This window comes from Streptomyces sp. NPDC093085 (assembly GCF_040683935.1).
Classification (GTDB): Bacteria; Actinomycetota; Actinomycetes; order Streptomycetales; family Streptomycetaceae; genus Streptomyces.
This window is the reverse complement of the sequence record NZ_JBFBFB010000025.1, coordinates 1-51,535: the sequence shown is the minus strand read 5'-3', so window position 1 is coordinate 51,535 and position 51,535 is coordinate 1. Positions and strand designations below refer to the sequence as shown.

The window sequence follows — 51,535 nt, the reverse complement described above, 5'->3', positions numbered from 1 at the left end:
CCGCCGGCATCTCGCCTTCGGCCACGGCATGCACCAGTGCCTCGGCCAGTGGCTCGCCCGGGTCGAGCTGGAAGTCGCGCTCCGTGCCTGTCCCTTCTCCTTCACCTGCCAGAACACCAGCTCTCCCTCGAAGTCGAGGTTGCACCACCATGACCGCCACCACCAGCGACGCGATCCGCGACGATCGGGCCTCCGTCGACAAAGCCATCAGCCTGCTGGCTGCGCTCGGGGACGGCACGAGCAGGGAGGTGGGTGTCAGCGAGCTCGCCCGGCGTGCGCATCTGAGCAAGTCGACCGCCCACCGGGTGCTCGGACTGCTGGAGCGCAACGGAGTCGTCGAGCGAGTCGGAACGGATTATCGGCTCGGCGAGCGGCTTCACCGCCTCGGGCGGTCCGTGTACGCCCCGGGTACCGAGCACGTCCGGGATCTGCTCCTGCCGTTCCTGGCGGACCTCTACGAGGGGACGCGTCAGACAGTTCATCTGTCGGTGCTGCACGGCTCCGACACGGTCTGCCTGGCCAAGCTCTACGGCCACCACGCTGCCTCCGTGCCGTCTCGCATCGGGGGCCGGCTGCCGGCGCACGCCACAGCCGAGGGCAAGGTGTTGCTCGCCCACAGCCCCGATGCCGCCGCTCAAGCATTGTCGGCGTCGCTGGAGCGCCTCACCGCGTACACGATCACCGACTCCGGGTCGCTGAACCTGGAACTCGGGCGCGTCCGTCGCGAAGGTGTCGGGTACGACGACCAGGAGAGTCGGACCGGTCTGAGCTGTGTCGCCGCTCCGGTCCTGACGCGCGACGGGCGGGCCGTCGCCGCGTTGTCCGTCACCGGCCCGTGCGGCCGGATCGACATACGTCGGTTCGACAGCGAGGTACGGCGGGTCGCCGCGGCCGCGTCGCAGACGTGGAACTCTCGGGCGGAGCATGCCTCCCGTCGGACGACCGGCTGGTAGCGGTAGGCGCCGGACCGGAGAGCGGATTCCGGGACACTTGGATTCCGGCACACCTGCTATGCGCGGACCCGGTTGCCTCCCTTCCTCGGTTCGAACCCGCTGAGAGAGGCGCGCAGTCCACAGATGTACCTGTCACGCGGCTGTGCGGATCCCGGGCGAGTGTCGCCCCTCGACGCGGTGATCGCCGCGCTGCCTATCACGCTTCTTATCTGGAGGTGGCCGTGACGGAGGTCGCCAGACCGTCTACCCGGCGCCGGGGAGCGGTTGGAGGGCACGGTCCTTGACGCGGCCTGGGAGCAGCCGGCCGAGTGCGGCTACCCCGCCTTCTCGATCGAGGGGGTGGCGGCCCGGGCCCGGACCAGTACACCCGTCCTGTACCGCCGGTGGTCCTGGAACTCCTGCGTGCCGCCGTTCGTCGGCACAGGGACAAGTTCCCCCTGAGGGTGCCGGACACGGGCAGTCTGCGCGGTGACGTCGTGGCTCTGTCGAGGGAGATGAACGAGCGCCGGGCCGGACTCGTCGCACTCGTCAGTGCTCGTCTCGGCACTTACTACGCGCTGACCGGCACCAGTCCTGATGACGTGCGGCGGGAGCTGATCGGAACGCGCCTGTCCCTGATGAGGGCCGTCCTTGAGCGGGCCGTCGCCCGAGGTGAGGCGGATCCGCTCAGGCTGACGGCGCGAGTGACAGGTCTGCCCTTCGACCTGTTCGCGCACGAGCTCACGATGACGCTGCGCCGCTCGGCGACGATGCCATCGCGGGGATCGTCGACGATGTGTTCCTGTCGATCGTCTCGTTCGGCCCGACGTCTCCGGCCCCTTCCGCCTCGCGCGCCACCGGGCGCCGCGGAGGAGGGGGCTCTGTGCGTGTCCCAGTCGTGCCTGCTGGAGGGTTCCCGACCCAGCGCGATACAAATGGCCCCCTTCGTCCGGTTCTCGGCGTCAGTGGCGTGGCCGACGGTGTCACTGTGCCGACCGCGGCGGGCCCGGCGATGGCACCGGCGATCGACCACCAGGTCGAATCGGACCGGCGCCGCCCGGCACATGACTCCTGGCAGATGATCGGCAGCCCGGCGCCGAGACCTTCGCCGGGCATCCTTCGGGATCGAATTGGCTTGGCCACTTGATCAATGTTGCCTCAAGTTGACATAGTTCTGATGCGCACTCTGGGATTTCAGGAGGACATGGCGTGCTGACAGCGCTCGATCGCGGCGATATACCCGAAGGCCTTCAGTTCTCGTTGGGATACACATCTCCATGGAGAACCAGCGCAAGCTGCTGGAGTCCGCAGGGGCCACGTTCGAGAACGTATTCCGATCGAACTGGTATCTCACCGATATCCGCGACTGGGATGCGATCGCCCCTGTCCTCGCCGAGTATTTCGGTGGCGAGCTCCCTTCTCCACAGGTGATCGAGGTGGCACGGCTGACAGCGAAACCGGGTATCCGCCTGGAGCCCGACCTGTGGGCTTCCCGTCCGCGCGGCTGAGGCCCCGTCCGTGTGCCGTGTCAAGATCTTGGTGCACGACGGGCGGCCAAAAGGTAAGGCCGCTTGACCAGTTACTCGACCGTCGGGACAATTGATCGATACGGATCTGTTCTGAAGGGGGCACCAGTGGTGCGACGCGGCAGCAACGGCGACGAGAGCCTCGACGTCACAGGCATCGCCCCGATCTCGATACCCAGGTTGTCGGACACCATCGCCGACCAGATCCGTGACCTCATCGTGAGCCAGGATCTGAAGGAAGGCACACGCCTGCCCTCGGAGCGGTTGCTCGCGGAACGCTTCGGGACCAGCCGCCCCACTGTCAGCCAGGCCATTCGCACCCTGTCGCTGATGGGGCTGGTCGAGAGCCGGCGCGGATCGGGTGCTTATGTGCTCCGCCGGCCCGACCAGAGCGAGTCCGCCGCGGGGACACTGCTGACCGCGAACGCCGACAATCTGGAGCACCTCCTGGAACTGCGGCTGTGGCTGGAGGGGCTCGGGGTGCAGCAAGCCATCGAGCGGGGCCCCGAGGGCGGCATCGCGAAGGCGCGCCAAGCCCTGCAGCGACTGACGCAGAGCGTGGGCGAGACCTCCACCTGGATCGCCGCGGACACCCTCTTCCACGCGACGCTCGTGGACCTGGTGGGTAACCCGGTTCTCACACGGATCTATGAGCAGGCCCACACCTCGTTGCTCGAATACGAGTACAAGGAATGGGTGGAGAACGACGAGGTGCCGGCCTGGCTCGCGCCTGCCGCTGCCGACGAGCAGATGGCACTGCACGAACCCATCGTCGACGCCCTGGAACGCGGGGACGTGGACGCGGCTCTCGCGGCGGTGCGACGGCACAACGACGTGATGCGGGAGCATCTTCTGAGTCGCTCCGCGGATTGATCGTGCGCTGAGCGCGCTTTTCGGGGCTTGGACTCGCCATGATCGACATCATGGCCAGAGGAGGCAGGCGCGGCGTGGCCGGTCCGGGCTGCCGGACCTCCCGAGGGGGCGCCCGCCCTGTCTCCGAAGTTGTCGGACGCCAGGAACCGATGTGGCCGGCGTGCGCGGGTCGTCGGTGCCGGTGGGTCGTAGGGTGACGGGGCGCGGCCGGGATGCGACAGCATAAGAAGCGCATGCATATCTTATTGAGGCTGGCCGGGCCCAAGAGGCGGGACGGTCTCTCTTGGGGGTGAGCGCGGGCCACCGCAACATGGAGAGGACCGTTCGATGACGGAGAACACTGACGACCGCGTCTGGGTGATCAACACGATTACCGTGCAGCCAGGCAAGGCACAGATCGTCGCGGATCTACAGGTGGAGCTGGTCGACGAGGTCAAGAAGGACTGGCCGGGCTTCATCAGCCAGCACACCTTGATTGCCCTGGACGGCAGTCACGTGGCGACGGTAGAGGCGTGGGCGGACTTCGCCACCCTCAAGGCGATCGTCGAGGACGAGAGGCTGCTCGAGTACCGGGCGCGGATCGCGGAGCATGCCACCTTGGCGCCTGTGCCGTACAAGGTCGTCGGAGACACGACGGCCGCTGAATGACCATGGCCGCGGGGCCGCGCGTCCGGGCGAAGCCCCTGAGGCTCCCCGGGCTTTGGGGCGCCGACCACGTACTCCAGTGTGACATGGAGTTCTAGGCAGTTTCGTTTGGATCATCGGGCGGACCATAGGAAGATTCCGCCGATGTTGGACGGCCAGGTAGATCATTGCGGTCTTGTCGTAGCGGGTCGCGATGCCGCGCCACTGCTTGAGGCGGTTGATGCACCGCTCGACGGTGTTCCGCTGCTTGCAGGCCTCGCGGTCGAAGCCGGGCGGCCTGCCTCCGTGGCTCCCGCGCCGGAGCAGGTTGGCCCGTTGGTCCGCGGGGACGGGGATCACGGTGCGGATGCCGCGCCTGCGCAGGTGTTCACGGATGGCGCGGGAGGAGTACGCCCGCCCTGTCGGCCAGGACCACGTCCGGCCTGGTTCGCGGCCGTCCGCGCGGACGGGGGACACGCAGGCGGGCCGTCACCGCGGTGAAGGCGGGCGCGTCGCCGGCCTGGCCCGCGGTGAGCACGAATGCCAGGGGCGGCACCGGCCGTCTGCGGCGAGGTGGACCTTCGTGGTCGGTGGGCCGAGGGAGCGTCCGACGGCGTGGCCGTTCGGCTCGCCCGCCGGGGCCCCTTTTTGCGGGCCCCGGCGGCGTGCTGGTGTGCGCGGACGATCGTGGAGTCCACCGAAACCGCCCAGTCCAGGTCCTCGGTACTCGACCGTCATCCCTCTGATCGGCAGGAGGTGAGCAGGACCGACGGATAGTTCGATCGCTCGAAGAGACCCGCGGCCGATCGGGTGAGTTCGTCGAAGATCTTCGCCTCGTCGACGCCCACCAGCCGGCCGTTCTCCTTGACGAAGCGGCCATCGACGAGGACGGAGTCGACATTGCTGGTATCCATGAACTGAACCACTGTTCCCGCCGCATGGTGGACGGGCCAAGCGTTGAGTCGCCGGGCATCGAGCACGACCACATCGGCGCGTTTGCCGGGAGTCAGCGAACCGACCTTGTGCTCCAGGTGTGCCGCCCGTGCCCCTTCGACAGTGGCCATCCGCAACATGTCGTAGGCGTCGAGTGCGGGTGGCACCGGAGATCCTCCGACGAACTCGCGTTCGTGTCGACGGCTCCGCTGCAGAAGGAGCGCTGATCGCGTCTGGGTGAAGAAGTCGACAGGCCCAAGGGACACGGCATCGGTACTGAAGGCGGGTCGGATGCCATGGTCCAGCGCGGACTGCATTGCCGTCCACCCCATGCCGAGTGTCTGCTCGACGATGCACGAGATGCTGACGTGGGCTCCGGCCCGGGCGATGGTTTCCCAGGTGCTGTCGGCAAGGCCGAGACAGTGGATGTAGGTGTGCCGGGGACCGGTCAGGCCTTCCTCGGCCAGAGTCTCCAGGAGATGTCCGGTCTCGGCGTTGTTGATGTGCGCGTAGTAGGGCAGGCCCAGATCGCGGGCCAGCCGGACCACCTCGCGGTCCAGCAGAAATCCCAGTGCCGGAGTCACCAGTGCGTCGTCCGAGGTGAGGCGTTGCCCCACGATCCGGTGGATGTCGTGGGGATAGGCGTACGCGGGATCGGGAACGTTGTCGCCCGATGTCGAACTGAGCGCGAAGACGCCCCGGATGCCCGAGTCGATCAGTCCGTCGATGGCGGCGTCGCTGTGCATCGGTGTGTAGGACGACTGCGAGGTGTCCACCACTGTGGTGATGCCCGCACCGAGGCATTCGAGACCGGCCGCCAGCATGCTCCAGTAGACGTCTTCCGGAGTGTAGTGATGAAGGATCGCACCGGCGCCTTCCCGGGACTGCCGGAAGTAGTCGGCCGCGAGAGCATCGGACCAGTAGGACCGCAGGGCCGTCTGGAACATGTGGATGTGTGAGTTCACGAAGCCGGGGATGACGATCTTTCCCCGGCAGTCGACCGTCCGTGCGTCGGCGGCGAGACCGGGGCCGACGGAGACGATCCGCCCGTCCTCGATCAAGATGTCACCGGTGCTGAAATCACCGATCGCGTCGTCCATCGACAGAACGATTCCGTCCTTGAGCAGTACCCGGGAGGTGGTCATATGGGCTCCTTCGATTGTGCTTCGAGCACAAATGGATCTGCTGGCTTTACCGAGTGCCGCGCAGTCCCCGGCTCTTGACGTCAAGTCGGGGGCTGCCGGCGTCTTGCGGGTCGAGCGCCGCAGGGCTACGACATCCGCACGACGAATTTCCCCCCGGCACCGGCTGCCACCCGCGGCCACGCCGTGGGCACGTCGTCGATAGAGACCTCTTGGACGGGAAGCGCCAGTGGAGCGTCCTCGGCCATGTCGAGGAGCCGCCGGAACGTGGTGATGCGCTGCGCACGAGTGGTCCAGGCACCGGAGTGCCCGGCCGGCCGGACTCGCTTGTTGCGGAGCGGCTGGGCGCTCATGGGTGTCTCGAAAGCGGCCACGCCTCCGAAGTTGATGAGGACACCGTCGGTACGGAGCGCGTGGACGGCCGCACGCGCGGGCATCCCCCACAAGGGTTCGAGCACCACGTCGAGTCGGCCGTCGGAGGCTTCCACCAGACTGCGGCGGAGGGCTTCCTCGTCGTCGCCGAGCCGTACGAGCGCATCCGCGCCCAGTTCCGCCAGCGGTTCGAGCCGGGATCTGTCCCGGCCCGCGGCTATGACCCGTACCGCGCCCAGCCGCTTGGCGATCTGCACGGCGAGAGTCCCGACCGCTCCGGTCGCCGCCATGACCAAGACCGTCGCGCCTTCGACGGTGCTGCCGACCTGTCGGACGCGGTCGAGGAGCGACAGTGCCGTGCTGCCGGGGCCTCCGATGGCGGCGATGGCGATATCGCCCAGTGCGCCCTTGATCACGGACAGCTGTGCCTGTGAGGCGGCGTCCGGCTTTTCGGGGATGAACACGTACTCGGCCAGCGCCCCGTCGCGTCCGTAACCGGGGTGGATGATTGCGACGCGGACCCGGGTTCCCGGTGCGAGTGAAGTACTCCGCTCCACGACTCCAACGCCTTCGAGCCCGGGTACATAGGGCACCTGCGGGGGGCCGTCGAAGAACCGTCCGGCCGCGATGTGCAGATCGACCGGATTCAGGCTCGCGGCGTTGATCTTCACCAGTGTCCCGTCGGTTCCGGCACGGGGAAGGGGAACGTCTCGCAGGACCGGAGGCCGCCCCGCGGATTCGATGACAGCGGCTCGCATCAGTGGAAGTCCTTCCGGAACACGTCTTGGGCGGACCTCGCGAGCGACCGATCCCTTTCGGCCGAGCGAGACCGCGTGCGAACAGTGCGGGCTTGGTACGCGGGGGAGAGGCATGGGTGAGCCGACGGGGCCCGCGGGCGCCTCAGACGATCGCCATGACGTCGGCGGGGTCCTCGCCCAGGTCCTGCAGGAGGACCTGCGCCGCATCACGACCGGGGATCCCCGTCACGGCGCCACTCACACTCGTGGTGCCGCCCGTGCGGTACAGGCTGGGCGTGGGTATCCGATGGCCGGCCCATCCGGGTACGGGACGCTGGTTGCCACTGAACGCGTAGCTGCGGTCGCCGCCGTGGAGACCACCGCCAGATCATGTGCTGACTCCCGATGCGCCACCGGATCAGGGTCCACGTAGATCTGTCCGTGGTCCGCGACAAGACCCCGTTCGTCGAACATCAGCACCGGATTCGGCCGGATCAGGGTGTGTCCCGTGGCGCACGAATCGATCATGTAGTCGGGCCCCAGAGGCCGTTCGGGCGCCACAGCGCCACCGGGTATGTCCCGGGCGTCGAGCACGAGGCACCGGTAGCCGGCCTCCGCGAGACAGGCGGCGGTGATGAGGCTGTTGTGCCCCGCGCCGGCGACCACGACGTCAGCTCTGTAGTCCATGTCCGGATATCCTCTCCGAGTTCCGGCTTTGTGAGATATCGACGATCCCGGAAAGCCGCTCGTGTCCAGTGGTGGACGGAGGGGCGCCGGGTGGCCTTACGATTCCCTGTTGGCTATGTGGCTAGGCCAATATTGATGTCCCGGTGGTCATTCCTGTCAACCCTTCCGGCGCGAACCAAGGCCGACGGCCGGGATCTCTCCGTTCGTTACAGTTCATCCATGTCAACGACCACGCCGCGCTGGCTCAACGCCGAGGAGCGTCGCGCCTGGATCTCCTACGTCGACAGCACCACCTTGCCGGGCGACCACCTGGACCGGCAGCTGCGTCGTGAGGTCGGGATCACCCACGCCGACTACGCCCTGCTGGGGCATCTGGAGTCGGCGCCCAGTGGGGCGCTCGGAATGTCCGAGCTGGCTGAACGCCTCAATATCACTCGCAGTCGTCTGACACGTGCCGTCGCCCGGATCGAACACGCGGGTTACCTGGAGCGCCTGGACCATCCCACGGACCGCCACGGCCAGCTCGCCGTCCTCACTGTGGCGGGTGCCGCCCTGCGTGAGGCTGCGGCCCCATCTCACGTGGAAGCCGTCCGGCAGGCGGTATTCGACGACCTCGCACCGGAGCAGATATGTCAGTTCATCGATACCCACGAAGCCATCACCGCCGCGCCCCAGGACTCTTCGGCGGACTCCCTCCCGTGCATCGGCGCTGAGTCGCAGGGGCGGGTAAGGGGGCCCGCGTCGGCGGCGGGCGCGGTCCTGACGGTGCGCTCCTGGCCGGCTGCCGCCACGGTCGTGGCCCGCCGCGTGGACGTGTCCGACCGGCTGCGCCCGCATCCTCGACACGTGGGAGGCGTTCCTGCGGCGCAGCGATCGGCTCGTCCGGCCCAGGCCCACCGGCACGGCGCTTCGTCGAGGTGTTCGTCGTCGCCGTCCGCTCCGGAACCCAGCCGCGGCCTTCCGGCTCGGCAGCTGGCCTCCCGAGCCCTCCTCACCGGCGAGGCCCCGGTCTCCGTCGTCGACCAGGGCTCCCTCGTCCGCCGTGTGAAGGTGGACGGTGGGTAGCAGTCACCGGGGCCGCCTCGCCGGGTGTGAACGGTTGGCGCTTCGCGAGCCGGCCCGGTCCGCGCCGTCGGCCGCACGGATATCCCGGCATCGGCGGTCGTCCACGTCCCGCCACCGCCGCTCGGCCGGGGGACCGACACGGTTCACGCCGCTTCCGGCCCTCGGTCGCTCTTGCGGCCCGTCTTGCCCCACGGGCTGCACAAGCATTGATATCGGAAGCGGAATGCAAGGCGCGGTCGCCGATGCGGCCCGGGATTTCCCTGGCCGGAAATGACAACGAGACCGACCGCCACGGCAATGTTCCCTCCGGCTCCCCCTTCCTAAGGGCTCACAGAGAATCAACCTGTTGCTTCCCCCGATCCGGCTCGTTGGTGTGGTATACGAATCTCGGAGTCGACTCGTCACCAACTCGCGGTGAAGTTTGAGGTGTTGTTCCCGCATCTCGACGAGCGGCAGCGACGGCTGATGATGGGAGCTGAGGCCCGGATCCTGGGGCATGGCGGTATCCGGGCGGTCGCGCGGGCGGCCCAGGTCAGCGAGACGACGGTCCGCAGGGGCGTGGACGAGCTGGAAGCCGGCGAGGAGCCTCTGGGCCGGGTCCGCAGGCCCGGTGGTGGCCGGAAGAAGGCCGTGGACCTTGATCCGGGTCTGCGGCTTGCCCTGCTGGCCCTGGTGGAACCTGATGAGCGGGGTGATCCGATGTCGCCGCTGCGGTGGACGGTGAAGTCGACCAGGAGCCTCGCGGCCGAGCTGACCCGTCAGGGGCACCGGGTGAGCGCGGACACGGTCGGGGACCTGCTGCGTGCGGAGGGCTTCAGTCTGCAGGCCGGCGCCAAGACCATCGAGGGCAAGCAGCACCCCGACCGTGACGCCCAGTTCCGCTACATCAACGAGCGGGCCAGACAGCACATGGACGCCGGGCAGCCGGTGATCAGTGTGGACACGAAGAAGAAGGAACTCGTCGGTGGTTACAAGAACGCGGGCCGCCAGTGGCGGCCGGCCTGTGAGCCGGTCCTGGTCAGGACGCACGATTTCCTGGACAGGCAGGGACCGGGCAAGGCGATCCCGTACGGCACCTGTGACATTGCCGCGAACACCGGCTGGATCAGCGTCGGCACCGATCACGACACCGCCGCGTTCGCCGTCGCCTCGATCCGCCGCTGGTGGCAGGCCCGCGGCTGGCATGACTACCCGGCCGCCGCCCGCCTGCTGATCACTGCGGACGCAGGCGGGTCCAACGGCCACCGCACCCGGGCCTGGAAGACCGAACTCGCAGCCCTGGCCGTCGAGACGGGCCTGGACATCACGGTCTGCCACATGCCGCCAGGCACCTCGAAGTGGAACAAGATCGAGCACCGGCTGTTCTCCTACATCTCCATGAACTGGCGCGGCCGGCCGCTCACCAGCCACGACGTCATCGTGAACAGCATCGTGGCGACCACCACCCGCACCGGGCTGAAAGTCCACGCCGAGCTCGACCCGGGCACCTACGACACCGGCATCAAGGTCACCGACAGCGACATCGACGCCCTGCCCATGCACAGGTACCGCTTCCACGGCGACTGGAACTACAGCCTTCACCCGCAACCTCGCGACACCACCAGCTCAGCCACGAACCCGCGGCCGGCCGACCGCACCTCCCCGCAGCCCTGCATCGGGTGTCTGCGCAATCCGGAGCTGACCGGCATGCCCGAACCAGCGCTGGACGAACTCATCAACCAACTGACCCAGGATCTGGACGAGTTACGCGAGCGAGGACAGCTCCGGCAGCGAGGAGGTGAGCGCATCCGTGCTCGTGGTGCCGGGGCCAAGGACAAGCTGACCACAACCGACAGAGTCCTGGCCACCGTGCTCTACCAGCGCAAACTCGGCACCCGAGACCTGCTTGCCCAGCTCTTCGGAGTCAACGGCAGCACCCTCACCAGGGCCGTTCGCCAAGTCCAGCCCCTCCTGGCCGAGTGCGGCTGCACCATTCCACCCTCCACAGCCAGATTCCGCACGCCCGCCGACATCGCCGCGTTCCTTGCGAGCAGCAGCCCCACCGAGATCAAATCAGCATGTTGATTCTCTGCAAGCCCTTAGAACTCCTATCGCAATGACTTCGAGCGTCTCCAGCAGATGAGAGCGCATCCGAGGGTGAGGAAGGCTTCGTGGATGTCGTCGCGGATTTCCCAGCGGATGCGCAGGCGGCGGAACCAGTGCAGGTGGGCGAACGCGCGCTCCACGACCCATCGTTGGGTGCCCAGGCCGGAGCCGTGCCCGATGCCCCGGCGGGCGATCAGAGGCTTCACACCGAGATCCCTGACCAGGCGGCGGTACTTGTCGTGGTCGTAGCCGCGGTCGCCCAGCACCACGTCCGGGCGGCGCCGGGACGGCCGCGTTTGCCCGGTACCGGCGGCACGGCCTGGAGGAGCGGGATGAGCTGGGTGACGTCGTTGCGGTTGCCGCCGGTGAGGGTGGTGGCGAGCGGGATGCCGGTGGCGTCGGTGATCAGGTGGTGCTTGCTGCCCGTCCTGCCCCGGTCGACGGGGCTTTGTCCGGTCTTGGCTCCCCCCTTTAACGCCCGGATGTGGGAGCCGTCGACCGCCGCACGGGAGAAGTCCAGGGCATTCGCGCCGCGCAGCTCGGCAAGGAGGACCTCGTACAGCCGGGACCAGACCCCTGCCCCGGTCCACTCGGCGAGGCGGCGCCAGCAGGTCATGCCCGACCCGAAGCCGAGTTCCTGCGGCATGCTCCCAGGCGATCCCGGTGTGCAGGACGAACAGGACGCCCTGAAACACCAGCCGGTCCGGATGCCGCTTACGACCCGGATGCCGAGTACGCCGCTCGACCTTGGGCAGCAGTGGCTCAATCACCGCCCACAGCTCGTCGACTTCCCACGGCTTCGGCCGCGCCACCTCGCACCCCCGGATCATCGGTCCCGGAGTGATCCAACCACCTCGGAGATCCTTTCGTTAGGAGTTCTTAGCGGGACCTTGGCCCGGAAATGCCCCGGAACTGCTGGTCAGAGCTGGGATATGATGGGAGATACCGGGAGTAAGGGCGCGTTTCGACTCGCTGCTTAGATGTGCGCCGAGAAGGGCGCCTGCCGGGCATCTGCCCTGGTCAGGCGCCCTTTTTCTGCGTCTAGAAGAAGCCCAGCTTCTTCGGCGAGTACGACACCAGAAGATTCTTCGTCTGCTGGTAGTGGTCCAGCATCATCCGGTGGTTCTCGCGGCCGATGCCCGACTGCTTGTAGCCACCGAAGGCCGCGTGGGCCGGGTAGGCGTGGTAGCAGTTGGTCCAGACGCGGCCCGCCTGGATGGCGCGGCCCGCGCGGTAGGCCGTGTTCGTGTCGCGGGTCCAGACGCCCGCGCCGAGGCCGTACAGGGTGTCGTTCGCCGTCTTGATCGCGTCGTCGAAGTTGCTGAAGGACGTCACCGCCAGGACCGGGCCGAAGATCTCCTCCTGGAAGATCCGCATCCGGTTGTGGCCCTCGAAGATCGTCGGCTGGACGTAGTAGCCGCCCGCCAGTTCGCCGTCGTACTCGACGCGTTCGCCGCCCGTCAGGATCTTCGCGCCCTCCTGGCGGCCGATGTCCAGGTACGAGAGGATCTTCTCCAGCTGGTCGTTGGAGGCCTGCGCGCCGATCATCGTGTTCGTGTCCAGGGGGTTGCCCGGGACGATCGCCTCCGTACGGGCCACACCCGCCGCCAGGAACTCGCCGTAGTGGCCGTCCTGGATCAGGGCCCGGGACGGGCAGGTGCACACCTCGCCCTGGTTGAGGGCGAACATCGTGAAGCCCTCCAGCGCCTTGTCGAGGAAGTCGTCGTCGGCCGACGAGACATCGTCGAAGAAGAGGTTCGGGCTCTTGCCGCCGAGTTCCAGCGTGACCGGCTTGATGTTCTCCGAGGCGTACTGCATGATCAGCCGGCCCGTGGTGGTCTCCCCGGTGAACGCCACCTTCGCCACCCGCGGGCTGGACGCCAGCGGCTTGCCCGCCTCGACGCCGAAGCCGTTGACGATGTTCACCACACCCGGCGGCAGCAGATCCGCGACCAGGCTCATCCAGAGATGGATCGAGGCCGGCGTCTGCTCGGCCGGCTTGAGGACCACCGCGTTCCCGGCGGCCAGCGCCGGGGCCAGCTTCCACGCCGCCATCAGGATCGGGAAGTTCCACGGAATGATCTGCGCGACCACCCCCAGCGGCTCGTGGAAGTGGTACGCCACCGTGTCGTCGTCGATCTCGCTGAGCGTGCCCTCCTGGCCGCGCAGCACCCCCGCGAAGTAGCGGAAGTGGTCGACGGCGAGCGGGATATCGGCCGCCAGGGTCTCCCGGACCGGCTTGCCGTTCTCCCAGCTCTCGGCGACCGCCAGCTCCTCCAGATGCTCCTCCATCCGGTCGGCGATCCGGTTCAGCACGCCCGCCCGCTCCGTCACCGGGGTTCTGGCCCACGCCGGTGCCGCGCCGTGCGCCGCGTCCAGGGCGCGCTCGACGTCCTCGGCGGTGCCCCGGGCGATCTCGGTGAACGGCCGCCCGTTGACCGGACTCGGGTTCTCGAAGTACTGGCCCCGGGCCGGCGGTACGTACTCGCCGCCGATCCAGTGGTCGTAGCGGGACTCGTACGAGACGATGGCGCCCTCGCTGCCGGGCGCCGCGTAACGGGTCATCTCTCTGTCCTCCCGGATCTCTCGGCGCCGCCCGCCGTCGGACGCGCCCGCGGCACCCGCCAGGGGACGCCGCCTCTGCCGCACGCTAGGCATGCGTACGTTGCAAGCAGGTTGCCTCAGCCACGGTCATCCGGCGCCCGCTTGGCCGCTCTTGATCAGGTCTGCGCACTTCTCGCCGATCATCATCGTGGTGATGCAGGGATTGACCGTCGTCAGCAGCGGCATCACGGACGCGTCCGCCACCCGCACCCCGCGCACCCCCTTCACCCGCAGCGCCGGATCGAGCGGCGACGACGGATCGCCGGGCGCCCCCATCCGTACCGTCCCCGCCGGGTGGTACACCGTGTTGTGGGTGTCACGGATGTACGCGAACAACTCGTCGTCCGAGCGCGCCCCCGGCCCCGGTGCCAGCTCCGCCCCCGCCCACTCGGCCATCGGCGCCCCCGCGACGATCTCCCGGGCGAGCCGCAGCCCGTACGTCATCACCCGGATGTCGTGCTCCTGCGTGAAGTACCGCGGATCGACCTCGGGCTTGTCCCGGAAGTCACGCGTCCGCAGCCGGACCGTCCCCCGGGAGCGCGCCCGTGTCACGTTCGGCGTCAGACAGAAGGCGTTCTCCGAGGTCGGATACCCCCGCCGGAAGGTGTTCAGGTCGAAGGGGACGGACCCGTAGTGGAACATCAGGTCCGGCCGGTCGAGCCCCGGCTCCGTGTCGGCGAAGATCCCGATCTCCCACCACTGGGTGGACGAGGTGACCATCGGCCGCTTCGCCTCCCACATGATCACGCCCTCCGGATGGTCCTGGAGGTGGGCGCCGACCCCGGGGGAGTCCACCCGTACATCCACCCCCATGTCGCGCAGATGCCCGGCCGGGCCGATACCGGAGAGCATCAGCAGCTTCGGCGAGTCGATCGCCCCGCAGCACACGATCACCTCCCGGCGCGCCCCGACCGCACCGGTGTGGACCGTGTCGGGCTCCAGATACTCGACTCCCGTGCACCGTCCGTCGGCGTCGAAGGTCAGCCGCTCGGCGGTGCGCCCGGTACGGAGCTCCAGGTTCGGCCGGCTGCCGAGCAGCGGGTGCAGATACGACACCGAGGCGGACGAACGCGTCCCGTCCTCCCGCGCGTTGATCTGGAACCAGTGCGCCCCGCGCACCACCGTCGCCCCCGTGTTGAACGGTGTGACGGGGATGCCCGCCGCCGCGCACGCCGCCAGCAGCGCGCCGCCGCACGGGTCGTCCGGCGGTACGGTACGGATGGTGACCGGGCCCGTGCGGCCATGGTGGTCACCGGGTGCGTCGTTGGTCTCCAGCCGCCGGTAGAGCGGGAAGCACTCCGCCGCGCTCCACCCCGTACACCCCAGCGCCGCCCACTCGTCGAGGTCCTCGGCGGGCGCCCAGAAGGCGATGCACGAGTTGTGCGAGGAGCAGCCGCCGAGCACCTTGGCGCGGGCGTGGCGCAGAAAGCTGTTGCCGTTCTCCTGCGGCTCCACGGGATAGTCCCAGTCGTACCCCGACGCCAGCAGCGCCATCCACCGGTCGAGCCGCAGCACGCTCTCGTCACCGACGTCCGAGGGGCCCGCCTCCACCACGCAGACCGTGACCTCCGGGTCCTCGGCCAGCCGGGCGGCGACGACGGCTCCCGCCGTACCGCCCCCGACGACCACATAGTCGAAGGAGTCGAAGGAGTCGAAGGAGTCGAAGGCGTCCTGCGCGGGGTTCTCCGGGACCATCGCTGCTCCAGGGCTGGAAGGGGAGGAGGGGCGTGCGAGCAGAGCAGGGGGCGTGCGAGCAGGGGAGGGGCGCGGTCACGGGGAGCGGTGTGCCTCCAGTACGCCGGTGCGCCCCCGCTGGACGAGCCAGTAGTAGGCGAAGCCGCCGCCCGCGACAATGCCGACGAAGAGGAACGCGCCCCACCGCAGATACCAGTGGTGCGGGCCGGTCGCGTTGTAGACCTCGGGGCGCGGCCAGGCCAGGTTGAGCGACATGGCCGCCCCCCACACCACCGCGAGGACGTTCACCGGGAGCCCGAACCGGCCGAGCGAGAAGTGCCCCTCGGCCGGCTGCCACCGGCCGCGCAGCCGCCGGACCAGCATCGGTACGGTGACCATCAGATAGGCCAGGTAGATCATGATGATCGCGATACTGGTGATCACCGAGAAGATCTGCGGCTGATCGATGTTGATCACCAGGATGACGACCGCGACGGCCCCGATGAAGACGGCGGGCACCACCGGCGTCCCGAACCGGGGGCTGACCCGGGCGATCCACGGGGACGCGGGCAGACAGTTGTCCCGCGCCATCGCGAACGCCAGCCGGATCCCGGCCGCGTGCACGGCCAGCGCGCACACCGTGATGGCGACCACCACGCACCAGAGCACGATCTGCCCGACCGTCGTGCCGAGGGTGGTGAGCACGACGTACTGCAACCCGTCGGCGGCGAGACCGGGCGCGTGCAGGTCCGGTACGGCGAGCAACGCGAAGAGCAGGATCAACCCGCCGATCAGGAACGAGGCGCAGAGCGCCCGCAGGATCGCGCGCGGCGCGTTGCGGCTCGGATGGAGCGACTCCTCGCCGAGCGACGACGCCGTGTCGAAGCCGTACATCACATACGCGGAGGCCAGCGACGCGGTCAGAAAGGCACCGAGGTAGCCGAGCGACTGCCCCGCCCCGTACTGCCCGGTCTGTACGATCACGCCCGGACCCCGGGTGATGTGCGCCGCCAGCAGCCCGATCAGGACGACCGCGGCGATCAGTTCGATCATCACCCCGGCGGAGTTGATCTGCGCCATCAGCTTGACGCCGAAGGCGTTCACGAGGGTGGTGAAGACGATCAGCACCGTGCCGAGGAGCACGGCGTTGGCCGCCGCGTCGGTCGGCCCGGTGCCGTCCCCGACGACCTGGAACACGGTGGAGATCTGCGGCAGCGTGATCTGGTACGCGAGGGCCACCGCGGCCAGCGAGACCATCGTGGCCGTCGCCATCATCCACCCGCCCAGCCACCCCAGATGCGGCCCGCCGAGCTTCTTCGACCAGTTGTAGACCGAACCGGCCACCGGATAGCGGGCGGCCAGCTCGCAGAAGCAGAGCGCCACCATGAGCTGGCCGAGGAAGACCATCGGCCACGACCACCAGTAGCCCGGGCCCGCGAAGGCGACCCCGAAGTAGAAGAGCTGGAACGTGCCGGTCAGAATCGAGATGTAGCTGATCCCGGCGGCGAAGGTGTGAAAGGTGCCCAGGGTGCGCTTCAACTCCGGCTTGTAGCCGAACGCCTGGAGCGAGGCGTCGTCCTCCTGGCTCTGGAGCTCGCCGGGCGCGGCGGTCCCGGCCGCCCCGCCCTTCTGATCCGGTGACCCTTCCCCCGGCCCGCCGGTGCTCACGCGAACCACCGCAGCGGCTTCGGCGCCAGATTGCGCCATACGTGCTTGGCCTCCTGGTACTCGGCCAGCCCCGCCGGGCCCAGCTCCCGCCCGACGCCGGACTGCTTCATCCCGCCCCACTCCGCCTGCGGTACGTACGGCTGGAAGTCGTTGATCCATACGGTGCCGGTCCGCAGCCGTGCCGCGACCCGGTGCGCCCGGCCCTCGTCCCGCGACCAGACCGCGCCGGCCAGCCCGTAGACGGTGTCGTTGGCGAGCGCGACCGCCTCCGCCTCGTCGCGGAACCGCTCGACGGTGAGTACAGGGCCGAACGATTCGTCCCGCACCACCGACATCTCCGGTGTGCACTCGTCCAGCACGGTCGGCAGATAGTAGAAGCCGTCGCGCAGCGCCGGGTCCTCCGGGCGGGCGCCGCCGCAGCGCAGCACCGCGCCCTCGGCGAGCCCGGCGGCCACATACGCCTCGACCTTGGCGCGGTGCGCGGCGGAGATCAGCGGGCCGGTGCGGGCGTGCTCGTCGAACGGCCCGCCCAGCGGGATCGCCCGCGCCCGCGCCACCACGTCCGCCACGAACGCGTCGTGCAGTTCCTCCTGGACGAGCAGGCGCGCGCCCGCCGAGCAGACCTGGCCCGAGTGGAGGAAGACCGCGGTCAGCGCGTAGTCGACCGCCGCGTCGTAGTCGGCGTCGGCGAAGACGATGTTCGGGTTCTTCCCGCCGAGTTCCAGGGCGATCTTCTTCACGGTCGGCGCGGCGGCGGCCATGATGTGCCGCCCCGTCACCAGACCGCCGGTGAACGACACCATGTCGACGCGCGGGTCCGTGCTGAGCGGCCCGCCGGCGGTCGGCCCGGCGCCCAGCACCAGGTTGGCGGCCCCGTCCGGCAGCCCCGCCTCGGCCAGCAGCCGCATCAGCAGGATCGCGGTGTGCGGGGTCAGCTCACTCGGCTTGAGAACGAAGGTGTTCCCGGCGCCGAGCGCGGGGGCGACCTTCCACGCGGTCTGGAGGAGGGGATAGTTCCACGGGGTGATCAGCGCGCACACCCCGACCGGCTCGTGCACCACCCGGCTGTCCACCGCCGGATCCCCGGTGTCCACCACCCGGTCCGTGCCGCCCGCGCCCGTCAGATGGCCGAAGTAGCGGAAGCAGCGCGCGATGTCGTCCATGTCGTACGCGCTCTCCACCAGCCGCTTCCCGGTGTCCAGCGACTCGGCCCTGGCCAGCGCCGCCTTGTCGCGCTCCAGCAGCCCGGCGACCCGCAGCAGCAGCGCGGCCCGCTCGGCGGCCGGGGTGGCGGGCCAGGGGCCGCGGTCGAAGGCGTCCCTGGCCGCCGCGATGGCGGCGACGGTGTCGGGCGGCCCGGCCTCGTCGACCGTACCGACGAGGGTGCCGTCCGCCGGGCAGCGGATCTCGCGCACCTGCCCGCCGGACGCGGCGGTCCAAGCGCCGCCGATGAACAGCTCCGGCATACGGGCTCCTCCGGTTCCGGTACGGCACGCCCGGGAGTTCCGGTGGATCAGCGGGGCGTTCCCCGGGGGCGCTCTCCCCACCGACAGTAAGGAGATATGTCCGGTTCTGCCTGCGGGGGAGGCCGGGCGATGGTCCGTTCCCTACGGTCCGTGGAGCCTGTACGGACGGGGCGGCCCGTACGGACGGGGCGGCCCGTACGCACGGGCGGCCTGTACGGACGGGCGGCCTGTACGGACAGGAGCCCTGTGCGGACAGGAGCCCTGTGCGGACAGGAGCCCTGTACGGACAGCCCTCGCGACCGTACGGACGGCGTCAGGCCCGTTGCCACCCGTCGAGTTCCTCGACCCGCGCCAGCGCGGCAGGACGCTGCGGTACGGGCAGGACGCGGGCCAGCTCCCGCCAGACCGCCAGGTCGTCCTCGCCCCAGGGGCTGTACGCCCAGTCCGCCAGCAGCCCCGGGTCCCCGCGCGCGATCAGCGCCGCCCGCACCTGACCGGCCAGCCGCCGCCGGAGCCGGACGACCACGGGGGCCCGGGAGGCGGGCAGCAGCGGGCCCGCGTACGCGCACATCGCCGAGGTCACCGAGCCCGAGGCCAGCCGCCGGGCCACCGTGTCGAAGTCCGCGTCGACCCGGGCCGCCAGCCGGTACGGGCGCGAGCGCAGCAGCTCCGGGCCGAGCAGCCCGCGCAGCCGGGAGAGTTCGGCGCGGAGTGTGACCGGGGTGACCGTCTCGTCCTCGTACAACCCGACCAGCATCTCGTCCCCGGTGACGCCCTCCGGGCGGTGCGCGAGCAGCGTCACGATCTCGCTGTGCCGCCGGCTCAGCCGGATCTTCCGCCCGCCCGCCACGAGCAGAGCCTCGTCCCGGCCGAGCGAGGAGAGCCGTACCGACCCCGGTTCCGGCTCGGTCGCCACCAGCGCCAGCTGCGACTCGGCGGCGCGTGCGACGGCGGCGACGAAGGCCAGGCTGTGCGGATGGGCCAGCCGGTCCCCGCCGGTGATGTCGACCGCGCCCAGCAGCCGCCCGCTGGCCGGGTCGTGGACCGGTGCCGCCGCGCAGGTCCACGGGTGCACGGGCCGCTGGAAGTGCTCGGCGGCGAACACCTGCACGGGACGGTCGACGGCGAGCGCGGTCCCCGGCGCGTTCGTCCCGGCCACCGCCTCCGACCAGCGGGCCCCGGGAACGAAGTTCATCCGGCCCGCGAGCCGCCGCGTCGTGGTGTGCCCCTCGACCCAGAGCAGCCGGCCGTGCGCGTCGCAGACCGCGACCAGATGCTCGCCGTCCATGGCGTACGCGCCCGTCAACTCCCCGATGAGCGGCCGCACCCGGGCGAGCGGATGCCCGTCGCGGTACGCGGCCAACTCGTCGTCCGAGAGCTCCACCGCCGCAGTGCCCTCCGGGTCGACACGGGCCCGCGCCGACCGCTGCCAGGAGTCCGCCACCACGGGCCGTACGGGCCGCTCCACCCGCCCGGCGCTCGCGAACGCCTCGTACGCCCTCCGCAGCGCGCCCCGGCGCTCCACCGGGTCGGCGCCCGTACGCAGGGCCACCCAGGCATCGGACACACGGCCTCCCCGGTCGGATTCCCCCCCCCGGACCCGACCATCGTCACCCCGGCACACCGGCACGACAAGCGTTCTGCGGGGAGCGGTGGTCCGACGTGTCCGCCTACCCCTCCGCCCCCGCCTCCGTTCCCGCCCCCGCGACGGCCTCCGCCCCCGCGACCGCCTCCGCCAGCGCCGTGGCCGGGTCCGGGGCCGACGGGCCCGCCGGGGTCCAGCGAGGACCCTCCTTCCGGTACGGCCACCACCGTCCGTCCTCCCCGTACCGGAGCTGCGCCCCGCTGCCCGGTACCGTCCAGCGGCCCCGGCCCGCCGCGCGCAGCGCCGGGCGGTCGTCGTCCTCCCACGCCGCGTCCAGCGCCGCCGCCGCACGGGCCAGCGCCTCGGGGCCCGGGGGCCGCTCCCCCTCCAACACGGCCAGGGCCGCGACGCCCCCGTACCCCCACGCCCGTACGGCCAGCTCCAGCTCCGCCCGCCGCCGCCCGGTCCCCGGCGCCAGCCGGTGCGCGTACCGATCGCCCCCGGACGCGGCGGCCAGCCGTACGCCGTCCTGGCGGAGCGTCAGGGGCGTCAACTCCGGCTCCGGAGGGGCCTGGTGGTGGTCCGGCGCCGGCGCCTCGTTCAGCAGACGGAGCGCGCGTGCCGCCGCGTCGGCCGCCAGGAACTCCAGCGCGCCCGCGTCGACCCCCGCCGGCGGCGCGTCCTCCGTGTCGAGCGCGGGCGGCCGGCCGGGTCCGTCCGGCGCCGCCGGGGGCGCGGGCAACGGCGGCAGCGTACGGTCCGCGGCGAAGGCCACCGAGGCCGGCACCCCCACGGGCCCGCCGGAGAGCGCGGCGCCGGGCTCCTCCGCCGGGCGGGTCCGCGCGGCCCGCGCCACGCCGCGCACCTGAAGCTCGTCGAGGAGCGCGCGCTCGCCCCGCCCGCGCATCAGGAGCAGCAGGAACGGATCCTGGTCGAGCAGCCGCGCCACCTGGTAGCAGAGCGCCGAGGAGTGCGGACAGTGGTCCCACGCCTCGCAGCCGCACTCGGGCTCCAGATCGCCGATGCCGGGCAGCAGCTCGATCCCGGCGTCCGCCGCGTCCTCCAGCAGGTGCGGCGGCATCTCCCGGTCCAGCAGCGCCGCGACATGGCCCGCCCGGTCCACCGCCAGGTCCAGGAAGCGGTCCCACTCCGCCGCGCTCAGCCGCCGCAACAGGACATCGCTGCGCCGGGCCGTGCCGTCCGGGTCCTGGACGACCGCGGTGATCCGGCCCGGCCGTACGGAGACCGCGCCGACCGCGCCCTCGCGGGCCGCCTTCCGCCCCTTCTTCAACTGTCCTGCGTCGAGCGCCGTGTCCTCCAGCGCCCTCAGCCAGACCTGGCCCCACCAGGTCCGCGCGAAGCCACGGCCCCGGGCCGGGGGGAGCGCCGCGAGGGTCCGTACCGTCTCGTCCTCCGCACCCTCGGTCCCGGTGTCCTTGCGCGTGTCGTACGTCATCGGGTGCCCCCTCGCAGCTCCACCAGGTCCGCCAGCTCGGCGTCGGTCAGTTCGGTCAGCGCGGACTCGCCGGAGCCCAGCACCGCGTCGGCCAGCTTCCGCTTGCGGGCGAGCAGATCCGCGATGCGGTCCTCGACGGTCCCCTCCGTGATCATCCGGTGGACCTGCACAGGACGGTGCTGCCCGATCCGGTACGCCCGGTCCGTGGCCTGCGCCTCGACCGCCGGATTCCACCAGCGGTCGAAGTGCACCACATGCTCCGCGCGGGTCAGATTCAGCCCGGTGCCCGCCGCCTTGAGCGAGAGCAGGAAGACCGGCACCTCGCCGCGCTGGAGCCGTCCACCATCGCCTCCCGCTCCGGGACCGGCGTGCCGCCGTGCAGAAACCGCGTCGGTACGCCGCGCGCCGCCAGATGCGTCTCCAGCAGCCGCGCCATCCGTACGTACTGCGTGAAGACCAGCACGCTCGCGCCCTCCGCCAGAATCGTGTCCAGCAACTCGTCCAGCAGCTCCAGCTTCCCCGAACGGCCCGTCAGCCGCAGGCGCTCCCCGTGCTCCCCCTTCTCCGCCTCCTCCTTCAGATACTGCGCCGGATGGTTGCAGATCTGCTTGAGCGAGGTCAGCAGTGTGACGATCAGACCGCGTCGCTCCATGCCGTCCGCCACCGCGATCGCCTCCAGCGTCTCCCGCACCACCGCCTCGTACAGCCCGGTCTGCTCCGGCGTCAGCGAGACGGCCCGGTCGGTCTCGGTCTTGGGCGGCAGTTCGGGCGCGATCCCCGGGTCGGACTTCCGGCGGCGCAGCAGGAACGGCCGGACCAGCGCCGCCAGCCGCTCGGCCGCCGCCGGGTCACTCCCGCTCTCGGCGGGGTGCGCGTAACGGGTGCGGAAGGTGCCGAGCCGTCCGAGGAGCCCGGGGGTGGTCCAGTCGAGGATCGCCCACAGCTCGGAGAGGTTGTTCTCGACCGGGGTGCCGGAGAGCGCGACCCTGGCCCGGCCGCCGAGGAGCCGGAGCCGCCGGGCGGTCGCCGCGTACGGGTTCTTGACGTGCTGCGCCTCGTCGGCGACGACCAGACCCCAGTCGACGGTGGCGAGCCGCTCCGCGTCCAGCCGCATCGTGCCGTACGTGGTGAGCACGAACTCCCCGTCCACCAGGGACTCCAGGGTCCTGGCGGTGCCGTGGAAGCGGCGTACGGGCGTGCCGGGAGCGAACCGTTCGATCTCGCGCTGCCAGTTCCCCAGCAGCGAGGCGGGACAGACGACCAGGGTGGGCCCGGCGGCCGACGGCTCGCCCTGCCGGTGCAGATGGAGCGCGATCAGGGTGATCGTCTTGCCGAGGCCCATGTCGTCGGCGAGGCAGCAGCCGAGGCCGAGCGAGGTCATCCGGTGCAGCCAGTCGAGCCCGCGCAGTTGGTAGTCGCGCAGGGTCGCGTCGAGCGCCGCGGGCGGTCCGATCACAGGTTCGGTGCCGGCGGGGTCGGCGATCCGGTCGCGGAGCGCGGCGAGCCATCCGGTGGCCCGGACCTCGACCCGGCGGCCGGCGGCCTCCGTCGAACCGGTCAGCACCGCTTCGAGCGCGTCGACCGGCGTGACCTGGGTGTTCCGGCTCTCGCGGGCACGCCGTACCTCCGCCGGGTCGATCAGCACCCACTGGTCGCGCAGGCGTACGAGGGGGCGGCTCGCCTCGGCGAGCCGGTCCAGCTCGGCCCGGCCGATCGGCGTGTCGCCCAGCGCGAAGTGCCAGTCGAAGGCGAGCAGCGCGTCGGCGGAGAGGACGCCGGGGGAGCGGGAGTCGGGGGAGGCGGAGCCGAGGGAGCGGAAGGGATCCGGGTTCCGCCCGTCGCCGTCCCGCTCGCCGGGGTCCGCGAGGGTGTCGTACGGGGTATGGGAGGCGTGGGGGCTGTACGGGTCGTACGGGTCGTACGGACCGATGACGGCCCGGGCGGTCAGGGTACGGGCCAGCTCCCTGGGCCAGTGCACCTGGACGCCGGCCGCCGCGAGCGCCCCGGACGCCTCGCCCAGCAGCTCGGTGACCTCCTCGTCCGCGAGGTCGAGCGCGTCGGGCGCGGCGGCGGAGAGCAGCGGGGCGAGCGCCGGCCAGGCCCGGGCGGCCCGGCGCAGGGCGAGCAGGGCGTCCAGCCGGGCGCGCGGGGCGAAGCCCGTGACGGCGGCGCCGGACCACACATCGGCGGCGTCGGCGACGATCGTGGGGTCGCTGACGCTGTGTATCTGGAGCACGGCGCGGAAGACGGCGCCGGCCGGGTCCGCCGGAGCGGCGCCCTCGCCCGGATCAGCCGCCTCGCCCGGACCGGCCGCCTCGCCCGGACCGGCCACCTCGGGCAGGCCGGTGACCTCGACGCGGAGCGAGAGCCGTACGCCCGCGTCGTGCCCGGCGGCCACATCGGCCGTCCAGCCCCGGAGTTCGGGGAAGCGGCGCCGGGGGGTCGCCGCGGGCGCGGCGAAGGCGTCGCCCCCGGCGAGAACCGGTGCGGCGGGGGTACGCGGCAGGGTGTCGGCGACCGCGTCGAGAAAGTCCCGCAGCAGTCGCTCGGGCTCGGGCAGCATCAGCGTCCCTTCCCCGGGCTCGCCCGGTCCGGTGGCTTCGGAACCGCCGGTTTCGCGTACGGCGGCGGTCGTGGGCCGGGGAGCGGACGGTCCGCCCAGCGGTACGGCGTGGGCGGTCGGCGGCATCGCGGCGGCGAGCGCCCGTACCCGGTCCAGGTCCCGCGCGGTGAGCGGACCGGCCCGCCAACTGTCCTGGTCGGTACCGGTGAGCCCGGGCAGCAGCAGTCCCCGGGCCGCGAGTTCGAGCGCGAGCAGGGCGGCCGAACCCCAGAACGCGGCCGACGGCGAGGCGCCGGGGGCGGCACGGGCCCGGGTCAGATACGGGAGCGCGTCGGCGACCGGCGTCAGCAGTGCCGTGACGGTGACGAGACGGCACTCGGGGGTGACGACGGCCAGCTCCGCCAGGGTGCCCGGGACGCCGTCGGGGCCCAGGCGGCCGCCGGGGGCTTCGGGAGGGTCATGGGGATCCCAGGAGGCGATCCGGCCGGCGCGGGCCGGGTCACCGGGGAGGAAGACGACGGAACGGCGGGCGGGTCCGGTGGTCCAGGGGGTCCGGGAGGGCGGTGCCGCAGGGAGGCTGTGCACGGCGAAAACACATTCCTCAAATTTGACTAGTGGAGCTCTGGGGCGCCGAGGGTACCCCATCAGCGCCCCGCCCGGAGAACGCCGCCGCCGGGCCGTGACGCACCCCGGGCCCGCCGACCGCGTCCCGCCGGCCGGCCGGGGTGGCGGGCGGCACCCTCGGCCCTCCCGAAAACCCCCCGTAGTTCCGGGGGTTGGCGCCATGGTCCCCGCCATCCGCGCCACCGTACGTTTCTGGAGGTCAAGCGGGGCACGCGCGACTTCTTCCCCGCTCGCCCCGTCCCAGAGCCGCCTTCCACCACCACGCCATCCCGCCACCACACCGTTTCGCCAGCACGCCATCCCGCTACCACGCCGTTTCGCCAGCACGCCATCCCGCTACCACGCCGTTTCGCCATCACGCCCACAGACCGGAGACCGACATGCCCCGAGCCGCCACAGCTCCCACCGACTCCGCGACCCCGGTCGCGGGGCCGCCCCCCGCCCCCGGCGCCGCAGCGCCGCGCGCGGGCAGCGACTTCGCGCCCCTCCTGCGGACGGTCAGGGAGCAGGGGCTCCTGGAACGCCGCACCGCCTGGTACGCCCGGGGCATAGCCGTCAACTTCCTCCTCCTGGGCGCGATCGTCGCCGGGCTGGTCCTGATCGGACCTTCCTGGTGGGCGCTGCTCCTGGCGCCCCCGCTCGCGGTCGTCTCCGCGCGGATGGCGTTCATCGGCCATGACGCGGGACACTCCCAGATCACCGCCGACCGGAGGAAGAGCCGGCTGATCCAGCTCGTCCACGCCAATCTGCTGCTCGGCATGAGCCAGGAGTGGTGGAACGACAAGCACAACCGGCACCACGCCAACCCCAACCACCTCGACAAGGACCCGGATGTAGCCGCCGACATCCTCGTCTTCGCCCAGCACCAGACCGAGGGGCGCACGGGGCTGCGCGGTTGGCTCACCCGCCACCAGGCCTGGCTGTTCTTCCCGCTCACCACGTTGGAGGGCATCGCCCTCAAGGTCTACGGCTTCCAGGCGGTCTTCGCGCGTGGTGAGGGCGGCCGAGCCGACCAGGACGACCCGGCAGGTCAGCCCGTTCGGGCCGGTCAGGGCGGCGGCGAGCCGCGCCGGATGCCGCCGCGCCGGAGGGCGACGGAGGGACTGCTGCTCCTGGCGCATGTCGTCGGCTACGTCACCCTGCTGCTGACCACGCTCACCGTCTGGCAGGCCCTCGTCTTCGCTGTGATCAACCAGATGATCCTGGGACTCCACCTCGGCATGGCCTTCGCGCCCAACCACAAGGGCATGGAGATGCCCGACCCGGAGAACAGCAAGGACTGGGGCCATCTGCGCCGCCAGGTCCTCACCTCGCGCAACGTACGCGGGGGGCTCTTCACCGACTGGTTCCTCGGCGGGCTGAACTACCAGATCGAGCACCACCTCTTCCCCAGCATGCCCCGCCCCCACCTGCGGCTCGCACAGCCGCTGGTCCGGGCGCACTGCCGGGCGCTCGGGGTGCCGTACACCGAGACAGGGCTGGTCGACTCGTACCGCCAGGCCCTCGGCCACCTGCACGAGGTCGGCGAGCCGCTGCGCGCGAGCGCATAGGCGAGCCGCTGCGCGCGAGCGCATAGTGGAGTGGAACTGGCGGACGACCGCGCACGTTCACCGACTGGGAACGGAGCGGCCGCCACGCCGCGAAGGAGGCGTCGAGATGTCGACAAGCGCGAAGATCGCCATCGGGGGAGTAGCCGTTGGCCTTCTCCTGACGCCATTGATCGGATTCTGGTTCGCACTGCTGGTGGTCGTCGGGGTGCCCACCGCCGCGTATCTGATGCTGGACCCGTCGCAGCGCCGGAGGCTGCGCAGGATCAGCCGCAAGGAGCTGGGCCGCTGAGGGGCGACGGCTGCTGAGGGACGACGGCCGCTGAGGAGCGCCCAGCGGAGTTCCGGTCCCGGGGAACCGATGGTCCGGTCCCCGGGTCCGGAATTCCGTTTCGGGATCGCTCGGGCGAACGCATATGGTCGGGGGCTGTGCAGCACTACACCGTCGCCACCGTTGCCCTCGACCACCCCGACGCCGTCCGGCTCAGCGACGAGGTGCAGGCGGAGTACCGCAAGCGCTTCGGCCACGACGACACCACACCGCTGAGCCCCTCGTACTTCGCCGCGCCGAACGGACTCTTCCTCGTCGCGTACCGAGACGGCGCCCCCGTCGCCTCCGGCGGCTGGCGCGCCCAGGACACCACGGACGACGGATATCTCGGCGGAGACGCCGAGGTGAAGCGGATGTACGTGGTCCCCGAGGCGCGCGGACGCGGGCTGGCCCGCCGCATCCTGGGCGCGCTGGAGGAGAGCGCGCGGTCGGCGGGGCGGCGGCGGATGGTGCTGGAGACCGGCGACGTGCTCCCCGAAGCGGTACGGCTCTACCAGTCCAGCGGCTATCTGCCGACCACGGGCTTCGGCTTCTACCGCGACCACCCGGACAGCCGCTTCTTCCAGAAACCACTCTGACCCCGACCGGCCCGACCGGCCCGACCGGCAGGACACCGCGCCTGGGGCCCGGCGGACCGGACACCGGGCCGCCCTTCCGGGCGCCGGTAACCGGGAGGGCGCCGGACCTGGGCCACTGGACTCCGGGACTCGTCTCGGGCCGATCTCACTCCTCGCCCTGGGTGCCGGAACCGGGCGCCGGGACCTGGGCCCCTCTCGGGCCGGAACCGGGTGCCGGACTCGGCGGAGCCGGGGGCCGGGCCTCGGGGCTGTCCGGGGGCTCGGGGTCCGGGATCCGGGCCGGTCTCCGATCGGGCTCCCGGGGGTCTGCTCGGGCCCGCCCCCGGAGGCCGGCCTCTCTCGGGGCGCGGTCATCTCACGTGGGCGGTCCGTGCGACCCGCGTGGGGCGTCTCACGTGGGTCGTACGGCGATCTCGTCGAGCGCCGTGAGCAGCCCCGGCAGCTCCGGGCCGCGCCCCACCGGCAGTACCTCGCCGGGCTCCCCGTCCAGCAGGACGAAGGCCATGTCGTCGGTCCTGGCCACGAAGGACCAGCCGGGGCCGTCGGCGCGGAGCGACCGTGCCTCGCCGGGGGCGAAGCCGGAGCGGACCCGGCCGAGCGGCGGTGCCGTGGCAGTGGCGTCGACGTAGGCCCGTAGCTCCGCCAGGACCCGTACGACCCCGGGGTGCGAGGGCGCCGGCGGGTGGCCGGTGCCGCCGGCTGCCGGGCGCCCGCCGGAGGCGTCAGGGGTCTCGGCGCGCACGGCGTCCATGGCGGCCCCGGCCTGCGCGGAGGCCACCGCGTCTGGCGCGTCCCCGACGTCCCCGACGTCCCCGGCGTCCTCGGCGTCCTCCGCCTCGTCGAACCGCTCGCGCCACGACGCCCATTGGGCCGCGACCTCGTCCGCCCCGAGCCGCCGCTGGGCCGGCCCCCACGCCGAGGTGTCGGGCGGGGTCAAGGGCAGCCGTACGACACCCTCGGGCCCGGCTCCGGACCCGGGCCCGGCGGCGCCCCCGTCCGGCTCCGGTCCTGATCCCGTACCTTGCCCCGGTTCCGGAGCCGGTTCCGGAACCGGATCGTGCGGGGCGGGAACCCCCGGTGCCGCGACCGCCAGCGCCATGGGCCAGCCGGGCAGCGCGCACACCACGGTGCGTTCACCGGGGGAGAGGTCGTACTCCATACCGCAGTCCCAGGACGCGATCGCGACGGCGACCAGGGAGACGTCGTCCACCACGACCGTCCACCGGGCCCCCGTACCGTCCTGGCCCAGGACCAGCCCGTAGCCACCCGGGTACGGCACGAGCCCGAGGGCGCCGCACGCCTCCGGATAGTCGTCGCCGAGCACGGCGGGGAAACGGGCCGGCGTCAGCAGCGCCGCGGTCAGTACGTACAGCGCGTCGTCGTCCACCGACTCCTCCGTCGCGGCCACGGCACCTCCCCGATCCCGTTCGTCCGACGGCGCGCTCCGGCCACCGTCCGTCCAGCCTGTCGGCGCACCCTAGCCAGTCGCCGCCTCGGGCGTCGAGGGGAAGGGACGGGGAGGGGACCGGGAGGGGGCGGGGAGGGGGCCTGAACAGGGGCGCGGGGGGTGTCAGTCGGCGCGTACCGCCAGCGCGAGGAAGCGCGTGTCCTCGTCCGTGTACGCCTCCATGCGCCAGCCGGATCCGGCCAACAACGGGCCGAGCCGGTGCTCGGCGCGGAGGTCGTCCTCGGTGATCCGCCGCCCCTGCCGGGCGGCGAGCGCGGCCCGGCCGACGGGGTGGAACAGCGCCAGCCGGCCACCCGGCCGCACCACCCGGGCCAGCTCCCGCAGATTCTCCCGGGGGTGGGGCAGGTGGGCGATCAGTCCGGCCGCGAACACCGCGTCCAGCGCCCCCGAACGCACCGGAAGCCGGGCCACATCGGCGAGGAGCAGGCGCCCCGCGCGGTGTCGTCCGGCCCGTACCGCCTCCGTCAGCATCTCCGGGGTCAGATCCGCGCCCAGAACGGTGCCCTCCCGGCCCACGGCGTCCCGGAGCGGCGGCAGCGCCCGCCCCGTACCGCATCCGGCGTCGAGCACCGCGTCGCCGGGGCGCGGCCCGAGTTCGGCGACGGCGGCGGCGTAGGCGGGGCCGTCGTCCGGGAACCGGGCGTCCCAGCGCGCCGCCCGCTCGCCGAAGAACTCCCGTACGTGTGTGTGGTCATGGGGCATGCCGCCATGATCCCCCAGGACCGGGCCCCTCAGTCCGTCATGTCCCCGTACGCCGTGACCTTCTCGACCCGTACGCGGACCACCAGCTCGCCCGGGACCCCGTTGCGCCGGCCGAACTCCTCGGCGCGCTCCTCGCCCACATAGCGCGCGGCGACGCGCGTCGCCCAGTGGAGCAGCCGCGCGGGGTCCTCGTCGATCTCGGCGCGGCCCCGGATCGTCACGAAGCCGAACGGCGGCCGCTCGTCGTCCACGCAGAACGCCAGCCGCCCGTCACGCAGCAGATTGCGGCCCTTCACGGTCTCCCGGCCCGTGTTGAAGACGAGATCGTCCCCGTCCAGGACGAACCAGACCGGTGCGATATGCGGAGATCCGTCGGCCCGTACGGTGGCCAGCTTGCCGGTGCGCGTGCCCTCCGAGACGAAGGCGTGCCACTCGTCCTTGCTCATCTCTGTCGCCATGGCCGCATCCTCTCGCGGGAGATGGCGCGGCGCGATGTGACGCACCCCTTTCGGATGGTGACGGCCGCCGCTTGCCCGGAGGCGGCCGGTGCGGAAGGCTACGGGCGTTCGTGGACATGGGGAACAGTTGAACGGGGAGGGACGGGCATGCCACTCGAAAAGGGACTTGACTGGTTGCTGGACGACCTGACGGAACGGGTCGAACACATCAAACACGCGCTGGTGCTCTCGAACGACGGGCTGGTGACGGGGGCCAGCACGGGGCTGGAGCGCGAGGACGCCGAGCACCTCGCGGCGGTCTCCTCCGGGCTGCACAGCCTCGCGCGGGGATCGGGACGCCATTTCCAGGCGGGCAAGGCCCGGCAGACGATGGTCGAGTTCGACGAGGCGTTGCTCTTCGTCACCGCTGCGGGTGACGGCAGTTGCCTCTGTGTGCTGACGACGGCGGACGCGGATGTCGGCCAGGTCGCCTACGAGATGACGTTGCTGGTCAACCGGGTCGGCGAGCATCTGGGCGTCGCGGCGAGACAGCCTGACCCGACCCAGTTGAGCGGCCTCTGAGGGGTTTTTCCTTACCGAATTACCGAGTTGTCCACAGGCGGGTTGTCCACAGGCCGGGCGGGCGGGGCCGCTGACACGCTACGGTCGTCACCGAGAGTAGTCATCACTCACGGGAGGACGGCCATGTCCATCAGCGAGACACGGATCCACGGCAGGACGGCGAACGGCGGCGAGGGAGCGCGCGGCGACACGCGGGCGAGGTACGGCCCGGGGGCGCGCGCCGCGAGGCCCGGGGCGCGGGCCGCCACCGGGGGCGGGACCGCGGCCAGGGCGGCCGCCCCGGCCGGGGGCGGGACCGAGGCCAGGTCGGTGGCCGGGGGCCGGTTAGGGACGGGCGCGGGGTTCGGCGCCGGGTTCGGGACCGAGCCGCCTACGGAGGCGGAGGAGGCCGGGCCCGGGGCGGTCGGACTCGTCCGGGCCGCGCGGGAGCTGGAGTTGAAGCGGGGCGAGTTCGAGCTGGCGGTTCAGCTCGGGCATGTCCGCGCCGAGCCGGGGCCGGCCGTCGGCCGACGCCAGGTCAGCCGGCGGGAGATCGCCCGGCTCCGGGCGGACGAGGGGTTCCCGGACGCGCTGCGCGAGCGGGTACGGACGGTGGGCACGGCCGAGGGAGCGGCGCTGCTCTCCGTCAGCCCGGCCCGGTTCACCCGGCTGGCGAAGGCGGGCCTCGTCGCGCCGGTGGACTTCTACCTGAACCGCTACCGCGCGGTGGTCTGGCTCTATCTCGCCGACGAGCTGCGGGCGATCGCGCGCCGCGAGTCGCGGCGGCTGCGCGCCGTCCGGCTGCCGCGCGGGCTCTGTGCCGGTGTCGACGAGAGCGACGACCGGCGCGCGCGCAACTGGCGGGGGCGGCGTATCGGTCACCTTCTGCACGGGAGCGAGGACGCCTGGGAGCGGGCGGCCATCGTGGCGTGCGTCCTCGACTCGGCGCATGTCGCCGAGTTGGTGGCGGACCCGTACGAACGCGCTTATCTGAACCGGCTGGCGCCTGTTCTCTTCCGTGCCTACCCGGAGTCCGAGGCGGCGCGGTCGACGGTGGGGCGGCTGCTGCTGGCGGACCATCCGGAGGAGATCGGCTGGCACCGGGCGAGTCTGGAGGCGCTTCTGGAGGAGGCGCGGGAGGCGCGCCCGGCGCCGGGGGCCGAGGGGCCCACCGTGCGGGCGGAGGGGGCGGGGCCACCGCTCGCGGTTCCGTCCGGCGGCCCGCTCGGCGGGCTGCTGACCCGGCTGGGGGTGAAGCGGGAGCGCGGGGCCGTGCCCGCCGCCCGGGGGGCGGGCGGTGCGCACGGGGGAGGCTGAGCCGGCGCGGGCGACGGCGGGGGAGGAGGTGTCACTCGTACGGGGTGGATGTGCGGCCCCCCGGGCGCCGCGGGGGCTCACGAACGGGGGGTGCGGTCCGGGCCGGGTTGACCGGACGGGGAGGTGACGACGGAGCGCTCCTCGGAGAAGGCGCCGAAGGTGCCGTCGGGCAGCTTCGCGCGGAGCTTGACCCGAAGGGTCTCGCCCGGTGTCGAGCCCGCGTGGACGGTGTAGGTCGCCCTGCCCTGGGGTGCCTTGTCGCCCCAGACCAGGGTCGTGGCGAACTTCCCGTTCAGATGGATCTCGTAGGCGGGTATCTCGCCGTCGGTCTCCGGCGCGAGCCAGGAGAGGTCGACGTAGTACCCGCCCTGGGCGGCACGGACGGTGGCCTTCAGGTCGGTCGGCGCCGTGTCGGGGTCGTCCCCGGGGCCGTGCGGGGTGGTGATCTCGACGGCGGAGCTCTCGGGTGAGGTGTTGTCGGCGGCGTCCCGGGCGACCACGGTGAAGCGGTAACGGGTGCCCGGGCGCAGGGTGGTGAGACGGGCCGAGGTCGCGTCACCACCCACGCTGTGGATCTTGGACCCGCCCTGGTGGATGTCGTACGAGACGATGCCCTGCCCCTCCGGGGCCCGCTTCCAGGTGAGGCGTGCCCCCTGGGGGCCGTCGCCGGTGACCCGCACCCCGGTGGGGCGGGCGGGTGGCTCCTTGTCCTCGGCGACGGCCGCGGGCGTGGAGACGGAGACGCGCGCGCTGGGCGGGGAGACCGTGCCGTCGGTCCCTCGGGCGCGGACGGTGAAGGTGTAACGGCTCGACGGGGAGAGCCCGGTGACGTCGACCATGGTCGTCTCCGCCGGGACGTCCTCGACCTTGGTGTCGTCACGGTAGACGGCATAGCCGTGGACGCCGTCGTCGGCCGTGGCCGGGGTCCACATGACATGGGCGGAGGTGGCGCTGCCGGCCTGGACGGTGACGCCGGAGGGGGCCGCAGGGGCCGCCGCGCGGTCCTGGCCGGCGCCGCACGCGGCCGTCGCCAGCAGGGTGACGGAGACGAGGCCGTACATGGCGGTGGAGCGCAACCTGGTCATGGCCGTGTCCTTCACCCCGGGGCAATGGTCTGGACCATATATGGCACAGATGGCGGGTGCACATCAAGAGGAAGCGGGGGTGAGGTACGTGACGTACGGGACGGAGCACCGGGTGGACCACGGGTCCGGCCACCGGACGGATGCGGAACGGAGGGGTGGCGCGATGAGGGCGGGCGAGGGGGGCCGCGGGCGCCGCCCTGCCCCGGCGGGGGCGGGGCCGGGCGGCGGGTGCCCGTGCGGGGGGTCGTCCAGGGGGCCGGGGTCAGCTCGTGCGGTGGACGAGCTGGGTGGCCAGCTCGTACCGTGCGCCGACGATGGCGAGCTTGCCCTCGGCCACCCGTGCGGCGAGATCCGGCTCGGCGGCGAGACGGTCGCGGACCTGCGCCACGTTCGCGGTCACCGTGGCGTCGACGCGCGCGGTGCCCTCCTGCGAGTGGTCGATCGCGGGCTTGATCTGATCGGCCAGGTACTGGATGTGGGCCGGGAGTTCCTTGCCCGTCTCCTCCGCCTCGACCGCCGCGGCGACGGCGCCGCAGGACTGGTGGCCGAGGACCAGGACCAGCGGTATGCCCAGTTCGAGCACGCCGTAGCTGATGCTGCCGAGCACGGCCTCGTCCAGCACCTCGCCGGCCGAGCGCACGGTCATCAGGTCGCCGAGCCCCTGGTCGAAGACGAGCTCCGGCGGGACCCGGGAGTCGATGCAGCCGAGGACGACGGCGAACGGGTGCTGGCCCGAGATCAGTTCGGAACGTATGGCCCGGGTCTCGTCCGGGTGCTGCTGGCGGAAGTTCCGCCAGCGCCGGTTGCCGGCGGCGAGTTCGGCAAGTGCCTCGTCGGCGGTGGCCGGGCGTCGCCGGGTGGCGTGGGCGGGCGGGGCGGCGTGGGCGGCCGGGGCCGTCAGCGCCACCCCCGCGGTGGCGGCCGTTCCCGCGAGTGCCGCGCGGAGCACCGAGCGGCGTGCGGTGCCTGTGGTGGGTGTGGGTCTCTGGGTGTTCTTGATCAATATCACCGGCGGAGACTAACTGTGGCAGCCTTGGCCATTACTTCTCCGAGGAGAATTGTTGACGCATTCTTGAACCAAAGCGCCTGCGTATGCAAGGAATTGGCGGTGCGGTCCGATTGCGTTCACCGCTCGGTCGGGTGGCCACGGGCCGCTTCGGCGGCGGGCTGTGGTTGCATGGTCCGGGTGAACCGACAGACTATGCCAGCGGCTGATGACATCCCGATGTGTGATGTCCGGCGACGCGACGCGGGTGACCTCGACGCATGTGTGAGCGTGCTCGCCGAGGTGCACAAGGTCGACAGCTATCCGGTGAACTGGCCCGCGCTGCCCGCCGATTGGCTCGCACCGCCCGAACAGCTCGCCGCGTGGGTGGCGGAGCTCGACGGGCGGATCGTCGGCCACCTCGCGCTCTCCCCGCCGGTCGCGGGCGATGTCGCGCCCGCCCTCTGGGCCGAACACTCCGGCGCGGCCCCGGCCGAAGTCGCCGTCGTCACCCGCCTGTTCGTCGCCCCGGACGCCCGCGGCCATGGCATCGGCTCCCTGCTGATGTCCCAGGCGTTACGGGAGGCCAGGAGCCGAGGACTGCACCCCGTTCTGGACGTCGTGGCCGCCGACACCGGATCCGTGGCGTTCTACGAACACCTCGGGTGGACCCTGCTGGACACCGCCGAGCAGCGCTGGAGCCAGGAACAGACGGTCACCGTCCACTGCTACGCGGCCCCGGTCAGGCGGGCCGACCGGGCGGGCCGGAGTACGTGACGGGTGCCTACCGGAGCCACCGCACCCCCCGCCGCCAGGGGCCGGACCGCCCAGGCCCTAGGCGCCCTGCTCCAGGCGGCGGGTGGAGCTGCGGACCACCAGCTCCGGCTGGAGCACCACCGAGCGGTGCGTGTGACGGGCCGCGTCCGGCCCCGTCTCGTCCATCAGCATCTCCGCGGCCGTCCGCCCCATCGCGTCCGCGGGCTGCCGTACCGACGTCAGCGGGACGACCGCCGCCGCCGCGAACTCGATGTCGTCGTAACCGACGATCGACACATCGCCGGGGACATCCACCCCGGCCCCGTACATCGCCTGGAGCACGCCCAGCGCCAGCAGGTCGTTGGCGCAGAACACCGCCGTCGGCCGCTCGGCGAGACCCAGCAGCCGCGCCCCCGCGTCGATGCCCGAGGCGACATCGAGCCGCGCCGTCTCCACCTGGCGCAGCGCCTCCGGCTCCAGACCGGCCTCGCGGAGCGCCGCCAGCGCGCCGGTACGGCGGTCCCGGCACTGGGGCAGCGACATCGGGCCGCTGATGTACGTCACCGAGCGGTGCCCCGCCGCCAGCAGATGCCGCACGGCGAGCGCCCCGCCCGCGACATCGTCCACCGAGACCGAACACCCCTCCGACGCGGGCACCGCCCGGTCCACATGGACGAACGGGATGTCCCGGCGCGCGAACTCCCGTACGTTCCGCCCCGACGCGTCCGCCGGGGTCAGCAGCACCCCGCGCACCCGCTGCTCGGTGAAGAGCGCCAGATACTCCGCCTCCTCGGCCGCGCTGCCCGCGCTGTTGCAGAGCATCACCCCGAGCCCGGTCTCCCGCGCCGCGCGCTCGGCACCCTTGGCGACGGCCACGAAGAACGGGTTCGCCATGTCGAGCACCAGGATCGCCAGAATCCGGCTGGTGCCCACCCGGAGCTGCCGGGCCGTCTCGCTGCGGACGAAACCGAGCTGGTCTATGACCGCCCGTACCCGCACCCGGGTGGCTTCCGACACCTTCTCGGGCCGGTTGAGCACATTGGAGACGGTGCCGACCGAGACACCGGCGAGCCGGGCCACGTCCTTGATGCCGACCGTCTGCGCCACGCGTCCTGCCTGTCCCTGTCACATCTCGTTGGTGCTCCGTCGCTGGTGCCCCGCCCCGAGTGGACCATCATATCGGGGCCCGCACACCCGGCCAGGTGCCGTACCGGCCGCGCGCAGGGGTCAGCCGTGCGGGTCAGCCCCCCGCCCCCGCCTGCGCGATCCGCGCGGCGGCCCGGTCCCAGGCCGCCCGCCCGGCCCGGTCGGCGGCGGGCTCGTACCGGCGCGGCTCCACCGTCGCCCGCAGCAGCGCCCGCAGCTCCGGCAGTCCGCCGGCCACCGCGCCCGCCGCACGCGCCTGCACCAGGACATTGCCGAGCGCCGCCGCCTCCGCCGGGCCCGCCACGACCGGCAGCCCGCAGGCGTCCGCCGTGAGCCGGCAGAGCAGCGTGTTCCGCGCGCCGCCGCCCACCACATGCACCGTGTCCACCGGGTGCCCGGAGAGCCGCCGCGCGTCCTCGATCGCCCGCCGGTGCGCCAGCGCCAGTGAGTCCAGCACGCACCGCGCCGTCTCGGCCGGACCCCGGGGCGGCGGTACACCGAGGGCCCGGCAGGCCTCCGCGATCCGGCGCGGCATGTCCCCGGGCGCCAGGAACACCGGGTCGTCCGCGTCGACGAACGACCGCAGCCCCGGCACCTCGGCTGCCTCCGCCAGCAGCCGGTCCAGCGGCTGCGGATCGCCCTCGGCCGCCCAGGCGCGCAGGCACTCCTGGAGGATCCAGAGCCCCATGATGTTCCGCAGATAGCGGACGGTGCCGTCCACCCCCAGCTCGTTGGTGAAGTTGGCCCGTCTGCTCTCCTCCGTCAGCACCGGCGCGGCCAGCTCCAGACCGGCCAGCGACCAGGTGCCGGTGGCGATGTACGCGAACCGCTCGCCGGAGGCGGGCACCGCCACCACCGCCGAGGCCGTGTCGTGCGAGCCGACTGCCGTCACCGGCACCGGGCCGGCCAGCCCCGTCTCGGCCAGCACCTCCGGCAGCAGCGTCCCGGCCGGTGCGCCCGGCGTCCGCAGCGGCGGGAAGAGCGAGAGATCGATGCCCAGCGGCTCGGCGACCGACCGGGCCCAGTCACGCGTCCGGGGGTCGACGAGTTGCGTCGTGGACGCGTTGGTCAGCTCCGTGCCCGCCTCGCCGGTGAGCCAGTAGGTGATCAGATCCGGGATCAGCAGCAGCCGCTCCGCCGCGTCCAGCGCCGCGCTCCCGCGCGCCGCGGTGAGCTGGTAGACGGTGTTGAACGGCAGATACTGGAGCCCCGTCGCCCCGTACAGCTCGGCGGGTGACAGCACCTCGGCGACCTTCGCCGCCTCGCCATCGGTCCGCGCGTCCCGGTAGTGCACCGGATTGCCGAGCAGCGCGCCCGACGCGTCGAGCAGCCCGTAGTCGACGGCCCAGGTGTCCACCCCCACGCTCGCCGGCGCCCGCCCGGCCGCCGCCCCCGCCGCCCGCAGCCCGTCCAGCACCCCGCCGTACAGGGCCAGGATGTCCCAGTACAGCGTGCCGGATGTCCGCACCGGACGGTTGGGGAACCGGTGCGCCTCCTCCAGCCGCAGGGTGCCGGCGCCCCGGCCCGAGACATGGCCGACCATGACCCGGCCACTGGAGGCACCCAGGTCGACGGCGGCGAAGGGAAGCGTTTCTGTGGGCGACACGGGCGGACCTCAGGGACGAAGGGGCGGAAGGGGCGGACGGGCGCGGGGGAAGCGGGAAGGGGGAAAAACGGCGGGGCGCGGCGGCGACGGGGGAGCGGCCGGGCGGCGGGGCGGCCGGGCGACGGGGAAACAGACATCGGCCCGGCCGACCCGACCCGATCCGCCCCGGCCCCGCCGACCCGATCCGGCCCGGCCTGGTCGGCCCGGCCCGCTGACCCGCCCCGCCCCGTCCGCCCGGGTGTCAGCGCAGGAATGCCGCCGCGACACCCGCGTCCACCGGGATGTGCAGCCCCGTCGTATGGCTCAGCTCACCGCCCGTCAGGACGAAGACGGCCGCAGCCACATGCTCCGGCAGCACCTCCCGCTTGAGGATGGTCCGCTGGGCGTAGAACTCGCCGAGCTTCGCCTCCTCCACCCCGTACACCGCGGCGCGCTGCGCCCCCCAGCCGCCCGCGAAGATCCCCGAACCGCGTACCACCCCGTCCGGGTTGACCCCGTTGACCCGGATGCCCGCCCCGCCCAGCTCGGCGGCGAGCAGCCGTACCTGATGGGCCTGGTCGGCCTTGGTCGCGGAGTACGCGATGTTGTTCGGGCCGGCGAACACCGCGTTCTTCGACGCGATGTAGACGATGTCCCCGCCGATCCCCTGGTCGGTCATGACCCGGGCCGCCTCCCGCGAGACCAGGAACGAGCCGCGCGCCATGATGTCGTGCTGGAGGTCCCACTCCCCGGCCGTCGTCTCCAGCAGCGGCTTGGAGATCGAGATCCCCGCGTTGTTGACCACCAGGTCCACCCCGCCGAAGGCGAGCACCGCCGCGTCGAACGCCGCCCTGATCTGCGCCTCGTCCGTCACATCGACGGGGACGGCGACCGCCCGGTCCGCGCCGCCCAGCTCCTCGGCGACGGTGGCCGCGCCGTCGGCGTCGCGGTCCGCGACCACCACGCACGCGCCCTCGGCGGCCAGCCGGCGCGCCACCGCCCGGCCGATCCCCGAACCCCCGCCGGTCACCAGCGCCACCCGGGTGGCCAGCGCCTTGGGGGCCGGCATCCGGCGCAGTTTGGCCTCCTCCAGCTCCCAGTACTCGATACGGAACTTCTCGGACTCCTCGATGGGCGCGTACGAGGAGACCGCCTCCGCACCCCGCATCACCTGAATGGCGTTCACATAGAACTCACCGGCCACCCGGGCCGTCTGCTTGTCCTTGCCGAACGAGAACATCCCCACGCCCGGCACCAGCACGATCGCCGGGTCCGCCCCGCGCATCGCGGGAGACTCCGGGGCGGCGTGGCGCTCGTAGTACGCCCGGTACTCCTCCCGGTAGGCGGTGTGCAGCGCGGCCAGCCGCTCCCGCATCTCCGCCACCGGCGCGGCGGCCGGCAGGTCGAGCACCAGCGGGCGCACCTTCGTACGGAGGAAGTGGTCCGGACAGGAGGTGCCCAGCGCCGCCAGCCGCGGGTGCTCGGCGCGGGAGAGGAAGTCGAGCACCGCCTCCGTGTCCGTGTAGTGGCCGACCTGCGGCCGGTCGGTGGAGGCCAGCCCCCGGATCAGCGGGGCGAGCGCGGCGGCCTTCGCCCGTCGCTCGGCCTCCGGCAGCGGCTCGTACCCCTCCTGTACGGGGCCGAAGGGCTCGGGCGCGCCACGCTCCGTCAGAAACGCCTCGGCGGTCCGGATGATGTGCAGCGAATTCCGCTCGCACTCCTCGGAGGTGGCGCCCCACGCGGTGATGCCATGGCCGCCGAGGACACAGCCGATCGCCTCCGGGTGGGCCGCCTTGACCGCCGCGATGTCCAGGCCGAGCTGGAAACCGGGGCGCCGCCAGGGCACCCAGACCACCGTGTCGCCGAAGCACTCCGCCGTCAGCTTCTCGCCGTCCGCCGCGCAGGCCAGCGCGATCCCCGAGTCGGGGTGGAGATGGTCCACATGGGCGGCGTCGACCAGCCCGTGCATCGCCGTGTCGATGGAGGGCGCGGCCCCGCCCTTGCCGTGCAGGCAGTAGTCGAACGCCGCGACCATCTCGTCCTCGCGCTCGACCCCCGGGTAGACCCCGGTCAGCGCGCGCAGCCGGTCGACCCGCAGCGCGGCCAGACCGCCGGCGGTGAGGGTGCCCAGATCGCCGCCCGACCCCTTGACCCACATCAGCTCGACATCGTCGCCGGTCACCGGGTCGGTGGTGGTTCCCTTGGCGGAGGTGTTGCCGCCGGCGTAGTTGGTGTTGCGCGGATCGGCGCCGAGCCGGTGTGAACGGTCGAGGAGGTCGGCGGCCGCCGGGTGGAGGCTGGGCTGGTCGGTCATCATGTCCCTCGGTGAGGTGCGGACTTCGGGCGGGGCGGGAAGGCCGGATGGGAGGCCGGTGGAGGAAGTGGACGGAAGGCGGCGGGAAAGCCGGACGGACGGCCGGGTGGAGAGAGCGGACGGAAGGCGGACGGCATAGGCGGGCGGAAAGCGGGACGGGACAGCCGGACGGGAACGCCGCGGGTCGCCTCAGGCGCCCCAGCCCGCCTGGGTCCCGCCGACCCGTTCCGCGACGATCTTCTCGCCGTATCCGGAGGCGTGGTACGCCGCGACCGGGTCCGCGTCCGCGCCCAGTTCGACGCGGGCCTCGGCCACCAGCGGGCGGACATCCGTGTCGAAGGCGTCCATCAGCACCGCGTTGGCGCCCAGCACATCGCCCGTACGCTGCGCGGCGGCCAGCGCCTCCGCGTCCACCAGCAGCGCCTTCGCCGTGGCCTCCTGGACGTTCATCACCGAGCGGATGATCGCGGGGATCTTCGCCTCGATGTTGTGGCACTGGTCCAGCATGAACGCGGTGTCCTCGGTGTACCCGCCGCCCCGGATCACCTCGTACATGATCCTGAAGAGCTGGAAGGGGTCCGCGGCGCCGGCCATCAGGTCGTCGTCCGCGTAGAAGCGGGAGTTGAAGTCGAAGCCGCCCAGCTTCTTCTCGCGGAGCAGCATCGCCACGATGAACTCGATGTTGGTGCCCGGCGCGTGGTGCCCGGTGTCCACCACCACCTGTGCCTTCTCCCCGAGCTTCAGACAGTGCGCGTACGCCGTGCCCCAGTCCGGCACGTCCGTCGCGTAGAACGCCGGCTCGAACAGCTTGTACTCCAGCAGCATCCGGTGGCCCTCGCCGAGCCGTTCGTACACCGCCGCCAGCGCCTCGCCGAGCCGCCCCTGCCGGGCCGAGATGTCGTCCTGGCCGGGGTAGTTGGTGCCGTCGGAGAACCAGAGCTTCAGATCGCGCGAGCCGGTCGCCTCCATGATGTCCACGCACTCCAGCAGATGCCCCAGCGCCTTGCGGCGCACGGCGGCGTCCGGGTGGGTGACCGAGCCCAGCTTGTAGTCGTCGTCCTGGAACACGTTCGAGTTGATCGCCCCGATCCGCAGCCCCAGTTCGCTCGCGTACCCGGCCAGCGCGCCGTAGTCGTCGACGCGGTCCCACGGGATGTGCAGCGCCACCGACGGGGCGACCCCCGTGTGCGCGTGCACCCGCGCGGCGTCCGCCAGCTTCTCCTTCGGGGTACGCGGCACGCCCTGCTGGGCGAAGACCTTGAAGCGGGTGCCGGAGTTCCCGAACGCCCACGACGGCGTCTCGACTGCCTGCGACTTCAGTGCCGCCTTCACAGCGGACACGGCGGATCGACCCGTCATCTCTCAGCGCTCCCGTGGTGCGGACTCGCGGGGCGAGTCGGTGTCACGAACCTTTATGAATCGTTTCATCGCGTGAAGTTAGGGGAGCGCCCCACCCCTGTCAACCCTCCGCGCGGCGCCGGTGAACGCGGGTACACCTACCCCCGTCGGGCCCGCTTCAAAATGTCGAGCACACCCCATTGACGGCGCGGACGAACGCCGTTTAGCTTCCGTGCAACCTCATTGAAACCTTTCAGGACGGGTGGCAGGACGCGCCCCGCTCGCCGAGGAGCACCGAGGAGCACCCATGAACGAGCCCGCCCCGGACCCCGGCCGGGACCAGCCACCCGACCCGGCGCGCGCCGACCCCACGCCGGACGCCGACCCCGCCCCCGTCCTGGCCCTGCGCGGGGTGAGCAAGTCCTTCGGCGCCGTACGGGCGTTGCGCGACGTCTCCCTCGACCTGCTGCCCGGCGAGGCACACGCCCTCGCCGGGGAGAACGGCGCCGGCAAGTCCACCCTGATCAAGACGCTCGCCGGGGTGCACCGGCCGGACACCGGCGCGGTCCTGCTCGACGGCCGGCCGGTCGTCTTCCACGGCCCCGCCGACGCCCGGGACGCCGGCATCGCCGTCATCTACCAGGAGCCCACGCTCTTCCCCGACCTCTCCATCGCCGAGAACATCTTCATGGGGCGTCAGCCGCGCCGGGGTCTCGGCCGTATCGACCACAAGGCGGTACGGGAGACGACCGCCGCCCTGATGAGACGCCTCGGTGTGGAACTCGACCCCGACCGGCCCGCCCGCGGCCTCTCCATCGCCGACCAGCAGATCGTGGAGATCGCCAAGGCGCTCTCCTTCGACGCCCGGGTCCTGATCATGGACGAGCCGACCGCCGCACTCACCGGCGGCGAGACCGCCCGGCTCTTCTCCGTCGTCACCGCGCTGCGCGCCGAGGGCGCCGCCGTCCTCTTCATCTCGCACCGCCTGGAGGAGATCTTCGGCCTCTGCCAGCGTGTCACCACCCTCCGCGACGGCCGCCGGATCTCCTCCCGCCCGCTCGCCGGGCTCACCGAGGACGACCTCGTACGCTCCATGGTCGGCCGGGAACTGGGCGAGCTGTACCCCAAACAGCCGACCGCCGTCGGCGAGACCGCCCTCTCCGTCCGCCGACTCACCCGCGAGGGCGTCTTCCACGACATCTCCTTCGACGTACGGCGCGGCGAGATCGTCGCCCTGGCCGGCCTGGTGGGCGCCGGCCGCAGCGAGGTGGCCCAGGCCGTCTTCGGCGTCGACCGGGCCGACGCCGGCGAGGTCCTGGCCGGCGGGCGCTCCCTGCCGCCGGGGTCGCCCACCGCCGCCATGGCCGCCGGGCTCGCCCTGGTCCCCGAGGACCGGCGCCAGCGCGGCCTGGTCATGGACCTCTCGATCGAACGGAACATCGGCCTCACCGGCCTCGGCCGGCTCGGCAGGGGCGGTCTGGTCCGTACGGTCCTGGAGCGCGGCCGGGCCGCCGACTGGGCGCTCCGCCTCCAGCTCAAGTACAACCGGCTCGCCGACCCGGTCGGGGTGCTCTCCGGCGGCAACCAGCAGAAGGTCGTCCTCGCCAAATGGCTGGCGACCGAACCCGCCGTCCTCATCGTCGACGAACCCACCCGCGGTATCGACGTCGGCACCAAGGCCGAGGTGCACCGGCTGCTCTCCGCTCTCGCCGCCGACGGACTCGCCGTCCTGATGATCTCCTCCGACCTGCCCGAAGTCCTCGGCATGGCCGACCGGGTGCTCGTCATGCGCGAGGGCCGGCTCACCGCCGAGATACCCCGGGCCGAGGCCGACGAGGAGACCGTCATGGCCGCCGCCACCGGCCTCGCCGGAAAGGCGGCGGCATGACCACCCTGACCGACCGTCCCGCCGCGCCCCCCGAGGACACCACCGCCGCCCGCTCCCTGGTGGACACCGTCTTCCGGGCCCGGGAGATCAGCATCGCCGGAGCGCTGGCGCTGCTCATCCTCGGCACCTGGCTCGCCAACCCGCGCTTCCTCGACGACCAGGGCGTCAAGGACCTCCTCCTCAACGCCTCCATCCTGGTCCTGCTCGCCGTCGGCCAGTCCGTCGTCGTGGTCACCCGCAACATCGACCTCTCCGTCGGCTCGGTCGTCGGCCTCTCCGCCTTCGCCTGCGGCAAGTTCGTCGCCGGTACCGACCACGGCGTCCTCACCGTCCTGCTCCTCGGCACCGTCCTCGGCGTGGCCTGCGGCGCGGTCAGCGGAGCCCTCGTCAGTTTCGGCCGGGTCCCCGCCCTCGTGGTCACCCTCGGCATGCTGTACATCATCCAAGGGCTCGACTACTGGTGGGCCCAGGGCGACCAGATCGGCGCGGCCGACGTCCCGGCAGCGATCCTCGGGCTCGGCAGCGGAAGCGTCCTCGGCATCCCCTACCTCCCGCTGATCTCCTTCGCCCTGCTCGCCGCCACCGCGTACTTCCTCCGCTCCTACCGCTCCGGACGCGAGCTGTACGCCATCGGCTCCAGCCCCGAGGCGGCCCGGCTCGCCGGGGTGCCCATCCGCCGCCGGATCCTCGCCGCGTACGTCTTCTCCGGCGCCGTCGCCGGATTCGCCGGCGCCCTCTGGCTCGCCCGCTTCGGCACCGTCGTCGCGGACAACGCCCACGGCTGGGAACTCACCGTCGTCAGCGCCGTCGTCGTCGGCGGCGTCGCCATCACCGGCGGCACCGGCACCGTCTGGGGCGCGGCGCTCGGCGCCCTGCTCCTCACCACCATCGGCAGCGCCCTGGTCGTCCTGAAGGTCGACGCGTTCTGGCAGGGCGCCATCACCGGCGCGCTGCTCCTCGCGGCCATCAGCGTCGACCGGATCGTCGCCCTGCGGATGACCGCCGCACTGAGGAAGAGGAGCGCCCGCCATGGCCATGGCGCCTGACACAGCGGCCGCCCCGCGGCCCCCGGCGGCCGGACCCGGGCAGCGTCCCCCGACCCCCGGCGAACGGATCCGGGCGCTCGGGCTGCGCTGGGACACAGCGGTCGGCGCGCTCCTCGTCGCCGTCCTCGTCGCCGGCCTCGCCACCACCGACGGGTTCGCCTCCGGCGAGAACCTGGCCTTCGCGTTCAACGACATCGCCGAGGTCGCCCTCATCGCCCTGCCCATGACCCTGCTCGTGGTCTCCGGACAGGTCGACCTCTCCGTCGCCTCCATGCTCGGCCTCGGCAGCGCGCTGACCGGCGCCCTGTGGAACGCGGGCTGGGCCTTCGAGACCATCGTCCCGGTCGTGCTCGCCGTCGGTGTCGCGGGCGGGCTCCTCAACGGCTGGCTCGTCACCCGGGTCGGACTGCCCTCGCTCGCCGTCACCATCGGCACCCTCGCCCTCTACCGGGGCCTCGCCTCGGTCGCCCTCGGCAGCGACGCCGTCACCGACTTCCCCCGGGTCTACGCCGACTGGGCCGTGGACACCACCACCCTCCCCGGCACCTTCCTCACCTACCCGGTGCTCCTCTTCATCGTGCTGGCCGTGATCACCGCCGTAGTCCTGCACGCCACCGCCTTCGGCCGCGCCCTCTTCGCCATCGGCGCCCAGGAGGAGGCCGCCTACTTCGCCGGGATCCGCGTCAAACGCCTCAAGCTGATCCTCTTCGTCCTCACCGGGGCGGTCGCCGCCTTCGCCGGGGTCGTCTTCACCCTCCGCTACGGCAGCGCCCGCGCCGACAACGGCCTCGGCTTCGAGATGCTGGTCATCGCCTCCGTCCTGCTCGGCGGCGTCGACTTCGACGGCGGCAAGGGCACCCTCTTCGGCGCGGTCGCCGGGGTGCTGCTCATCGGGGTCCTGAAGAACCTGCTCACGCTCAACGACGTACCCAACGAGGTCCAGGTCATCGTGACCGGGGTGCTCCTCGTCGCCTCCGTCCTCACCCCCCGGGTCATCGCCGCGGCCGTCGAACGACGCCACCGGCGCGCCCCCGAATCCTGAGCCCGCCGCTGTCGCGAACCTCCCGAAAGGTCCAGTCCGCCATGCTGATACGTACCGCCGCCCGACGCCGTGCGGCCGTCACCGCCGCCACCGCCTGCGCCCTCGCCGTCGCGCTCACCGCCTGCGGAGGGACGACCAAGGAGAGCGCGGCGAAGGAGACTGCGGCGGCCGGCTCCGGAGCCACCGCCGACCCGGACGCGCCGCTGAAGAAGGGGCTCAAGCTCGCCTTCCTCCCCAAGCAGATCAACAACCCCTACGAGAAGATCGTCGACGAGGCCGGGATCGCGGCGGCGGCGGAGTACGGCGGCACCGGCAAGGAGGTCGGCCCCTCCGACGCCAGCGCCTCCTCCCAGGTCTCGTACATCAACACCCTCGTCCAGCAGCGGCAGGACGCCATCCTCATCGCCGCCAACGACCCCAACGCCGTCTGCGGCCCGCTCAAGCAGGCCATGAAGAAGGACATCAAGGTCGTCGCCTACGACTCCGACACCGCCAAGGACTGCCGGCAGCTCTTCATCAACCAGGCCAGCTCCGAGGAGATCGGCCGCAGCCTCGTCCAGCACCTCGGCGAACAGATCGGCTACAAGGGAAAGTTCGCGATCCTCTCGGCCACCCAGAACGCCACGAACCAGAACACCTGGATCGAGTTCATGAAGGACGAGCTGAAGCAGCCGAAATACCAGGACATGGAGCTGGTGAAGGTCGCGTACGGGGACGACGACGACCAGAAGTCCTTCCAGCAGACCCAGGGACTTCTTGCCGCCTACCCCGACCTCAAGGGCATCATCTCGCCCACCACCGTCGGCATCGCCGCCGCCGCCCGCTACCTCGGCGACTCCTCCTACAAGGGCAAGGTCGTCCTCAACGGGCTCGGCACCCCCAACCAGATGCGCGCGTACGTCAAGAACGGCACCGTCGAGCAGTTCTCCCTCTGGAACCCGGAGGAGCTCGGCTATCTCGGCTCGTACGCCGCCGCCGCGCTCGCCTCCGGGCAGATCACCGGCGCCGAGGGCGAGAAGTTCACCGCCGGCAAGCTCGGCGAGTACACCATCGGCAAGGACGGCGAGGTCATCCTCGGCGAGCCGACCGTCTTCGACAAGAAGAACATCGACAAGTTCCACTTCTGATCGGAGCGGCTCCCATGGCACGCGTCTGTTTCCTCCTCAAGGTCCGCCAGGACCGCATCGACGAGTACCGCGAGCGGCACACCGCCGTCTGGCCGGACATGCTCCAGGCGCTGAGCGCGTGCGGCTGGCGGAACTACTCGCTCTTCCTCCGCGAGGACGGCCTGCTCGTCGGCTATCTGGAGACCGAGGACTTCGCGGCGGCCCAGGCAGCCATGGCCGCCACCGACGTCAACGCCCGCTGGCAGCGCGAGATGGCCGGCTTCTTCGAGGCGCTCGACGGCGCCACCCCCGACGCGGCCATGCGCCCCCTCACCGAGGTCTTCCACCTCGCCTAGCGCCGCGCCCGGCCATGCCCCCGGACCAAGGAGAGAACCGCGCATGAGGCCCCTGACCGCCGTACTCCCCGCCCTCGCCCTCCTCGCCACCGCCGCCCTCCCCGCCACCGCGGAGGCGGCGGACCCCGCGCCCGCCCTCACCCGGATCGCCGACACCCGGCTCGACAGCCAGGCCGTCTACTTCGTCTCCTACGACGGCCTGGTCAACAACAACTCCTTCCAGAAGAACGGCCTGCTCACCTACCGGGGATACCAGTACGCCGCCTGGTACACCGCCGACCGCTCCGCCGTCGTCGGCCGCCGCGCCCTCGGCGCCACCGCCTGGCAGACCGTCAAGCTGCCCCACCAGCTCACCGTCAACGACTCCCACAACGTCATCTCCATGGGGGTCTCCCGCGTCGACGGCCGGCTCCACCTCAACATGGACTCGCACAGCGACGGCTTCTTCTACGTCAAGTCCGCTGCCGGGCTGATGGACAACCCGGCCTCCACCGCCTGGACCGGTGACCGGTTCGGCGCCGTCCAGACCAGCCTCGACGGCCTCTCCCTCACCTCCCAGTTCACCTATCCGCAGTTCGTCGCCACCCCCGAGGGCCGCCTCCAGCTCAGCTACCGCGTCGGCGTCTCCGGCAACGGCCGCAACGCGCTCGCCGAGTACGACGGCACGAAGTGGACCGCGCTGGGCGAATGGGCGGGCTCGACCGGCACGTACACCAGCGAGCACGGCTCCAGCACCGCCCGCAACATGTACCTCCACGGCATCGACTACGGCCCCGACGGCCGGCTCCACGCCTTCTTCACCTGGCGCGAGCAGAACAACGCCGTCATGTGCGCGAGCGGCGGCCTCACCAACCACGACACCGGCTACGTCTACAGCTCCGACCGGGGCCGCACCTGGCGCACCGCCACCGGCACCGTGGTCGGCACCACCGGCGGCTCCGACCAAGTGACCGTGGGCGACGCCGGTACGGTCGCCGACCCGCTCAACCCCGACCACTCCCTGATGAACCAGGAGAGCCAGGCCACCGACACCGCCGGGCTGCCGCACGCGATCATCAGCTATGTCCCGGGCCGCTTCGGCCAGTGCACCACCGACTACGTCGCCGACCGCACCGCCAACGGCCGCGCCTTCCACCTCTACCGCGACGCCGCCGGCACCTGGAAGAAGACCGAGATACCGGTCCCGCTCGCCTCCACCCAGCGCACCCATCTCGTCCTCGACCGGTACGACAACGCGTACGCGGTCATGCCGTACGGGCGAATTGTCGCCGCCTCCAAGGAATCCGGGTACACCGACTGGAAGACCCTGTTCGACGGTGCGGGGCTCAACGCCTTCGGGGAGGTCGTCGTGGACGACACGCGCGTCGCCCAGGACGGGGTGCTGTCGTTCATGTACCAGCAGAAGTCGAGCGGCACCACCCCGTCGGCGATCCGCGTCATCGACTTCCGGCTGCCGTCCTGACGCACCGTCCCGCTCCGAGAGGCACGGAGGAACCGCCATGAGCCCATTCGACCCCGCCTCCACCCGCGCACCCGCCGCCACCGCCACCGACGCCGCCCCGCACGCCCGTACCCCCGCCGTCGCCCGCCGCCCCCGGGTCGGACTGGTCGCCGGCGGCCTCGGCGACTACTGGCCGCAGTTCCCCGACCTCCTTCCGCAGCTCCGCCGCTCGGCGGCCCGGGTCGCCGAGCGGATGGGGGAGTTCGACGCCGACGTCGTGGACGCCGGCTTCATCTCCGACGCCCGTGAGGGCGCCGAGGCCGCCGAGAAGCTGCGCGCCGCCGGCTGCGATCTGATCGTCGGCTTCCTCACCACCTATATGACCGCCACCATGCTGGTCCCGGTCGCCCAGCGCGCCGACGCGCCCGTCCTGCTGATCAACCTCCAGCCCTCCCCGGCCATGGACCACGCCACCTTCGACACCGGCCAGTGGCTCGCCTACTGCGGGGCCTGTCCGCTCCCCGAGATGGCCAACGCGTTCGAACGGGTCGGCGTGGAGTTCCGCTCCGTCTCCGGGTATCTGGAGGACGAGCGGGCCTGGCGGCGCATCGGCCGCTGGATCCGCGCCGCCGGGGTGCGCTCCGTGCTCCGCTCCGGCCGCCACGGTCTGATGGGCCATCTCTACCCGGGGATGTACGACGTCTCCACCGACCTCACGATGGTCCCCGGGCAGCTCGGCGGCCATGTCGAGGTCCTGGAATTCGACGACCTGCGGGTACGGGTCGAACGGGTGACCGAGAGCGAGGTCGCCGCGAAGCTCGCCGAGACCCGGGAGGTCTTCGAACTCGCCGACTCCGTGGTCGAGGAGGACCTGGCCTGGGCGGCCCGGGTCTCCGTCGGCCTCGACCGGCTCGTCGCCGACTTCGACCTGGACTCCCTCGCGTACTACCACCGGGGACTCGCCGGGGAGATCCACGAACGGCTCGGCGCCGGCATGATCCTCGGTTCCTCGCTGCTGACCGCGCGCGGGATCCCGGCCTGCGGCGAGTACGAACTGCGCACCTCCCTGGCGATGCTCATCGCCGACCGGCTCGGCGCGGGCGGCTCCTTCACCGAACTCCAGGCCCTCGACTTCGACGCGGGCGTGGTCGAGATGGGCCACGACGGCCCCGGGCACCTCGCCATCAGCGCCCGCCGCCCCCTCCTGCGCGGGCTCGGCGTCTACCACGGCAAGCGCGGCTGGGGCGTCTCCGTCGAGTTCGACGTACGGCACGGACCGGTCACCCTGATCGGCGTCGGCCAGAGCCGCGCGGGCCGGTTCCGGCTGATCGTCGCCGAGGGCCAGGTGGTCGACGGGCCGCATCTGACCATCGGCAACACCACCTCCCGCGTCGACTTCGGCCACGACCCGGGCGAGTGGACCGACGCGTGGAGCGCCAGCGGCGTCGGCCACCACTGGGCGCTCGCCACCGGGGCGCTCCTGCCCGAACTGCGGGCGCTCGCCGGAGTGACAGGCCTCGACCTCGTGGAGGTCACCGTCTGATGCGCCGCCCGGTGGGGATCAAGGACGTGGCCGGCGCGGCCGGGGTCTCGGTGGGCACCGTCTCGAACGTGATCAACCGCCCCGACTCGGTCACCGAGGAGACCCGCCGGCGTGTCCGCTCCGCCATCGAACGGCTCGGCTATGTCCGCACCGAGTCCGCGCGCCGGCTGCGCGGCGGCCGCAGCCGCATTCTGGCCATGCTCGTCCTGGACATGGCCAACCCGTTCTTCGTGGCCGTGGCCTCCGGGGCGGAGCGTGCGGCGCGCGCCGCCGGGCTCGGCGTGATGCTCTGCGACAGTGCCGGGTCCCCGGCCGAGGAGGCCACGTATCTGACGCTCTTCTCCGAGCAGCAGGTACGGGGCGTCCTCGTCACCCCGGCCGACCTCAGCGGCGGCAACCTCGACACGTTCCGCCGGCACACCATCCCGTTCGTCCTCGTCGACCGCGCCCTCGACGGCGCCGAGGGGTGCTCGGTCTCCGTCGACGACATCGGCGGCGGCGCCCTGGCCGTACGCCATCTGCTGCGCGCCGGCCACCGCGACATCGCGTACGTCAGCGGGCCGATGCGGCTGCCCCAGTGCCGCGACCGGCGGGAGGGCGCCCTGCTCGCCCTCGCCGAGGCGGGGCTCGGACCCGGCGCGCTGCGCCAGGTGGAGGCCGAGCGGCTCGATGTCGCCGCCGGCCGGGACGCCGGGGCGCGGCTGCTGGGCCTGGACCCCCGCCCCGGCGCGGTGTTCTGCGCCAACGACCTGCTCGCGCTCGGGGTGCTCCAGACCCTGTACCACGCGGGGGTACGGGTCCCCGAGGACCTCGCGCTCGTCGGTTACGACGACATCGAGTTCGCGGCGGCCGCCGCCGTGCCGCTGACCTCGGTACGCCGTCCCGCCGGGCGGCTCGGCGAGGCGGCGGCCGAGCTGCTCATCGAGGAGACCGGGGAGGGCGCCGCGGCGCACGTCCACCGGAGGATCGTGCTCCAGCCCGAACTGGTCGTCCGCACCTCGACATTGGCGCGTTCTCGACGTGGACGGCCGGTAAGTGACGCCGTGACACCTCCCACTTGGTCTAGACCTTGACAGGTGCACGCGATTCCGGTTGGTTCTGTCTCAACCCCCCATGGCGAGCGGCCGATCGCGGTTGCTCGCGCGAAGGAGTGATTCGTTTGAGACAGCGCGTACTCTCCGTCCTGGCGGCCGTGGCCGCCACCCTGGCCTTCGTGATCTTCCTGCCGGCCACCTCGGCCTCCGCCGCGACCTGCGCCACCGGCTGGTCCTCGTCGGCCGTCTATGTCGGCGGCGACTCCGCCTCGTACAACGGCCACAACTGGTCCGCCAAGTGGTGGACCCAGGGCGAGGCCCCGGGCACCTCGGACGTCTGGGCCGACCTCGGCGGCTGCGACGGATCGAGCCCCGGCGGCGGCTCGGGCGCCAACTGCGACTACCCCGCGTGGGCGGCGGGCACCTGGTACAACGCGGGCGCCATCGTCCGCTACACCAACGGCAACCTCTACCGGGCCGAGCACGAGAACCCGGGGTACGACCCGGTCATCTCCACCTGGTACTGGCAGCCCTACAGCTGTGACGGCGGCACCCCGCCGACCGACCCGCCGTCGGACGGGTCCTTCGTGGTCAGCGAGGCCCAGTTCAACCAGATGTTCCCGAACCGGAACTCCTTCTACACCTACAACGGGCTGACCGCCGCGCTCAGCGCCTACCCGGGGTTCGCGAACACCGGCAGTGACACGGTCAAGCGCCAGGAGGCCGCCGCGTTCCTCGCCAACGTGAGCCATGAGACGGGTGGCCTGGTCCACATCGTCGAGCAGAACACCGCCAACTACCCGCACTACTGCGACGCCAACCAGCCCTACGGCTGCCCGGCGGGCCAGGCCGCCTACTACGGGCGTGGTCCGATCCAGCTGAGCTGGAACTTCAACTACAAGGCAGCGGGCGACGCGCTCGGCATCGACCTGCTCAACAACCCGAACCTGGTCCAGACGGACTCGGCGATCTCCTGGAAGACCGCGCTCTGGTACTGGAACACCCAGTCGGGCCCGGGCACCATGACCCCGCACAACGCCATGGTCAACGGCTTCGGCTTCGGTGAGACCATCCGCTCCATCAACGGCAGCATCGAGTGCAACGGGGGCAACCCCGGGCAGGTGCAGAGCCGTATCAACCTCTACCAGAGCTTCACGTCGATCCTCGGGACCACCCCGGGATCCAACCTGAGCTGCTGACACCGGACCGCTCCCGGGCGGTACGGCGGCAGCCGGCAGGGCCGGGGGGGGGGGGGGGGCGGCCCCCCCCCCCCGCCCCCCCGGCCGGGAGCACCCCCCCCCCCCCCGAGCGAG

General features: G+C 72.0%; 41 protein-coding genes and 4 pseudogenes. 24 read left to right on the top strand and 21 right to left on the bottom strand.

Annotated features, from left to right (window positions below):
* The 7 genes and pseudogenes from AB0O07_RS35960 to AB0O07_RS35930 form a co-directional block, all read left to right on the top strand.
* Positions 1 to 82, top strand: a pseudogene (locus AB0O07_RS35960) (cytochrome P450); the annotation flags it as partial.
* A gap of 67 nt (positions 83 to 149) precedes the next feature.
* Positions 150 to 953 (top strand): IclR family transcriptional regulator, encoded by an 804-nt coding sequence (locus tag AB0O07_RS35955; RefSeq protein WP_365641780.1) that lies wholly within the window; start codon positions 150 to 152, stop codon positions 951 to 953.
* A 264-nt stretch (positions 954 to 1,217) separates the two neighbouring features.
* Positions 1,218 to 1,394, top strand: a complete 177-nt coding sequence (locus AB0O07_RS35950) for a helix-turn-helix domain-containing protein (RefSeq protein WP_365641778.1) — start codon at positions 1,218 to 1,220, stop codon at positions 1,392 to 1,394.
* Entirely contained in the window at positions 1,337 to 2,014 is a 678-nt protein-coding gene (locus AB0O07_RS35945; protein WP_365641775.1) for a TetR-like C-terminal domain-containing protein, read from the top strand. Before AB0O07_RS35950 ends, AB0O07_RS35945 begins: the two co-directional genes overlap by 58 nt.
* Positions 2,015 to 2,209: 195 nt before the next feature.
* Positions 2,210 to 2,440 carry a Rid family hydrolase gene (locus tag AB0O07_RS35940; protein WP_365641773.1) on the top strand — a complete coding sequence of 77 codons (231 nt, stop codon included), beginning with the start codon at positions 2,210 to 2,212 and terminating at the stop codon, positions 2,438 to 2,440.
* A 129-nt stretch (positions 2,441 to 2,569) separates the two neighbouring features.
* Complete coding sequence (locus AB0O07_RS35935; RefSeq protein ID WP_365641770.1) at positions 2,570 to 3,331, top strand: FadR/GntR family transcriptional regulator; 762 nt, start codon at positions 2,570 to 2,572, stop codon at positions 3,329 to 3,331.
* 327 nt (positions 3,332 to 3,658) lie between these two features.
* Entirely contained in the window at positions 3,659 to 3,979 is a 321-nt protein-coding gene (locus AB0O07_RS35930) for an antibiotic biosynthesis monooxygenase (protein WP_365641767.1), read from the top strand.
* A 165-nt stretch (positions 3,980 to 4,144) separates the two neighbouring features.
* Here AB0O07_RS35930 and AB0O07_RS35925 read toward each other — a convergent pair.
* From AB0O07_RS35925 to AB0O07_RS35910, 4 genes and pseudogenes are all read right to left on the bottom strand, one after another.
* A pseudogene (locus tag AB0O07_RS35925) lies at positions 4,145 to 4,671 on the bottom strand (IS5 family transposase); the annotation flags it as partial.
* Between the two features lie 18 nt (positions 4,672 to 4,689).
* Positions 4,690 to 6,033: an amidohydrolase family protein gene (locus AB0O07_RS35920; RefSeq protein WP_365641765.1), complete on the bottom strand. Its 1,344-nt coding sequence runs from the start codon at positions 6,031 to 6,033 to the stop codon at positions 4,690 to 4,692.
* A gap of 125 nt (positions 6,034 to 6,158) precedes the next feature.
* Entirely contained in the window at positions 6,159 to 7,073 is a 915-nt protein-coding gene (locus tag AB0O07_RS35915) for a zinc-binding alcohol dehydrogenase family protein (protein WP_365641762.1), read from the bottom strand.
* Between the two features lie 324 nt (positions 7,074 to 7,397).
* Positions 7,398 to 7,826 (bottom strand): NAD(P)-binding protein, encoded by a 429-nt coding sequence (locus tag AB0O07_RS35910; protein WP_365641759.1) that lies wholly within the window; start codon positions 7,824 to 7,826, stop codon positions 7,398 to 7,400.
* A 219-nt stretch (positions 7,827 to 8,045) separates the two neighbouring features.
* On the opposite strand from AB0O07_RS35910, the gene AB0O07_RS35905 reads away from it, so the two are divergent.
* Positions 8,046 to 8,891 (top strand): MarR family winged helix-turn-helix transcriptional regulator, encoded by an 846-nt coding sequence (locus AB0O07_RS35905; RefSeq protein WP_365641756.1) that lies wholly within the window; start codon positions 8,046 to 8,048, stop codon positions 8,889 to 8,891.
* 414 nt (positions 8,892 to 9,305) lie between these two features.
* Positions 9,306 to 10,955, top strand: coding sequence for an ISAzo13 family transposase (locus tag AB0O07_RS35900; RefSeq protein WP_365641754.1), 1,650 nt, complete (start codon positions 9,306 to 9,308; stop codon positions 10,953 to 10,955).
* A gap of 23 nt (positions 10,956 to 10,978) precedes the next feature.
* Here AB0O07_RS35900 and AB0O07_RS35895 read toward each other — a convergent pair.
* From AB0O07_RS35895 to AB0O07_RS35860, 8 genes and pseudogenes are all read right to left on the bottom strand, one after another.
* Positions 10,979 to 11,806: pseudogene (locus AB0O07_RS35895) on the bottom strand (IS5 family transposase).
* A gap of 211 nt (positions 11,807 to 12,017) precedes the next feature.
* Positions 12,018 to 13,541 (bottom strand): aldehyde dehydrogenase family protein, encoded by a 1,524-nt coding sequence (locus AB0O07_RS35890; protein WP_365641752.1) that lies wholly within the window; start codon positions 13,539 to 13,541, stop codon positions 12,018 to 12,020.
* Positions 13,542 to 13,667: 126 nt separating this feature from the next.
* Positions 13,668 to 15,275 (bottom strand): GMC family oxidoreductase N-terminal domain-containing protein, encoded by a 1,608-nt coding sequence (locus AB0O07_RS35885; RefSeq protein ID WP_365641750.1) that lies wholly within the window; start codon positions 15,273 to 15,275, stop codon positions 13,668 to 13,670.
* A 75-nt stretch (positions 15,276 to 15,350) separates the two neighbouring features.
* Positions 15,351 to 16,931 carry an amino acid permease gene (locus AB0O07_RS35880; protein WP_365641788.1) on the bottom strand — a complete coding sequence of 527 codons (1,581 nt, stop codon included), beginning with the start codon at positions 16,929 to 16,931 and terminating at the stop codon, positions 15,351 to 15,353.
* Positions 16,919 to 18,388, bottom strand: coding sequence for an aldehyde dehydrogenase family protein (locus AB0O07_RS35875; RefSeq protein ID WP_365641747.1), 1,470 nt, complete (start codon positions 18,386 to 18,388; stop codon positions 16,919 to 16,921). The genes AB0O07_RS35880 and AB0O07_RS35875 overlap by 13 nt, the downstream gene beginning before the upstream one ends.
* Before the next feature lie 313 nt (positions 18,389 to 18,701).
* Complete coding sequence (locus AB0O07_RS35870; protein WP_365641745.1) at positions 18,702 to 19,955, bottom strand: GAF domain-containing protein; 1,254 nt, start codon at positions 19,953 to 19,955, stop codon at positions 18,702 to 18,704.
* 103 nt (positions 19,956 to 20,058) lie between these two features.
* A complete protein-coding gene (locus AB0O07_RS35865) occupies positions 20,059 to 21,429 on the bottom strand; it encodes an SWF or SNF family helicase (protein WP_365641742.1) in 1,371 nt (456 codons plus the stop codon).
* Positions 21,426 to 24,637, bottom strand: a pseudogene (locus AB0O07_RS35860) (DEAD/DEAH box helicase). Before AB0O07_RS35860 ends, AB0O07_RS35865 begins: the two are co-directional and overlap by 4 nt.
* Positions 24,638 to 24,996: 359 nt before the next feature.
* Here AB0O07_RS35860 and AB0O07_RS35855 point away from each other — a divergent pair.
* The 3 genes from AB0O07_RS35855 (at position 24,997) to AB0O07_RS35845 (ending at position 27,072) form a co-directional block, all read left to right on the top strand.
* Positions 24,997 to 26,166, top strand: coding sequence for an acyl-CoA desaturase (locus AB0O07_RS35855; protein WP_365641740.1), 1,170 nt, complete (start codon positions 24,997 to 24,999; stop codon positions 26,164 to 26,166).
* A 106-nt stretch (positions 26,167 to 26,272) separates the two neighbouring features.
* Entirely contained in the window at positions 26,273 to 26,455 is a 183-nt protein-coding gene (locus AB0O07_RS35850; protein WP_365641738.1) for a hypothetical protein, read from the top strand.
* 137 nt (positions 26,456 to 26,592) lie between these two features.
* Positions 26,593 to 27,072, top strand: a complete 480-nt coding sequence (locus tag AB0O07_RS35845) for a GNAT family N-acetyltransferase (protein WP_365641735.1) — start codon at positions 26,593 to 26,595, stop codon at positions 27,070 to 27,072.
* Between the two features lie 391 nt (positions 27,073 to 27,463).
* On the opposite strand, the gene AB0O07_RS35840 is transcribed toward AB0O07_RS35845, so the two are convergent.
* The 3 genes from AB0O07_RS35840 to AB0O07_RS35830 all read right to left on the bottom strand — a co-directional run bounded on the left by AB0O07_RS35840 (position 27,464) and on the right by AB0O07_RS35830 (position 29,700).
* The gene (locus AB0O07_RS35840; protein WP_365641732.1) at positions 27,464 to 28,480 is read right to left on the bottom strand and encodes a hypothetical protein; all 1,017 of its coding nucleotides are present in this window, start codon (positions 28,478 to 28,480) and stop codon (positions 27,464 to 27,466) included.
* A gap of 162 nt (positions 28,481 to 28,642) precedes the next feature.
* On the bottom strand, positions 28,643 to 29,242 hold the full coding sequence (locus AB0O07_RS35835) for a class I SAM-dependent methyltransferase (protein WP_365641730.1): 600 nt from the start codon (positions 29,240 to 29,242) through the stop codon (positions 28,643 to 28,645).
* A gap of 29 nt (positions 29,243 to 29,271) precedes the next feature.
* Entirely contained in the window at positions 29,272 to 29,700 is a 429-nt protein-coding gene (locus AB0O07_RS35830) for a PPOX class F420-dependent oxidoreductase (protein ID WP_365641727.1), read from the bottom strand.
* A 147-nt stretch (positions 29,701 to 29,847) separates the two neighbouring features.
* Here AB0O07_RS35830 and AB0O07_RS35825 point away from each other — a divergent pair, with 147 nt between their 5' ends.
* On the top strand, positions 29,848 to 30,261 hold the full coding sequence (locus AB0O07_RS35825) for a roadblock/LC7 domain-containing protein (RefSeq protein ID WP_365641725.1): 414 nt from the start codon (positions 29,848 to 29,850) through the stop codon (positions 30,259 to 30,261).
* Between the two features lie 123 nt (positions 30,262 to 30,384).
* Entirely contained in the window at positions 30,385 to 31,557 is a 1,173-nt protein-coding gene (locus AB0O07_RS35820) for a DUF6397 family protein (protein WP_365641723.1), read from the top strand.
* A gap of 77 nt (positions 31,558 to 31,634) precedes the next feature.
* Here the strand turns inward: AB0O07_RS35820 and AB0O07_RS35815 are convergent, their stop codons facing one another.
* Together AB0O07_RS35815 and AB0O07_RS35810 are read right to left on the bottom strand one after the other, a co-directional pair.
* On the bottom strand, positions 31,635 to 32,642 hold the full coding sequence (locus AB0O07_RS35815) for a fibronectin type III domain-containing protein (protein WP_365641720.1): 1,008 nt from the start codon (positions 32,640 to 32,642) through the stop codon (positions 31,635 to 31,637).
* Between the two features lie 262 nt (positions 32,643 to 32,904).
* Positions 32,905 to 33,642 carry a carbonic anhydrase gene (locus AB0O07_RS35810; protein ID WP_365641785.1) on the bottom strand — a complete coding sequence of 246 codons (738 nt, stop codon included), beginning with the start codon at positions 33,640 to 33,642 and terminating at the stop codon, positions 32,905 to 32,907.
* A 201-nt stretch (positions 33,643 to 33,843) separates the two neighbouring features.
* Here AB0O07_RS35810 and AB0O07_RS35805 point away from each other — a divergent pair, with 201 nt between their 5' ends.
* The gene (locus AB0O07_RS35805) at positions 33,844 to 34,404 is read left to right on the top strand and encodes a GNAT family N-acetyltransferase (RefSeq protein WP_365641717.1); all 561 of its coding nucleotides are present in this window, start codon (positions 33,844 to 33,846) and stop codon (positions 34,402 to 34,404) included.
* A gap of 57 nt (positions 34,405 to 34,461) precedes the next feature.
* On the opposite strand, the gene AB0O07_RS35800 is transcribed toward AB0O07_RS35805, so the two are convergent.
* The 4 genes from AB0O07_RS35800 to rhaI all read right to left on the bottom strand — a co-directional run bounded on the left by AB0O07_RS35800 (position 34,462) and on the right by rhaI (position 40,787).
* Positions 34,462 to 35,490, bottom strand: coding sequence for a LacI family DNA-binding transcriptional regulator (locus AB0O07_RS35800; RefSeq protein ID WP_365641715.1), 1,029 nt, complete (start codon positions 35,488 to 35,490; stop codon positions 34,462 to 34,464).
* Between the two features lie 133 nt (positions 35,491 to 35,623).
* Positions 35,624 to 37,135 carry a rhamnulokinase family protein gene (locus AB0O07_RS35795; RefSeq protein ID WP_365641711.1) on the bottom strand — a complete coding sequence of 504 codons (1,512 nt, stop codon included), beginning with the start codon at positions 37,133 to 37,135 and terminating at the stop codon, positions 35,624 to 35,626.
* A 241-nt stretch (positions 37,136 to 37,376) separates the two neighbouring features.
* Positions 37,377 to 39,428 carry a bifunctional aldolase/short-chain dehydrogenase gene (locus AB0O07_RS35790; RefSeq protein ID WP_365641783.1) on the bottom strand — a complete coding sequence of 684 codons (2,052 nt, stop codon included), beginning with the start codon at positions 39,426 to 39,428 and terminating at the stop codon, positions 37,377 to 37,379.
* Positions 39,429 to 39,617: 189 nt separating this feature from the next.
* A complete protein-coding gene (gene rhaI, locus AB0O07_RS35785) occupies positions 39,618 to 40,787 on the bottom strand; it encodes an L-rhamnose isomerase (protein WP_365641708.1) in 1,170 nt (389 codons plus the stop codon).
* A 286-nt stretch (positions 40,788 to 41,073) separates the two neighbouring features.
* Between rhaI and AB0O07_RS35780 the strand changes: the two genes are divergently transcribed.
* The 9 genes from AB0O07_RS35780 to AB0O07_RS35740 all read left to right on the top strand — a co-directional run bounded on the left by AB0O07_RS35780 (position 41,074) and on the right by AB0O07_RS35740 (position 51,421).
* Entirely contained in the window at positions 41,074 to 42,654 is a 1,581-nt protein-coding gene (locus AB0O07_RS35780) for a sugar ABC transporter ATP-binding protein (protein ID WP_365641706.1), read from the top strand.
* The gene (locus AB0O07_RS35775) at positions 42,651 to 43,700 is read left to right on the top strand and encodes an ABC transporter permease (RefSeq protein WP_365641704.1); all 1,050 of its coding nucleotides are present in this window, start codon (positions 42,651 to 42,653) and stop codon (positions 43,698 to 43,700) included. The genes AB0O07_RS35780 and AB0O07_RS35775 overlap by 4 nt, the downstream gene beginning before the upstream one ends.
* Entirely contained in the window at positions 43,684 to 44,742 is a 1,059-nt protein-coding gene (locus tag AB0O07_RS35770; protein ID WP_365641702.1) for an ABC transporter permease, read from the top strand. The genes AB0O07_RS35775 and AB0O07_RS35770 overlap by 17 nt, the downstream gene beginning before the upstream one ends.
* 41 nt (positions 44,743 to 44,783) lie before the next feature.
* The gene (gene rhaS, locus AB0O07_RS35765) at positions 44,784 to 45,869 is read left to right on the top strand and encodes a rhamnose ABC transporter substrate-binding protein (RefSeq protein WP_365641700.1); all 1,086 of its coding nucleotides are present in this window, start codon (positions 44,784 to 44,786) and stop codon (positions 45,867 to 45,869) included.
* A 14-nt stretch (positions 45,870 to 45,883) separates the two neighbouring features.
* The gene (locus tag AB0O07_RS35760) at positions 45,884 to 46,204 is read left to right on the top strand and encodes an L-rhamnose mutarotase (protein WP_365641698.1); all 321 of its coding nucleotides are present in this window, start codon (positions 45,884 to 45,886) and stop codon (positions 46,202 to 46,204) included.
* 43 nt (positions 46,205 to 46,247) lie between these two features.
* Positions 46,248 to 47,666: a BNR repeat-containing protein gene (locus tag AB0O07_RS35755; RefSeq protein ID WP_365641696.1), complete on the top strand. Its 1,419-nt coding sequence runs from the start codon at positions 46,248 to 46,250 to the stop codon at positions 47,664 to 47,666.
* A gap of 37 nt (positions 47,667 to 47,703) precedes the next feature.
* Positions 47,704 to 49,188 carry an L-fucose/L-arabinose isomerase family protein gene (locus AB0O07_RS35750; RefSeq protein ID WP_365641694.1) on the top strand — a complete coding sequence of 495 codons (1,485 nt, stop codon included), beginning with the start codon at positions 47,704 to 47,706 and terminating at the stop codon, positions 49,186 to 49,188.
* Positions 49,188 to 50,261, top strand: a complete 1,074-nt coding sequence (locus AB0O07_RS35745; RefSeq protein ID WP_365641692.1) for a LacI family DNA-binding transcriptional regulator — start codon at positions 49,188 to 49,190, stop codon at positions 50,259 to 50,261. Before AB0O07_RS35750 ends, AB0O07_RS35745 begins: the two co-directional genes overlap by 1 nt.
* A gap of 86 nt (positions 50,262 to 50,347) precedes the next feature.
* The gene (locus tag AB0O07_RS35740; protein WP_365641690.1) at positions 50,348 to 51,421 is read left to right on the top strand and encodes a glycoside hydrolase family 19 protein; all 1,074 of its coding nucleotides are present in this window, start codon (positions 50,348 to 50,350) and stop codon (positions 51,419 to 51,421) included.
* Positions 51,422 to 51,535 lie beyond the last annotated feature (114 nt).

Bases quoted from the DNA above. Each gene is read 5' to 3' on its own strand.
- AB0O07_RS35910 (WP_365641759.1), bottom strand. From the start codon at position 7,826: ATGGACTACAGAGCTGACGTCGTGGTCGCCGGCGCGGGGCACAACAGC.
- AB0O07_RS35890 (WP_365641752.1), bottom strand. From the start codon at position 13,541: ATGACCCGTTACGCGGCGCCCGGCAGCGAGGGCGCCATCGTCTCGTAC.
- AB0O07_RS35885 (WP_365641750.1), bottom strand. From the start codon at position 15,275: ATGGTCCCGGAGAACCCCGCGCAGGACGCCTTCGACTCCTTCGACTCC.
- AB0O07_RS35745 (WP_365641692.1), top strand. From the start codon at position 49,188: ATGCGCCGCCCGGTGGGGATCAAGGACGTGGCCGGCGCGGCCGGGGTC.
- AB0O07_RS35825 (WP_365641725.1), top strand. From the start codon at position 29,848: ATGCCACTCGAAAAGGGACTTGACTGGTTGCTGGACGACCTGACGGAA.
- AB0O07_RS35835 (WP_365641730.1), bottom strand. From the start codon at position 29,242: ATGCCCCATGACCACACACACGTACGGGAGTTCTTCGGCGAGCGGGCG.
- AB0O07_RS35755 (WP_365641696.1), top strand. From the start codon at position 46,248: ATGAGGCCCCTGACCGCCGTACTCCCCGCCCTCGCCCTCCTCGCCACC.
- AB0O07_RS35850 (WP_365641738.1), top strand. From the start codon at position 26,273: ATGTCGACAAGCGCGAAGATCGCCATCGGGGGAGTAGCCGTTGGCCTT.
- AB0O07_RS35930 (WP_365641767.1), top strand. From the start codon at position 3,659: ATGACGGAGAACACTGACGACCGCGTCTGGGTGATCAACACGATTACC.
- AB0O07_RS35955 (WP_365641780.1), top strand. From the start codon at position 150: ATGACCGCCACCACCAGCGACGCGATCCGCGACGATCGGGCCTCCGTC.
- AB0O07_RS35750 (WP_365641694.1), top strand. From the start codon at position 47,704: ATGAGCCCATTCGACCCCGCCTCCACCCGCGCACCCGCCGCCACCGCC.
- AB0O07_RS35920 (WP_365641765.1), bottom strand. From the start codon at position 6,033: ATGACCACCTCCCGGGTACTGCTCAAGGACGGAATCGTTCTGTCGATG.
- AB0O07_RS35780 (WP_365641706.1), top strand. From the start codon at position 41,074: ATGAACGAGCCCGCCCCGGACCCCGGCCGGGACCAGCCACCCGACCCG.
- AB0O07_RS35905 (WP_365641756.1), top strand. From the start codon at position 8,046: ATGTCAACGACCACGCCGCGCTGGCTCAACGCCGAGGAGCGTCGCGCC.
- AB0O07_RS35865 (WP_365641742.1), bottom strand. From the start codon at position 21,429: ATGACGTACGACACGCGCAAGGACACCGGGACCGAGGGTGCGGAGGAC.
- rhaS (WP_365641700.1), top strand. From the start codon at position 44,784: ATGCTGATACGTACCGCCGCCCGACGCCGTGCGGCCGTCACCGCCGCC.
- AB0O07_RS35805 (WP_365641717.1), top strand. From the start codon at position 33,844: ATGCCAGCGGCTGATGACATCCCGATGTGTGATGTCCGGCGACGCGAC.
- AB0O07_RS35815 (WP_365641720.1), bottom strand. From the start codon at position 32,642: ATGACCAGGTTGCGCTCCACCGCCATGTACGGCCTCGTCTCCGTCACC.
- rhaI (WP_365641708.1), bottom strand. From the start codon at position 40,787: ATGACGGGTCGATCCGCCGTGTCCGCTGTGAAGGCGGCACTGAAGTCG.
- AB0O07_RS35830 (WP_365641727.1), bottom strand. From the start codon at position 29,700: ATGGCGACAGAGATGAGCAAGGACGAGTGGCACGCCTTCGTCTCGGAG.
- AB0O07_RS35820 (WP_365641723.1), top strand. From the start codon at position 30,385: ATGTCCATCAGCGAGACACGGATCCACGGCAGGACGGCGAACGGCGGC.
- AB0O07_RS35770 (WP_365641702.1), top strand. From the start codon at position 43,684: ATGGCCATGGCGCCTGACACAGCGGCCGCCCCGCGGCCCCCGGCGGCC.
- AB0O07_RS35855 (WP_365641740.1), top strand. From the start codon at position 24,997: ATGCCCCGAGCCGCCACAGCTCCCACCGACTCCGCGACCCCGGTCGCG.
- AB0O07_RS35875 (WP_365641747.1), bottom strand. From the start codon at position 18,388: ATGCCGGAGCTGTTCATCGGCGGCGCTTGGACCGCCGCGTCCGGCGGG.
- AB0O07_RS35940 (WP_365641773.1), top strand. From the start codon at position 2,210: ATGGAGAACCAGCGCAAGCTGCTGGAGTCCGCAGGGGCCACGTTCGAG.
- AB0O07_RS35790 (WP_365641783.1), bottom strand. From the start codon at position 39,428: ATGACCGACCAGCCCAGCCTCCACCCGGCGGCCGCCGACCTCCTCGAC.
- AB0O07_RS35775 (WP_365641704.1), top strand. From the start codon at position 42,651: ATGACCACCCTGACCGACCGTCCCGCCGCGCCCCCCGAGGACACCACC.
- AB0O07_RS35760 (WP_365641698.1), top strand. From the start codon at position 45,884: ATGGCACGCGTCTGTTTCCTCCTCAAGGTCCGCCAGGACCGCATCGAC.